The sequence below is a fragment of the Flavobacterium potami genome (genome assembly GCF_020026915.1).
GTDB lineage: Bacteria > Bacteroidota > Bacteroidia > Flavobacteriales > Flavobacteriaceae > Flavobacterium > Flavobacterium potami.
In genome coordinates, this window is record NZ_JAINUY010000002.1 from 634385 (window position 1) to 692055 (window position 57671).

Sequence of the window (57671 nt, forward strand, 5' to 3'; positions counted from 1 at the left end):
AATTATTTGATTCTTGGTTCAGGTAATGGTACAAATTCAGTTTCTCCTGGAACTCTTGGAAAAGTCTGTGCTGTCCAGTCTTGTTTTGCTTTTTCGATGAGGTTTTTATCAGAAGAAACAAAATTCCAAAAGATAAAATGTTCTTCAGGAAAAGGTTCTCCTCCAAAAATATAAACCGTAGAATTTGCGGCAATTTCAAACTCGCAAAGCGAACTTTCTGTAGTAATCAGAATTTGTCTCGGATCGTATGTATGTCCACCATTTTTAATACTTCCTTCTAAAATATATAAACCACTTTCGCCGAATAAATGCTGTCCAATATTGATTTTCTTCGCTTCTTTGCTTTTAATCTCAAGAAAGTAAAGCGGACTATAAACAGGAACTGGAGATTTTTTGCCAAAAGCTTCACCAGCAATCAATTTGTATGAAACACCATCTTCTTCCCAAGCCGGAATATCATCTGCTTCAACATGCGTGAAGTTTGGTTCCATTTGTTCCAATTCTTTCGGAAGTGCCACCCAAATCTGCAATCCGTGAAGCATTTTGTCTAAATGTCTTAGATATTCAGGCGTTCTTTCCGAATGTACAATTCCTTTTCCAGCTGTCATCCAGTTTACAGCGCCTGGTTTAATTTCTAATTCTGTTCCTAAACTATCGCGGTGCATAATGCTTCCTTCAAACAGAAAAGTAAGAGTTGAAAGCCCGATATGCGGGTGTGGAGGAACATCCATATTTTCATGGTCACTTAAATGCGCAGGTCCCATATGATCGATAAAAACAAATGGTCCAACGGCTCTTTTTTCGCGGAAAGGCAATAATCTTCCCACCATAAAATTGCCAATATTGGCAGCACGTTCTTCGATGATTAAACTGATGTTTGACATGTGATATTGTTTTGGTTTTAAAACAAAATTACAGCAGCGATGGTTGTCTGTAACTTAATTTAGATTAAGAAAAGTTGTTTTTGGTATTAACTATAAAAGTAAGGAAAATTGATGATTGTTCAAATTACTGATTTTAGGTTCTTTTTGTCAGACTGAGCGGAGTCGAAGTCCCGCAAAGTAATTCAGCAAATGTGGCTTCGACTTCGCTCAGCCTGACAGCACTGTACGATTTACGCTTTTTAATCAATCAATTCAAACTCCAAAACTTCACTTTCAGTTCCATTAATAATAATAGACAATTGATGAATTCCAGTATGAAAAACACGAGTTGTAATCAATTTGAAAGACTGATTTCGTTCAATCTTGGTTAATTGATTCGGATGATAGATTTTCTCGCTGATTTTAAAGACTTTTTTAGCCAAATGACCTTTTGCTTTTTTGTAATGAACAGCATATTCTAAACGAACCGTTTTGGCTTCTTCGTTTTTATTATGTAAATGAAAATGAAATTGTAGATAATCTCCAATTTTTACTTTTGGCGTTTTGATTTCGAAAGAAGAGAGTTCAATGTTGGTGCTTTCTAAGCCATAATGACTTAAGATTTCCGGATGTCCTTGTTTTAATAAAGTTCGGCAGCCGTGTTTGATAATTCCGTCGGTTTCTTTGCTGTGACCTTTCCATCTTGAAGCGATTTCGAGTACAATTTCTGGATTGTCTTTTACAATATCATTCAAATTATTGGCAACGCTTCTGCGTACATATTCTGAAGGATCATTTTTTAAATTTTCTAAAATCGGCAGAATAGAATTAGGGGCTTTTTTGAGGAACGGAATCGCCATTGCCCAAGGTAATCTAGGTCTTGAACCTTCACTTGCTAAACGACGTACGTGATGGTTTTCATGCAAAGACCATTTTACCATTTCGTCAATCATTTTTTCTTTGTATTTTAAAATAAAAGGACGAACGGCAAATTCACAACTTATAAATTGGGTTATAGAAACAAAAGCTTTTGCAGAAGTTTTAAAATCATCTAAGCCGTATGTTTCGATATAATCGGCAAAAAAGATATACTCTAAACCACCATTTGTAGATTTGTTTTCTTTTAAGTTTTTAATGATTTTATCAATTAAAGCAGTTGCTTCAGGAAAATTTTCTGGCATAAACTGATGTAAAACAACTGTCGTATGTTTCATTCGTTCCTTCCATTCTTTTTTCGCAAAATCGCCTTCGTAAATGGCATCAATGAATTTTTGTTTGTTGAATGAAGGATGTACTTCGGCAACAGCCTGACCAAATTTTTCGTAAAAAGAAACAGAGTAAATATCTTTAATTAATCCCATAATTTTTGCTTGATTGAACTTCAAAGGTATTTAATGTTTGTCGATTTTTCTACCATTAAAGCATTAAGTTTATTAAGATTTTGAGTTTAATTTTTCTTAATCAATAGATAGCTTAAAAGAATTTTAATGCTCATTGTTTCCTTAAAGTACTATTAATATCTTGAGCTTAATTTTCTTCATGTCTCAATGGTTAAAAAAGAAAATTTTAATGTTTTAAATAACTTTTCGCAGAAAGGAAACTTTCAAATCCATAAAATAAGTTCTAATTTAGCAGTATTATTAAAAATAGAAAAATGATAAGCGAAGCTCAATTTCAAGCAGAATTAAAACTTTTAATTAGTAATGCCATTAGAGAAGATGTCGGGCCAGGCGATTATAGTTCGCTTGCTTGTATTCCAGATACTGCTCATGGGCAGGCTAAGTTATTGGTAAAAGATCAAGGGATAATTGCTGGCGTTGAATTGGCAAAAATGATATTTGAACACGTCGATCCCAATTTGAAAGTGAAAACTTTTATTGAAGACGGAACGCATGTGGAATACGGAGAAGTCGTTTTTGAAGTTTCCGGAAGTTCTCAATCCATTTTAAAATCGGAAAGAGTGGTTTTAAACACCATGCAGCGTATGTCTGCAATTGCGACAAAAACGAACCATTTAATGGGGCTTTTAGAAGGAACAAGTGCAAAGATTTTAGATACGCGTAAAACAACTCCAAATTTTAGAGTGGCCGAAAAATGGGCTGTAAAAATTGGCGGAGGCGAAAATCACCGTTTTGCACTATACGATATGGTTATGTTGAAGGACAATCATATTGATTTTGCAGGTGGAATTACGCTTGCCATCAAGAAAACAAAAGAATATTTAAAAGCCAATAATCTGGATTTGAAGATTATTGTTGAAGCTAGAAACTTAGATGAAATTCGCGAAATTTTATTAAGCGATGGAGTTCATAGAATTCTGATTGATAATTTCAATTACGAAGATACCAAAACAGCTGTTGCTTTAATCGGTACAAAATGTCAGACAGAATCATCTGGGAATATCAGCGAAAAAACAGTCCGTGAATATGCTTTGTGTGGTGTTAATTATATTTCGTCTGGTGCTTTGACACATTCTGTTTATAATATGGATTTGAGTTTGAAAGCTTTTTAAATTGTTAATTGTAAATTATCAATTGTAAATTGAGAATCTAAGAAGTCTAACGATCTAAAAGGTCTAAATTCTAAAAATATGTCGCAAGAGATAGAAGCTCGGATTGAGAAAATACCTGTGGTGCGCTCTTTAGCCCGACTTTTGAAGAAAATTACATTGCCTTGGCTGGAAGGATTTTCGCTGTATGATTTGCTTGAAATGTATACTTTAGGAATTCTTGAAGGGGCATTTTCGTATCATGCAAGTGCGGTTTCTTTTAGTTTTTTTATGGCATTGTTTCCTTTTGCGTTATTTATTCTAAACTTGATTCCGTTTATTCCTATTGATAATTTTCAAGAAGATTTTCTGCAGTTTGTTCAGCAGAGCGTTCCACCCAATACTTTTGATGCGATTAGTAAAATCATTAGCGATATCTTAAATAATAGTCATTCTGGATTACTGTCTTCAGGATTTTTGCTTTCGATTTTCTTAATGGCAAATGGAATTAACGGAATTCTGAGTGGTTTCGAATCTTCTAAACATGTCTTTGACAAACGAGGTTTTTTTAGCCAATATTTGGTTGCATTGGCAATTTCGTTAGTAATGACGATTATTTTGTTCGTAACGGTTGCAACGATTGTTGTTTTTGAGGTTTTTATTCAAAAAACAATCATTCAGGATGTATTGAGTGATAGAATTCCGTTGATTATTTTAGGCAGATACCTATTCGTAATTCTAATGATTTTGATAACATCTTCAATATTATTGCGTTATGGTACAAAACAGTATAATAAAGTGCCTTTTATTAGCATTGGATCGGTATTTACGACAATTTTAATTGTTATATCTTCGTTCTTTTTTGGGATTTGGGTTATAAAATTCTCAAAATATAACGAACTTTATGGTTCTATTGGGACATTATTAATTCTAATGTTCTACATTTGGATAAACTGTATGATTCTGCTTTTAGGGTTCGAATTGAATGCTTCTATCAGAAAATTAAAACAAAAAAAAAATAAATAGTATGAAAAAATTGATGCTGACTATCGGAGTGTTCTTCTTTGCGCTAACCATGCAAAGCCAGAGTGTAATTGGAAAATGGAAAACAATCGATGATGAAACAGGTGAAGCAAAATCTGTCGTAGAGATCTACGAGAAATCAGGAAAATTATATGGTAAAGTGGTAGATATTCTTCGCGACAGTCATAAAAAAGATGTTTGTGTAAAATGTGATGGAGCTGAAAAAAACAAACCAATTTTAGGAATGGTTATCATGAATGGTCTTAAAAAGGACGGTTCAGAATATAACGGAGGAACAATTTTGGATCCAACAAGTGGTAAAAAATACAAATGTTATATTACTTTAGAATCTGCCGATAAATTAAAACTTCGTGGTTATGTGGGAGTTTCTTTAATGGGAAGAACACAATACTGGACAAGAGTAAAAAATTAATTAAAATATAAATGCGAAAATTAGCTTTGATAATTTTATTCTTAGTTATAGTTTTAAACAGCTTTGGACAATCTAAGAATTCGCCATTACAAATAAGTCATCTTACAGGTGACTTTTATGTTTATAAGACTTTTAGCAATTATAAAGGAGTAAAGATTTCTGCCAATGCCATGTATGTGGTTACTAATAAAGGCGTTATTCTTTTTGATGCTCCATGGGATAAAACACAGTTTCAGCCTTTGTTAGATAGCATAAAATTAAAGCATAATAAAGAAGTTGTTATGCTTTTTGGAACGCATTCGCATGAAGATCGTGCTGGCGGATTTGATTTTTATAAAAAAAAAGGAATCAAAACGTATTCTATAAAACTGACAGATGATATTCTGAAAAAGAACAATGAGCCTAGATCTGAATTTATAATTCCGAATGACTCCATTTTTACAGTCGGACAATACAAATTTGAAGTGTATTATCCAGGAAAAGGACATGCTCCAGATAATATTGTAGTTTGGTTTGCAAAAGAGAAAATTCTTTACGGAGGTTGTTTTGTAAAGAGCATAGAAGCAATAAACTTAGGTAATTTAGGAGATGCTGATGTGAAAGAATGGAAGAAGTCAATTGCTAAAGTGGAGGCTAAATTTCAAAAACCAAAGTATATTATTCCAGGACATGATGGAGGAAATACAAATAAATCTTTAAATCATACCTTAAAATTGGTCAATGCTTATTTGGCCAAATCATCTGAGGAAAAGTAATTTTCCTGTAATAAAAGAATTGCATGTTTTTCATCGAAGTCATTTTACCGCTTTCTTTAGCCAAGACATTTACATACCGAATTTCTGAAGCCGAATACCATTTCATTAAAAAAGGAATGCGTGTTGCGGTGCCATTTGGGAAAAGTAAAATATACACAGCTCTTGTTTTGGATGTTCATGAAAATGCACCAACACTTTATGAGGCTAAAGAAATTCACCAGATTTTAGATGAAAAAACAATTGCAACCGAAATACAGATTAAACACTGGCTTTGGATTGCTAATTATTATATGTGCGGAATCGGTGATGTATATCGCGGCGCTTTTCCAAGCGGATTATTATTGGAAAGTGAAACCATTATTTCGCATAAACCTGATGTTGTTGTTAATGACAGCGAACTTTCAGACGATGAATTTCTGATTTATGAAGCTTTGCATCATCAGAGTTCTTTGAAGGTACAAGAAATTGTATCGATTTTGAACAAAAAAAACATACTTCCAACACTTCAAAAATTAATTGCCAGAGATGTTATTTTTTTGGAAGAAGAGATAAAAGAAAACTACAAACCAAAATTAGTTCGATATGTGAAATTACATTCTCAATACGAAACGGATAATGGTTTGCAGGAATTGCTTGAGGTCTTGAAAAGCGCCAATAAGCAAAAAGAAATTGTTTTGACTTATTTTCAATTAAGTGCTTCTGAGAAGAAGCCAATTACGGTAAAAAATCTGACTGAAGCATCCAATTCGACTTCAACAACTGTAAAAGCTTTAATTGAAAAAGAAATCTTTGAAGAATATTTTTTGCAGCACGACAGAGTGACTTTTGAAGGAAAAAAATCAGAAAAAGAACTTCAGTTGAGTAAAGCACAGGAAGCTGCTTTTGTTTCAATAAAAAACAGTTTGTTAGAAAAAGAAGTCTGTCTTCTTCACGGTGTAACTTCAAGTGGGAAAACAGAAATCTATATCAAATTGATTGAAGAATATTTGCAGACAGGAAGACAGGTTTTGTATCTGCTTCCAGAAATTGCACTTACTACTCAATTGGTTTCTCGTTTGCGTCTTCATTTTGGAGATAAGGTAGCAGTATTTCATTCTAAATACAGTAACAACGAAAGAGTTGAAGTTTGGAAACAAACACTTGAAAATTCAGAAAAAGCGCAAATTGTAATAGGAGCGAGGTCTGCTCTGTTTTTGCCATTTAATGATTTAGGATTGCTGATTGTTGATGAAGAACACGAACAGACTTTTAAACAAACAGATCCAGCACCAAGATATCATGCTAGAGATGCTGCCATAGTTTTGGCTAATTTTCATAAAGCGAAAGTATTATTGGGTTCTGCAACTCCAAGTATTGAAACTTATTTTAATGCGAAAGCAGATAAATACGGTTTGGTGACACTTTCAGAACGCTATAAAAATGTGAGAATGCCTGAAGTTCTTCTGGTTGATTTGAAAGACAAGCATTTCAGAAAAAGAATGACAGGACACTTTAGCGATATTTTGATTGAAGAAATTGCTGAAGCGTTGTCTCTCGGCGAACAAATAATTTTGTTTCAAAACAGACGCGGATATTCTCCTATAATAGAATGTCTAACTTGTGGTCACGTTCCGCATTGTCAGCAGTGCGATGTGAGTTTGACTTACCATAAACATAAAAACCAATTACGTTGCCATTATTGTGGTTATTCTATTGCAAAACCAACAAATTGCCATAGCTGTTCCAGTATAGATTTAACAACAAAAGGATTTGGAACAGAACAAATAGAACAAGAGCTGATTTCTTTGTTTCCAAAAGCAAAAACAGCTCGTATGGATCAGGATACTACAAGAGGTAAATTTGGGTTTGAAAAGATAATCGATACTTTCAAAAATCGTGAAATTGACATTTTGGTAGGAACGCAAATGCTTGCCAAAGGTTTGGACTTTAATAATGTAAGTCTGGTCGGGATTATGAATGCTGATAATATGCTGCATCATCCTGATTTTCGAGCTTTTGAACGTAGTTTTCAAATGATGACACAAGTAGCAGGAAGAGCAGGAAGATCAGAAAAACAAGGAAAAGTTGTAATTCAGACCTATAACCCCAATCATAATACCATTCAGCAAGTTACAGACCATAATTATATAAGTATGTATAAGGAGCAATTGTATGATAGACAGATTTATAAATACCCACCTTATTTCAGAATTATCAAACTTACTTTAAAGCATAAAGATTACGATAAATTGAAAGAAGGATCAATGTGGTTGTATCAGGTTTTAAGCCAAAATCTGGGAATGCCAGTTTTAGGACCGGAAGAACCGGCTATAAGCAGAATACGAAATGAATATATAAGGACTATCTTGATTAAGATTCCGCAAAACCTGCATTTAGGAAACACAAAAAAAACTATTCAGAAGATGTTGAATAGTTTTGAGGCTGTGGCTCAATACAGAGCTATAAAAGTTATTGTTAATGTAGACTTCTATTAAGAAGGAGTAGAAAGAGCTTTAACAAGATCTTCTTTTTTATTGCGGCTTAAAGGTATTTTTGTAATACCGATTTCAGCAAATTTACTGTTAAAACGTTCTACCTTATCTATATTAATAATGTATGATTTGTGTACACGAATAAATTTATCTTTTGATAGATCATTTTCAAATGACTTCATTGTAGAAAGAACCAAGTTACTGTCGTCTTCTGTAACGACTCTCACATAATCACCAAAAGCTTCAATCCATTTGATTTTTGAAGTGAATATTTTAAGTTTTTTAAGGTTACTTTTAATGAAGATATGTTCGCCTTCTTCTTCTTTAATGTCTTTTTTAAGAAGATGCATGTCAATTGCTCTCTTGACAGAAGCGTTAAAACGATCAACTGCAATAGGTTTTTGCAGATAATCTGTTGCATCGTAATCAAAAGCCTTTAAAGCATATTCTGCTTTAGAAGTAATAAATATAATCTGAGGTTTAGATTTTAGTCCGTCCAGGAAATCAAAACCATTGATAACTGGCATTTCAATATCAAGAAATATTAAATCGATATTGTTTAAGGAAATACAGCTTTTAGCTTCAATTGCATTAGAAAAGTCTCCGATTAAATGCAATCCAGGGTGATTATTTACCAGCTTGGCAATAATCGTCCTTTGTATAGAACTATCATCTACAACAACACAGTTTAGTTTCATAACTTAAAATTTAGAATAAATTCAGGATAGCAGTAGTAAAAGTAATGGTTTTTTTGGAAAAAAAACTAAGGTCGACGTATATTTTTTGCATTATGACGAATAAAAGGAAAAATATGTTGTTTATTTAAAATTAATGATTACTTTTGCACCCAATTTTAACAAATAAATATTGTATTTATGAATCATTATGAAACTGTTTTCATTTTAAATCCCGTTTTGTCTGAAGTTCAGGTGAAGGAAACAGTAACGAAATTTGAAGAATTTCTTACTAGTAGAGGAGCTGAAATGGTATCGAAAGAGGATTGGGGTCTTAAAAAAATGGCTTACGAAATCCAAAACAAAAAAAGTGGTTTTTACCATTTATTCGAATTCAAAGTAGCTGGAGAAGTTCTTGTAGCTTTTGAAACTGAATTTAGACGTGACGAAAGAGTTATGCGTTTCTTAACTGTAAGTTTAGATAAACATGCTATTTCATGGGCGGAAAGAAGAAGAGCTAAATTAAAATCTACTAAAGCGTAATTATTATGTCTACAATTGAGCAATCTGCAAAAGGAAAAAAAGACGGAGATATCAGATATTTAACGCCTTTAAACATTGAAACTAACAAAACTAAAAAGTATTGCCGTTTCAAAAAATCTGGAATCAAATACATCGATTATAAAGATGCTGATTTCTTATTGAAATTCGTTAATGAGCAAGGAAAAATTCTTCCTCGTCGTTTAACTGGAACTTCATTAAAATACCAAAGAAAAGTTTCTGTAGCTGTAAAAAGAGCTCGTCACTTAGCTTTAATGCCATACGTGGCCGATTTATTAAAATAGTATAAAAACTCTAGTCGCTGGTTTCTGTTGAAGCAGAACCTAACTTCTAAAATTATAAGGACAACAACATGGAAATTATTTTAAAACAAGACGTACAAAACTTAGGATTTAAAGATGATGTAGTATCTGTAAAACCTGGTTACGGTCGTAACTTTTTAATCCCTCAAGGTTTTGCTACTTTAGCAACTCCTTCTGCTAAAAAAGTTTTAGCTGAAAATTTAAAACAAAGAGCTCACAAAGAAGCTAAAGTTGTTGCTGATGCAAAAGCAACTGCTGAAACTTTAAAAGCTCTTGAAATTAAAATTACTGCTAAAGCTGGTGGAGAAAAACTTTTTGGTTCTGTTACTAATATTGATATTGCTGAGGCATTAGAAAAATCAGGTAACGCTATCGATAGAAAATTCATCACTAGTGGTATCGTAAAACGTACAGGAAAATACAATGCAAGCATCCGTTTACATAGAGATGTTATCGTTGAATTACCATACGAAATTGTTGCTGAAAAGTAATAGTTTGAAAAAGTATACAAAAATCCCGATGTAAATCGGGATTTTTTTTTGAAATAAAATAAAAGTTAATAAAAGGTTTATTTGAAATGAAATACGCAAGATTAACAAAAGAACAGTTTGATGAACTGCATGCTGAATTTGCAAGTTTTTTGGCAACTCAAGCAATTGATAAGAAAGAATGGGATGAGCTTAAAATTAATAAGCCTGAAGTTGCTGAACAGGAGCTAGATGTTTTTTCTGATTTGATTTGGGAGGGAGTACTTTCAAGAGCAGAATATTTAGAGCATTTTTCTAAGCACCATATATTTCTGTTTCATTGTTTCGATACTTATATACAATCTATTGTTTTGAAGTCACTTTCTGCTGAAACTGATTTTTTAACTAAAGAAGGATTGCAATGGCTTAGTGATAATATGTTTACTGAGAATATTGAAATGAAAGTAGGAAAAAAAGTGTTCAGCGATGAAAGAAATGCTTCGATTTTTGAATTGATCAAACAAGGGGCATTTTTAAGTGACGGACAGCTTTTTAATCAAATTAATACAATTATAGAGTCTTAAAGCTTAAAAAGTTTTTTTTGAAAGGCAAACAATTAGAAGTTAATTGTTTGCCTTTTTTTTATTTTTTTAACTTTTGTTTATTCTTTTTTCTTTTCTTGAACAGGTATTTCTACGCTTTTTTTTAAAATCTTTCAAACTTTGAACAAAATAATTTGTAATATGCATTTCGTCGATAATTAGGTCTGTATTGCGGATATTTTGTGAGTTAATTTTTTCTTAAATGTAAGTTTTTACTTTCTTTTGTAGATTTTAACATATTTTATTCAATTTTTTGTTTAAGAAAACAATGAAAGCATAATTTTGTTAAAGTGGTTGATTTTTCTGATGTTTTTAAGCTGTGTTAAATGTGTGATAGTAGGTTTTGGAGTAATTTATAGGAATTTTATCCTTGTTTCGTGTTTTTGTTTTTGTTAATTTTAAAATACAAAAGTTAAACAAAGTTTTTGCTTTAATGTTCTTTTTAAAATGAAGCGGATCAAGGGAAGATTTTTTTAAATAAGACATATCCCCTTTATGCATTTTTTTTGAAGATGAAAAAATCTATTAATAACGTAATAAGTGTGTCTATGGAGTTGACAATTACTTTCTTTATCAAATTTAGTTTAGTTGTTTGTTTAGTATTAGCTTTAAATCATTTTATTGCTTCGCTAAACATTAAGAACAAATTGAATTTTTCTTCTCTATTAAAACTTTTATTAAAATTTTCATTTCTTGATTTATCATTTTTTTTACAATCCACTAGACTTGTTAAAAATGGTAAATTTTGTGGTACCTAAAAAATATTGTTGAATATTGGATTTTTAAGAGTAATCAACTTAAAATTCAAATTAAAGAGTAATCACCTTTATCTGGAAATATTCAGCAACTTATATAAAGAGAATTTCCCCATTCTACTTTTAACTAAAGGTTTTCATTATGAAAATTAGACCTGCAACAAATCACTCCTCTTGGAAAAGTGGCTACAAGCATTTTTCCTCCAAAAAAATGGAATATTTTTTATCTCGGCGAGATAAGAACTGTTCTGGGTATACGTAGAGATACCAAATTCAACATAATTTTTTCTGAAACGTTGTTTGAAAATCTGATTCTAGGTTTTTAGATTATGTTTTAACTATTTGATTTATAATTGATTGTTTAATTGCGTAGGTATTTGTGCCTATTGCGAGAGGTGTTTTATTGTCCATTTTCTAATCTTCCAAATTATGAAAAAAAAATCTACTTTTTGTAATCTCAAACTACACAAGAGATTATTAGGGCTTTTAACGTTATTTCTGATATGCAGTAATGCATTTTCGCAAACAATTTGTAGACCAACGTCTCAAACTAATAGCGAAGGTGGATTATTGTGTGTTGGATTGAGTGTGGATAGTCCTGCCAACGCCTTTGACAGCGCAGGCTTAACTACTTATGCAACTCTTAACAGTGTTGTTGGAGTAGGATGTTTTGTTGAAGAAACAATGAACTTAGGTCAGACGGCGAGGGCCGGAGATCAAATTGCCATTTACTTCGGTACTGGTAACGGATTGCTTGATGTTTCGTTGTTATCGACGGCCTCTATTCAGGCTAAAAATTCAGGTACAAATGTAGGTTCAAGTGTGGCTTTAAATAGTCCGCTTTTGAACCTAAATCTGCTTACAGGTAATACCGTTGCTGTTGCAAAGTATACTTTAACAGGTGATGCTAATCAAATTCAAATTCAAGTTGGTGGACTTTTAAATGCCTTAGTAAGTTTGAGAATTTATGATGTTCGTATTGAATATGCGCAGCCAACGGCTGTTACGGGTGGTTTTACACAAACTGTTTGTGCTGGTTCTGCTACAACATTAACAGCAACTCCAGCGGCTGGTACTACATTAACGTGGTATAGTTCCCCTTCGTCTACTACACCATTAGCAACGGGGAATACTTTTACTACTCCAGCGTTGAGTGCTACCACAACATATTATATAGCAATTTCAAGAGGTGCAGGATGTGAAGGAAATGTTCGTGTACCTGTTGTATTAAATGTTTCAAATCCGGTTGCACCGGCAATTAATAATTCAGGAACTGTTGTTTGTTCTACAGGAGCTACTCAACAAACTACTTTATCGGTTCTGAATGCTATTCCAGGAACGACATATTCTTGGTATTCAGCTGCTAGTGGAGGAAGTGCATTAGCTTCGGGAACAACTTATTCTCCTACAGTTCCTTTGGGAACTACTCCATTTTATGTAGAAGCTTCTATAGGAAGTTGTATTAGTCCAACTCGTACTCAGGTAAATGTTGTTTCGACGGCTGTACCAACTACGCCAACGGTTTTAACACAGAGTGTTACTATTCAATCAGGGCAAAATGCAACATTGAGCGCTTCGACTCCAGATGTAGGTGCGCAATTAAATTGGTATGAAGTAGCTACAGGAGGTACGGCGGTTGCCACAAATACGGCAACATTTACAACTCCAATTTTAACAGCTACTAAAACATACTATGTAGAAGCTCAGAGTCCAAACGGAAGTTGCGTAAGTTCAGCGAGAGTGCCGGTATTGGTTACTGTTCAGCCAGCATCTTTAGTAGGATGTCTTGAAGCTGGAAGCCAGCAGATAGTTCAAAATGGTTTGTGCTTATTGTGTACTTCTTCAAATCCGAATAACGCTGTAGATGGAAATCCAGCAACAGCAACGCGACTTACTGTTCCAGTTGGTTTAGTAACAGGATATGTTCAACAGACATTACAATTTGGTAATCCTGGAAAAGCGGGAGATATTGTAGATGTGGAAATGGAGTTACCTGGAGGTTTGGCAGATGTTTCATTGTTAGGAGTTGTTAGTTTGGCTACTTATAATGGAGCAACTTACAACAATGATAGAACGCAAATAAGTAATAATTCGTTAGTTACTTTGCAATTATTAACAGGCAACCGTTTTAGAGCTAGTGTGACTGCTGGAGCAAATTTTGACCGCGTTGAAATTCGACTAGGAGGCTTAGCTACTTTATTGACCAGTGTAGATATTTATCAGGCAACTTACAGATATAAAGAACCATCAATTACTGGTAATCAAACTATTTGTAGCGGACAAACAACAACTTTAACGGCATCACTTGCAGTTGGTGAAACAATAAATTGGTATAGCGCAGCAACTGGAGGAACTCCATTAGCTTCGACTGCATCATATACAACACCAGCTTTGACTGCATCAACAACATATTATGTACAAGTTACTAGAAACGGTTGTTTAAATAGTGAGAGAAATCCAGTTAATGTTACAATTACAAATCCTGTACAGCCAACAGTTAGTGCATCTGCATCAACAATTTGTAGTGGACAAACTACTACATTAACTGTTCAGGCGCCGGTTGTGGGTACCGTTTATAATTGGTATGATGCTGCAACAGGGGGTAATTTGGTATTTACGGGAACGTCATTTACAACTCCAGCATTAGCGGTAAATACAAGTTACTATGTAGAAGCCGCCATTGGAGATTGTATCTCAACAGCAGCACGTACTGCAGTTAACATAACTGTAAGCCCAATTCCAGCTACTCCAACATTTGTTTCTTCGAATGTAATTATTCAATCTGGACAAACGGTTACTTTATCAGTCTCAAATCCAGTTTCAGGAGTGCAATATGATTGGTATGATGTTGCAACTGGAGTTATACCAGTGGCGACGGGTGTTACATCTTATACAACACCTATATTGACGGCCAACCAAAACTACTATGTACAGGCTTCTAATCCAACAACTAGTTGTATTAATTCTGTAAGAGGTGTTGTTGCGGTTACTGTTATAGCGAATGCAAGTACTTGTTTACAGGCAAACAATCAAAATTCATCTAATGATGGTGTTCTTTGTGTTTTATGTGCACCTACTAATCCAGGATTTGCTGTAGATGGTGACATCAATAGTTATTCACAACTTAGTGTACCAATTGGTGTTGGAGCTTATTTACAACAACAACTAATTTTCGCTAATGCAGGGCAGACCGGAGATATCATTGATGTTGATTTGGAAGTTCCTGGTGGGATTTTGGATATAAGTGTATTATCTAATATTACTCTTGCTACTTATAATGGAGGAACTTTTAATAACGATAGAATAGCAGTTAATAGTAATTTATTAAACATTCAGTTATTGTCTGGGAATAAATTTAAGGCTAGTTTTGCTGCAACTGCACCATTTGATAGAGTAGAGGTAAGATTAGGAGGTACTGCAACTTTGTTAAGTAATTTATATATTTACCAAGCGGCATATAGATTTCCAAATGCTAACATAACAGGAGCTTCAGCACCAATTTGTGTAGGACAGACGGCTTCATTAGTTGCAACTTCGGCTTTAGCTTCAGCTGATACTTTTTCATGGTATGATTCTCCAACAGGAGGTGCTATAGTAGCAGTAAATCCAACTGCAGCTTTAACTGCTTCAACTACATATTACTTACAAAGAACTAGATTAGGTTGTGAAAACAGTATTCGTCAGGCGGTTACGGTAAATGTTTTACCAATTCCAACTGCAGCAGATATTGTAATTCCGAGTCCGGCTGAAGCTAGTTGTGCTGGTAGTGTAGTTCTATCTCCTTCAACAGCTATTGCGGGAGCACAATTCAGATATTTTACAGACCAAAATAAAACAACAGAAGTTGTAAACGGAACAACAATTGGAACAGCAACTTTTGCTAAAGATCCAACAACTGGGGCGCTTACAATAACAGGTTTAAATGCTACAGGTTCACCATATAATTATTTTATCGCAGCTTCAACAGGAAGTACTTGCGAAAATGTAAATGGTACATTAAAACAAGTAACGGTTAATTTCCCTTCAACTACGGATTTAATCGTAAATGCTACACCAGCACCAGGATGTGGAAGTTTTAATTTAAGAAATGCAATTACAAATTTCGATACTACGGGAGATACAACCTATACTTTCTATGATCCTTCTAATAACGTAATTACGGCAGATGCGGCCGCTAATATTACTACCGGAGGTGTTTATTCTATAGAAGCGCAAAAAGTAGGTACTACCTGTCCTGCAGTGAGACAATCTGTAACAGTTGTTATTAATGCCTTACCAAGTCTGGTAATAACAAATCCTTCAGAATCTGTAAATGTTGGGTCAACTGTAGCTTTAACTGCAACTTCAACAGGAACAGTAACTTGGTTTGATCCGCAAGGAAATGCTTTGCCTACTGCAACAGCAGGACCATTAAATACGCCTGGGGTTTATACCTATACGGCTGTTGCAAGTGATGGAATTTGCAGCAGAACGGCAACAAAAGTGATTAATGTTATTGATTTAAGTAACTGTCAGTCGCTAGCAGAACGTGTTTATGCTACTACTCAGACATCTGGCTCAATTATTACGGGAACTGTTACTAATGGAGCAAATGCTGTAGATGGAAATCCACAAACATTTTCAACAATTACTACGGGTATCGGACTTTTAGGTGTTGGTACAACTTGGCAGAGTTTAGGATGGCCATCTAATATTGTTAAAGGAACACCAGTAACCGTAAAATTAGGTTCTGAATTAAGCCTATTAGCTGTAGGTCAAAATTTATCAGTAATTGGAACTAAAAACGGAGTTGATATTGGAACAATGCAATCTGTATCAGGCTCATTGTTGAATCTGATTTCAGGAGATAATACTTATGAATTTACATTTGTTCCTTCAGATGCATCTGGTCCACAGGATTATGATGGAATTAGAATTCAATCTGCATCAATTTTAAGTGTAGCACAAAACACAAAAGTATTTGATGCTCATTATAATAGACCAGTTACAGCAGTTGCTTGTACACCTGGAGATATTCAGGACATTTTTTACGGAACTACAAATTTAGGTCTTCCTGTAGGAGCAGTAACTGCCGCAGTTGGAGTAAATGATGCGTGGAATGTTGCTGATAATGACATAACAACTTATGCTACTATGTATAGTGGAGTTGGTGCTTTAGCTGCAGCTGATTTAACAGTACAATTTAAAACACCTTCTGTTGTAAGTGATACGCTAAGAATTGTGATTTCTAAACCAGGAGCACTTTTAGATGTTAATTTACTTACTGGATTCTCAATTCAGCGTTATTTAGGAAATGTTGCTGTGGGAGCTCCAATTCAAAATACAAGCACTTTATTAAGTTTAAGATTATTGCCTGGAAATTCTGTGGCAATGGTTTTAGTTTCTTCACCAACAGAAATTTATGATAGAGTTAGAATTCGTTTAGGTGGTGTTGCGGGAGTGTTGGATTTCTTAAGAGTGCATACTGTAGAAAGAACAGCAAATACAACCGTAATTGGCGCTGATCCACAAAATAAAATAACGGTTTGTCCAGGAAGTGAAATAAAACTTCAAATACCTGAAGAAGCTTGTTCTACATACATTTGGTATGATGCAGAAACAGGAGGGAATTCAGTAGCAACCGGTATTTCTTACACTATACCAGCTAATTTGCCTGCAGGAATTTATAAATATTATATTCAGCCAGTACGTTACGGTTGTGAAACTTTTGCAAGAGGAGAAGTTACAGTTGAGGTAAAAGCCTCAGCACCGGCAAATGCTTTGACAGATATTACTCTTAATGGAGGAACATCGACATCTGTTTGTACAGCTTCAGGATCAGTAACTTTGGCAACGGGCTTAAGTGGTACTCCAGTGTTGACTAATCCAGTTTATTCTTGGTATAGTTTTAATGGTACTACAAGTCAGTTAATTCCAGGAGAAACAACAGCACAATTAGTTGTAAACGGATTGTTGCCGGGAACTTACACTTATTTTGTTGGAGTAACATCTGATCAATTTTGTGAAACTGCAGCAGCAGATAGAAAACAAATTACGTTTACTATTTTACCACCATCTACTGTAAATGATATTTTAGTTGATGATTTAACGGTTTGTCATGATGCATCAGCAACATTAACTCCAAGTGCACCTACATTAACAAGTCCAATATTTACTTGGTATTTAGATGCCAATAAAACACAGCCAATTGCAAATGGAGCTGTTATTAATGGAGTTACATATACTATAGATGCAGCAGGTTCATTAACAGCAGTTGGACTTACAGAAGCGATGAGTCCGAGTACTTACTACGTAGCAGTTTCAAGCACAAATACTTGTGAGAATCTTGCAGGAACATTACAAGATGCAGTAATATTAATTAATGATCCAAATACACCAACAACTACAGATACCACGCAAGATTTTTGTTTATCTAGCGCTCCAACAATTGCTAGTATTCAGGTAAATGAAGCGAATGTGGTTTGGTATAACACACCTACAGGTGGTTTGCCTTTGGCTTCTACAACTCCATTAATCAGTGGTACTTACTACGCTGGAGCTACAGATATAGTTATTGGATGTGAAAGTAGTGTTAGATTGGCGGTTACAGTAACAGTAACAGATCCAGGTACACCGACAACAACAGATCTTACTCAGGATTTCTGCGTGGTAAATGCACCAACTTTTGCAAGTATTCAAACAAATGAGACAAATGTTGTTTGGTATAATGCTGCAACTGGAGGAACGGCAATTCCATCAACAACTCCTTTGACAAGTGGTATCTATTACGCAGCTTTAATAAATACTACAACAACCTGTGAAAGTGCAACAAGATTAGCAATTACAGTTAGTGTAACAGATCCGCTTACGCCAACTACGACAGATACTACTCAAGATTTCTGTTTAGTAAATGCTCCAACATTTGCAAGTATTCAAACCAATGAAACCAATGTGGTTTGGTATAATTTAGCAACAGGAGGAACAGCAATTGCAGCGACAACGCCTTTAACAACAGGTACCTATTATGCATCATTATTAGATGCGACTACAGGTTGCGAAAGTTCAATTAGACTTGCAGTTGCAGTAAGTGTAACAGATCCTGGAACACCTACAACAACAGATACAACTCAAGATTTTTGTTTATCAAGTGCACCAACTTTTGCAAGCATTCAAACAAACGAAACAAATATTGTTTGGTATGATGCAGCGACAGGAGGAAATGCAATAGCGTCAACAACAGCATTGACAACAGGTACATATTACGCAGCTTTAACAGATGCAGGAACAGGATGTCAAAGTGCTACTAGATTAGCAATTGCAGTTACAGTTACAGATCCAGGAACACCAACAACAACAGATGCAACGCAAGATTTCTGTTTAGTAAATAATCCAACTTTTGCAAGTATCCAAACCAATGAAACAAATGTAGTTTGGTACAATGCTGCAACAGGAGGAACAGCGATTCCTGCAACAACAGCTTTAACAAGCGGTACATATTATGCAGCTTTAGTAGATGCAACAACTAGTTGTGAAAGCGCAACAAGATTGGCGATTACAGTTACAGTATCAGATCCTGCAACGCCAACGACCACAGATACAACTCAGGACTTCTGTTTAGTAAATGCACCAACTTTTGCTAATATCCAAACCAACGAAACAAATGTGGTTTGGTATAGTGCAGCGACAGGAGGTACAGCGATTGCATCAACAACTGCTTTGACAAGTGGTACTTACTATGCAGCTTTAGCAGATGCAACAACAAACTGTGAAAGCTCAATTAGATTAGCGGTAACCGTTACAGTAAGTGATCCGGGAACACCAACAACAACAGATGCTACACAAGATTTCTGTTCAGTAAATGCTCCTACATTTGCTAGTATTCAAACAAATGAAACAAATATTGTTTGGTATGATGCTCAAACAGGAGGAAATGTAATAGCGTCAACAACGGCCTTAACAACTGGTACCTATTATGCAGCTTTAACAGATGCTGGTACAGGATGTGAAAGTGCTACTAGATTGGCAATTGCAATTACAGTTACAGATCCAGGAACACCAACTACAACAGATACTACACAAGATTTCTGTTTAGTAAATGCACCAACGTTTGCAAATATTCAAACAAACGAAACAAACGTGGTTTGGTACAATGCTTCGACAGGAGGAACAGTGATTCCTGCAACAACAGCCTTAACAAGCGGTACATATTATGCAGCGTTAGTAGATGCAACGACTGGTTGTCAAAGCGTTACAAGATTACAAGTTACTATTAGTGTAACAGATCCTGCAACGCCAACAACAACAGCTGCATCACAAACATTCTGTTCAGGAACAAATCCGACAGTTGCTAGTATTCAAGTTAACGAAAGTAATGTAGTTTGGTATACCATTTCAACTGGAGGAACTGTACTTGCTGCTAATGCGGTCTTAACTACTGGAACTTATTTCGGAGCAATTAAAGATCCAGCAACAGGTTGTGAAAGCAGTGTAAGATTACAAGTTGCCGTTACAGTTGGAAATACAATTAACCCAACGACTAATAATGCAGCTCAGACTTTCTGTTCTACAAGTGCGCCAACAGTTGCTAATATTCAAGTTAATGAAACTAATGTGACTTGGTTTACAGCAGCAACAGGAGGAACAGCAATTCCTTCTACAACACCTTTAACTTCTGGAATTTATTTCGGAAATGTTATAGATGCTGCAACAGGATGCGAAAGCACTACTCGTTTACAAGTTACAGTTACAGTTGTTGATCCAAGCGGAACTCCAACAACTAATAACACAACTCAAAATTTCTGTACGCTAAATACACCAACAATTGCCAGTATTCAGGTAAATGAAGCAAATGTAATTTGGTATAGTACAGCAACAGGAGGAACAGCAATACCAGCGACAACTGCTCTTACAACAGGTACTTATTATGGAGCGATTGCAAGTGCAAATGGTTGCGAAAATCCAGTTAGATTGATGGTTGTGGTTAACGTAAATGCACCTAGTGTGATTACGACACCAAGAACTTCCCAAACTTTCTGTCTAAATGCTGCTCCAACATTGGCTAATATTCTAGTAAATGAAGCAAACGTAGTTTTCTATACAACTCCAACTGGCGGAACACCACTAGCAGCAAATACTCCGCTTACTGCAACAACTTATTATGCAGGTGCATTGAGTAATACTACTAATGGTTGCGACAATGGACCTAGATTAGGAATTACGGTTTCATTTGAAGATGATGCAGCAGTTCAAATTGCAACTACAGATGATACTCCATGTGTTTTCAAAGGAGTGACATATTCAATTGCAAATGGAAAATCTAGTTACTTATGGACAATTAACGGAGGAACAATAGTTTCAGGAGGAACAACATCTGATGGTTCAGTAACAGTTTCATGGTCAGATATTGGTCCTGGAACAGTAACAGTGGCTTACATTAACAATTGTGATGAAAGAACAATTAAAACATTAAATGTTAGTGTGTCAAGTTGTTCAGACTTAACAATTACAAATACAGTTAGTAATCCGACTCCTAATTTTGGTGAGCAGGTAACATTTACCATCACAGTAAACAATGTTGGTGAAGGTGATTTTATAAATACTGTTGTTAGTAATTTAATTCCTAGCGGATTAGAGTTAGTAAGTTCTTCTACAACAACAGGAGTTTATGATCCGACTACACAGCTTTGGACGATTCCAAGATTAAATGCTGGCGAAAGTGTGGTATTGACAATCGTTGCAGAAGTATTACCTGGAGGTACTTATACAAGTACCGCAACTGTTGAGACTTCAACTCCTTTAGATGTTGATGCGACAAATAATTCAGCTTCAGTAACATTAGAACCAATTTGTTTAACAGTTTACAATGAGTTTACTCCAAACAATGACGGTAAAAATGATCTGTTCAGAATTGATTGTATCGAAACTCATCCAAACAACGAGTTGAAAGTATTTAACAGATACGGCGCATTGGTGTATAGTAAAGTACATTATGAAAATGACTGGGACGGAACTGCAAATGTATCTGGAGTTGTTAATAGAGGAGATATGCTTCCAACAGGTACTTATTTTTATGTGATAACCATTGGAGATGGAACGGTTAAAAAAGGCTGGTTGTCTATTATGAGATAATCCACTTCTATTAATCAAATTAATTAAACTAAATAAGTATCGTTATGAAACTATATATAAAATCATTAGAAACGTATTTCATTTTAATATGTTCTTTAATCTCGGTTTGTGCCATAGCGCAACAAGAGCCTCAGTATACGCAATATATGTATAACACAATGTCTGTAAATCCGGCTTATGCCGGGTCTACGGGCACTACAGAAGCAGCACTTCTATATCGTTCTCAATGGGTTGGAATTTCCGGAGCACCGCAAACACAATCTTTCTCTATTCATTCTCCTCTTCGAAATGAAAATATTGGTTTGGGTTTGAGTATTGTTAACGATAAAATTGGACCTTCTAACGAATTATATTTCGATGGAAATTTTGCATATTCAATACCTCTTGGGTATGAAAAAAGACTTGCTTTTGGTTTGAAAGCTGGAGCAAGAATGCTAAACATCGATTGGTCTAAGGGAAGGTATTATGATAGCGATGATGTTTTGTTAAATCAGAACATTAACAATCAAATAAAAATGGCGGTTGGAGCCGGAATTTATTACTATACTGATAAATGGTATGTAGGACTTTCTGTTCCAAGTTTTCTTAGAAATGATTACTATGACGACGTTCAGGAATCTATAGATTATGATCGTATGCATTTCTATTTAATGGGAGGTTATGTTTTCGACTTGAGTCCAAGTGTGAAATTCAAACCAGCATTTTTAGTAAAAGCAGTAAGCGGGGCACCAATTACAGCTGATGTATCGGCAAATTTCATGATTCAGGAAAAATTTGTCATAGGAGGAGCGTATCGAACAGATGATTCTGTGAGTATACTGGCAGGTTTTCAGGTAGCACCAAGTTTTTATCTGGGATATGCATTTGATTACACGGTAAGCCAATTGAACAAATACAACGATGGTTCACACGAAATCATCTTGCGTTATCAATTTGTGCAAAAACAAAGCAAAATTAAATCTCCTCGATTCTTCTAAAAATAAAACTTATGAGAAAACTATATATCCTATGTTTAATTTTGAGCGTTACGTTTAGTTTCGCTCAAAAAACAAATTTGAAGAAAGCTGATGCTTTGTTTAGAAATTTCTCTTATTTAGATGCTTCTAAAGCTTATGAAGAAATTTTACAAAACATCAAAGATCCTTCAACACAGACTGTAAAAAATGCAGCAGATTCTTATTATTTTATTTCTGATTCTAGAAATGCACTTAAATGGTATAAAAAACTGTATGAATTGCAAGGAAATAATTTGACCGATATCTATTATCTGCGTTATATTCAGTCTATGAAAGCTGTTATGGATTATGATCAAGCAGATAAAATCACAAAAGAATATCTGGATAAAAAAGGAGATAAAGCAGAAATTAATCGTTACGTTGCCCAAAAGAAATATATGGACAGCGTGGCCAAAGCAAAACCGCTTTATACCATTAAAAATTTAGATATCAATACCAGTAAATCAGATTTTGGAGCTACTTTCTTTAAAGATAATATCGTATTTACATCGGCTCGTGATACAACAAATTTTGCTGAAAAATTGTACACTTGGAACAATCAACCATTTCTAAATTTATATTACGCAGAAAGAAATCCTGCAGATGGAAGTTTGTTTAACGAAACAGTTTTTCTTCCAAATGTAATGACGAAATATCATGAAGCAACAGCTAGTTTTGATAGTCAGGGAAAAACGATTTATTATTCAACCAATATTGTAAAGAAAAACAAATTGGTGGTAGATGAAGCAAAAATTAACAATTTCCAGATTATTAAAGGATCAATTGTAAATAATAAATTAGAAAATCCACAAAAAGTATTCTTTGATAGTGATGAATATTCGGTTGGACACCCGGCACTAAGTGAAGATGGACAATGGTTGTTTTTTGCATCTGATATGCCAGGCGGTTACGGAGAAACAGACTTATATGTCGTTAAAATCGCAGCCGACGGTACAATGAGTTCACCAGCTAATTTAGGGCCAAGTATCAACACAATTGGTAACGAAGTATTTCCATTTTTTCAGAACGGAATGTTATACTTCTCTTCTGATGGACATTATGGTTATGGTGATTTAGATGTTTATGAAAGTAAATTTCTAGCAAACGGAAACTTTTCGGTACCAAGAAACTTAGGTGCTCCGGTCAACAGCAACAAAGATGATTTTTCTTTTATAATTGACAGAACAAATACCTATGGTTACTTGTCTTCTAACAGAGCAGGAGGAAAAGGCGATGATGATATTTATTCTTTCGTGAAAGGGAAACCAGTTTGTAATCAGAGTATTTCTGGAATGGCAATTGATCACAAAAGTAAAAAGCCATTAGCAGATGTAACCATTATGGCTTATAATTCATTTAGTGAAATTCTAGGTGAAACCAAAACCAATTTCGACGGTCAATATGCTATAGAAGTTCCTTGTAATAAAGTCGTAAAAATGATTGCTGCAAAGCCAAATTACAGCAGTGACGATAAGACGGTTGAAACAACTAAGGAAAATGGCGGCGAAATCAGAGATGTGAACTTTGAATTAAGTAACTACGATGATTTAGTTGTGAAGAAAAAAGGAGTCGAGAAAGTCGATGTTAATCCGATTTACTTTGACTACGATAAATTCGATATTACACCAAAAGCTATAGAAGAATTGTCTAAAGTAGTTTTCATTATGCAGAAATTCCCAAAAATCATTATTAAAATTGAATCGCATACAGATTCACGCGGAAAAGATGCTTACAACTTGAAACTTTCAGACAACAGAGCAAAATCAACAAGAGATTATATCCTTTCACAAGGCATAGATCCATCTCGAATTGAAAGCGCAATTGGTTATGGCGAAACCAGATTAATAAATAAATGTAAAAATGGTGTAAAATGTACAGAAGAAGAACATCTTTTAAATAGACGTTCCGATTTTATCATTATTCAAAAATAGTTCTATGCTTATATTGTAGGTTGTTGATAATCAATATTAAGCATAAAGCGCCAAAACCATTTGGAAGTTGGTTTTATTAATTCTTTTTTAAGAATAATGGACAAGGAGAAAATCAGACTGCATGAATTTGCAGTCTGATTTTTGATTTTTTAAAACTTTCATTTTTTATGCTTTCGAACAAAAATAAATTCTAATTTTGATATAAAGTTTTTCACATTTATAATCTGCAATATTTTAGAAATTTATGAGCATTCAAGAGACCATTCAAAACCTTAGAAATGAACTTAATCAACACAATTATAATTATTATGTGTTAGACAATGCCACAATTTCAGATTATGATTTTGATATCAAGCTAAAAGAACTTCAGGATTTAGAAAATAAACATCCAGAGTTTTTTGATGAAAATTCGCCTACGCAAAGAGTTGGAGGTGCCATTACCAAAAATTTCAAAACAATAGCACATCAATACAGAATGTATTCTTTGGATAATTCATATTCTAAAGAAGATCTTTTGGATTGGGAAAACCGCATTCAAAAAGTATTAGGAAATGTTGATTTACAATATACCTGCGAATTAAAATACGATGGTGCTTCAATTAGTATAAGTTACGAAAACGGAAAACTAGTTCAGGCATTAACACGTGGAGATGGTTTTCAAGGAGATGAGGTAACCAATAATATTAAAACTATAAAATCAATTCCTCTACACTTAAAAGGGAATTATCCTGATAAATTCGATATTCGAGGCGAAATCATTCTGCCTTTTAAGGGGTTCGAAAAAATGAATCAGGAATTAATTGAAATTGGAGAAACACCCTATTCAAACCCAAGAAATACTGCTTCTGGAAGTTTAAAATTGCAAGATAGTGCTGAGGTTGCCAAACGACCTTTAGAGTGTTTGTTGTATTTTGTTACAGGAAATAATCTTCCATTTAAATCTCAATTTGAAGGTTTGGAATCAGCAAGAAACTGGGGATTCAAAGTACCAAAAGAAGCGAAATTAGTCCATAACATGAACGAAGTTTTTGACTTTATAGATTATTGGGATGTCCACCGTCATAATTTGCCTTACGAAACAGATGGTGTTGTAATTAAAGTAAACAGCATTCAACATCAAGAAGAATTAGGATATACAGCAAAATTGCCTCGTTGGGCAATTGCTTATAAATTCAAATCAGAACAGGTTTCAACAAAATTAAAATCTATTTCTTATCAAGTTGGAAGAACAGGTGCAATCACGCCAGTTGCCAATTTAGAGCCTGTACAGCTTGCAGGAACAATTGTAAAAAGAGCTTCTTTGCATAATGCCGATCAGATTGAAAAATTAGATATTCGTATAAATGATACTGTTTTTGTTGAAAAAGGAGGAGAAATCATTCCAAAAATCATTGCAGTAGATTTAGAAAAACGTCCTGAAAATTCAGAGAAAACACATTATATTGCTTATTGTCCAGAATGTCATACCGAATTGGTTAGAAATGTAGGAGAAGCAAATCATTATTGCCCTAATTTCTACGGATGTCCTCCACAAATTATAGGAAGAGTGCAGCATTATATTTCAAGAAAAGCAATGGATATTGAAGGCCTTGGAGGAGAAACTGTGGCTTTGCTTTTCAAAAATAATTTGGTACACAATTATGCCGATCTTTATGAATTGAAAGTAGAAGATATTCTACATTTGGAAAGAATGGCTCAAAAATCTGCGGAAAACCTTGTAAATGGAGTTCAGCAATCTAAAGAAATTCCTTTCGAAAGCGTATTGTTTGCACTCGGAATTCGTTTTGTTGGAGAAACTGTAGCTAAGAAATTAGCTAAACATTATAAAAATATTGACGCTTTAGCAAAAGCTTCCTTAATGGATTTAATTCTGGTTGATGAAATCGGAGAAAGAATTGCAAAAAGTGTCATCGAATTCTTTGAAAACGAAGAGAATCAGAAGATTATTGAACGTTTAAAAAGCTACGGAATACAATTTGAAATTGAAGAAAAAATCAACCCAAATGCTACAGAAAAATTTATTGGAAAAACATTTGTAGTTTCTGGAGTTTTTAGTCAATTTTCAAGAGACGAACTGAAGAAAACCATTGAAGACAATGGAGGTAAGGTAGGAAGCTCGATTTCTGCAAAAACAGATTTTGTTGTGGCAGGAGATAATATGGGACCGGCTAAATTGGAAAAAGCTACCAAACTAAACGTGACTATATTATCTGAAGAAGATTTTATAAACAAATTAAATGAAACCGAATAAGCCGTCGTTAATTCTGTTTTTTCTGGCGTTGTTGTGTACCATTATTTTTGACTGGACACAACAAGACGTTTTTGCGACGTATGCCAAAGCAATTGTTCTACCGGCTATTTTTATTTATTTTTTAATAAGCAGCGAGTTCCAAATCAGAAAAACAGAAGGACTAATATTTTTCTTTTGTTTTGTTGGTCAGGTTTTTGACTTAATGGATATTGAACTTGGAGGCGTATTTAGTTTTTTGGTTGTTTACCTACTGCTTGTATTTCTGTTTCTTCGAGAACATGAAAGGATACAATTAACTAAAAAAGACATTTTGCCAATTTCGATTGTGGTAGTTTTTATAGTTTATTTGCTGATCTCCGTTTTAAGTTTAAAACTGGACAATATGATCAGATTTAATTCTATTTATACTTTTTACGGAATTGTATTAAGTGTAATGAGTTATTTCTGCTTTGTTAGCTACATCACAAAAGGGACACACATTACTTTGTTGATGTCCCTTATGGCTGTAAGTTATATCTTTTCAGATATTTTCTATATTTTCAATGAATATTTTTCCTATTCGATTGTTTTGGTTTTAATTCGAGATGTAACTCAAATTCTGGCTTACTACTTTATGGTAGAATATTTTTTGGAAAAAACCAGAATTCAAAACAAACCTATACAATAATAGAAGTACTTTGATTGGTGTGCGCTTTGTCTTTGTCAAAGTAAAAGTCAATGCGGCCTAAATTAATTCCGTAACAACCAACCTGATTTACCAAAACATCTTTTCCTGCTTTGTTTTTTACAATAGTTGGCTTGTCTAAGAAAGTATGCGTATGTCCACCAATAATCAAATCGATATCCTGCGTTTGCGCTGCAAATTTTAAATCAGAGATTTTAGTTGCATCATCTTTATAATTATATCCGATATGCGAAAGGCAGATTACCAAATCACATTTTTGCTCATTTCTTAAAAGCTTTGTCATATCTTGAGCAACTTCTACAGGGTCATTGTAAACAGTTTCCAGGTATAATTTTTTATCAACAAGACCAGCTAATTCGATTCCAACACCAAAAACACCAACTTTAATTCCGTTTTTATTGAAGATTTTGTACGGTTTAACATGGCCGTCCATAACCGTGTTTTTGAAATCATAGTTCGAGTTGATAAAATCGAAAGTTGCGTGCGGAAGTTGTGCATATAATCCGTCAAGACCGTTGTCAAAATCATGATTTCCAATTGTAGAGGCGTCGTACTTCATCATACTCATCAATTTAAATTCCAATTCACCTCCATAATAATTGAAATAAGGAGTTCCTTGAAAAATATCTCCAGCGTCTAATAAAAGAACATTCGGATTTTCTTTTCGAATAGATTCGATTAAAGCTGCACGACGAGAGACACCACCTTTATTAGGATTACGCGGATCATCAGCAGGAAACGGATCAATGTGACTATGCACATCATTGGTATGTAGAATGGTTAAATGTTTGATATCGTTAGTTTCAAAACTGCTCAAAGACAATCCTAAACTTAGTAGGGCAGTACTTGCTGCTGTTTTTTCGATAAACTCTCTTCTTTTCATTTTATATTTTTTTTGCAGGAATGCTTACTTGTTTTCTAATTTTTATTCTTCAGTAATTCTGATGTTTTTTGGAGCAAGAACAGTGTCTACCTCTTTAAAGTAATCAATCAGTACATTTCTAAGTTTATAGTTTAGATCAAACTTTTCAGTACTTTTTGCAAAGAAAGTCATGCTATCACCACCATTTGCTAGATAATCATTTGTAGCAACATAATAGACCTTGTTTAAATCAAGCGGTTTTCCTTGAATCAAGATGTCTTTAGCAGTATTTTGTTTTGTAATTGTAAAAGTCAATCCAGACAAAGGCTGAGGTTTTTTTTCCTTAATAATGTATGCTGTAATTTCTAAAATTTGTTCTCCTTTTAAACCTAAAACAACAAGGTTATTTTCAAAAGGCATAATTTCAAAAGCTGTTCTTGTAGTTACATTTCCTTTAGGAAGAATAGCGCGAATTCCGCCATGATTTAAAAGACATAAATCGATATTTTTCTTTTCTCGAGCATTAAAAACAAGATTTCCTCTTTGAAGACAAACATCTGCTAGTAAGCTACCAATGCTTGTCTGCCATTTTCCAGTGCTTTTATCAAGTGTTTCTGGGCAAAAAGCCAAAACATTATCAAGATCCTTGTTGATATGATCGCGATACGGCTTTATAAAGTTTTCAATTTCAGGAGTTTCAGCAGCTTTTTCGGTTACAGGAAGCTGTTTTCCTTCGATTTTAGTTAAATTGTAGTTTTTAGGGCTACAAGATACTATTAAAAAAAATGTTAAGAATATAACAAAAAGTTTTAAAAATCCGTTATACTTTTTTAGTTTTACCATTTTAAATGCAACTTAAATAATTAATTTTGTAATCTGGTAAAAGTACTATGTTTTTGAATTATATGAAGGAGTTTTTTGTAAAAAAAACATTAAATAATAACTTGAGTAATCAAAATAACAAAGTCTTTCCTAAAAACGTTCAAACTATTGGTTTATTGATAGATGAAAGCAATTTTGAGCAGTCAGACTCTTTAATAAATGAATTGACGCTTTATGGAATTGCTTTAGAAGATATAAAAGTTGTTGCATACATCGGAAAATTCAAAGAAAAAGAAACCTATTTACGACCGACTTTTGGTAAAAAACACATCAATTGGAAGGGAGAAATTACGGAAGATTTTTTAAATGAATTTGTAAATTCAGAATTTGACCTTTTGCTGAGTTATTATGATATTGAAAATATATTTTTAATGATGATTACAAGCAAATCAAAAGCTAAATTTAAGGTAGGATTTTCTAATGTAGACGCTAGTTTAAACCGTTTGATGATTAATACAGAATTACAGAATTATAAACTGTTCATTTCAGAACTGTTTAAGTATTTAAAAAACATAAAATAAATTATAATAAAAAATATGCAATCATTAATAGGAACTGGTGTTGCTTTGGTAACTCCATTTAAAAAAGATTTTTCAGTTGACATTGAAGCTTTACAGCGAATTGTAAACTTTTCTATAGATGGAGGAGTGGAGTATCTTGTTGTTATGGGAACAACTGCAGAAAATGCAACTCTTACGACAGAAGAGAAAGAATTGGTTATAAAGACAGTGATCGATGTAAACAAAGGAAGATTGCCTCTAGTTTTAGGAGTTGGAGGAAATAATACTATGCAGATTGTTGAAGAATTAAAAACAAGAGATTTTTCTGCTTTTGAAGCAATATTGTCTGTTTCTCCATATTATAACAAACCTACTCAAGAAGGAATTTATCAACATTTTAAGGCTATTGCAGAAGCTTCTCCGATTCCGGTTATTTTATATAATGTTCCTGGTAGAACATCAAGTAATATGCTTCCGTCTACAGTAATTCGTCTGGCTAATGATTTTGATAATGTTGTAGCTATTAAAGAAGCAGCGGGAGATATGGCTCAGGCAATGCAGATCATTAAAAATGCACCTAAAGACTTCCTTGTAATCTCTGGAGATGATATGTTGGCATTGCCAATTGTTTTAGCAGGTGGAGCAGGGGTTATTTCTGTAATTGGACAAGGTTTTCCTAAAGAATTTTCAGAAATGATTCGTTTAGGTTTGAATAAAAAAGCCGCAGATGCATTCAAAACCCATTACTTTTTGTCTGATAGTATAGATATGATTTTTGAACAAGGAAATCCGGCAGGAATCAAACAAATTTTCCAAGCCCTTGGAATTGCTGATAATACTGTTCGTCTTCCATTAGTTTCTGTTGATGATTCACTCGCTGCAAGACTAAATGACTTTGTAAAAAACAGCATTAAATAATTGTTAAAGTGTTAGTATTTTAAGATACTAAAAAATTATTTTGCAGTCGCTAAATTAATAACTAAATTTGCCACCGAATCTTCGGTGTTATTTTGCTTTAGCATAATTGTCTAAGATTGTAATAACAGTAAGAAAATGAAAAAAATAGTATCGCTATTAATTGTTGTAACTCTTTTTTGCTCATGTGGAGAATATCAAAAAGCGTTGAAAAATGAAGATGTTGCAGCAAAATTTGAAATGGCAACAAAAATGTATGATGCCGGTAAATATTCAAAAGCGATTCGTCTTTTTGAACAATTAGCAACATCTTACCGAGGAAAACCTCAGGCAGAAAAGCTTTTTTACATGTTTTCACAATCGTATTACAAAACGAAACAATACTATTTAGCAGGTTATCAGTTTGAAGCTTTTGTTTCTGGTTATCCAAGAAGTGAAAAAGTTCAGGAAGCTGCTTTTTTAGGAGCTTACAGCTATTCAAAATTGGCACCTGTTTATAGTTTAGATCAAACAGATACTGTAAAAGCATTAGATAAATTACAGGCTTTTATCGATAATTATCCAAATTCAGAATACATTGCGCAGGCAAACGAGACGGTGCAGAAGCTGAATGGTAAATTAGAGAAAAAAGCATACGAAAATGCTAAAGGATATAATACGATTTCAGATTACAAATCAGCTTTGATTGCTTTTGATAATTTTATCGCTGATTTTCCTGGAACACCTTTTAAAGAAGATGCGTTGTTTTATAAATATGACTCAGCATATCAATTGGCAATTAATAGTGTGCCTTCAAAAATGGAAGAACGTTTAAATGTTGCCAAAGTAGCTTACAATAACTTAATTAAGTTTAAAAGCGATACAAAATACAAGGTTAAAGCAGACGAGATGTATGCTAGAGTTGAAACAGATTTACAAAAATTTACTAAATAAATAAAGTCATGGATTTAAAAAAGACGAATGCTCCTGTTAACACAATAACTTACAATAAAACAGTTATTGAAGAGCCAACAGGAAATGTGTATGAGGCAATTACCATTATGGCTAAAAGAGCAAACCAAATTAACTCTGAGATTAAAAAAGAATTGACAGAGAAATTGGAAGAGTTTGCTACTTATAATGATAGTCTTGAGGAAGTTTTTGAAAATAAAGAACAGATCGAAGTTTCTAAATTTTACGAAAAATTACCAAAACCACACGCTTTAGCCGTTCAAGAATGGTTAGACGGAAAAACTTACCACAGAGGTTCAAACAAATAATACAGTACAATGTCAGTTTTAAACGGGAAGAAAATTTTACTGGGTGTTTCCGGTGGAATTGCAGCCTATAAAACAGCCTCATTAGTACGACTTTTTATAAAAGCAGGTGCACATGTCCAAGTGATCATGACACCTGCTTCTAAGGATTTTGTAACCCCACTTACGTTATCTACCTTATCTAAAAATCCAGTACATTCCAGCTTTTTTAATCAGGACGATCAAGATGAAGTTTGGAACAATCATGTTGAATTAGGTCTTTGGGCCGATTTAATGTTGATTGCACCTGCTACAGCCAATACTTTGTCTAAAATGGCTACAGGAAACTGTGATAATCTTCTAATTGCGGCCTATTTATCTGCTAAATGTCCAGTCTATTTTGCACCTGCAATGGATTTGGATATGTACAAACATCCTTCAACTTTATCAAGTTTTGCTGCTCTTAAACAGTTCGGAAATACTATGATTCCTGCTGAAAATGGAGAATTGGCAAGTGGCTTATCTGGCGAAGGGAGAATGGCTGAACCAGAAAATATTGTAGCATTTTTAGAAGCTGATTTAGAAAGTAAATTGCCTCTAAAAGGAAAAAAAATATTAGTTACTGCCGGACCAACATACGAAGCTATAGATCCTGTACGTTTTATAGGAAATCATTCTTCTGGAAAAATGGGGTTTGATATTGCTAATGAAGCAGCTAATTTGGGTGCAGAGGTTTTTTTAATCGCTGGCCCGACGCATTATAAAGTTAAAAATGCTTTGGTTAAAGTGATAGATGTAGTTTCTGCTCAGGAAATGTATGACGCTTGCCATTTGTATTTTAACGAAGTTGATGCAGCGATTGCTGCGGCTGCTGTTGCAGATTATAAACCTAAATTTGTTGCAGATCAGAAGATTAAAAAAAATGCAGCTGAATTTTCGATTGAGCTTGAAAAGACAAAAGATATATTGTCTTCATTGGGTTTAATCAAAAAAAATCAGTTTCTGATTGGATTTGCATTAGAAACTGAAAATGAAATTGAAAATGCTAAGTTGAAAATTCAGAAAAAAAACTTAGATTTGATTGTTTTAAATTCCTTACAAGATAAGGGAGCCGGTTTTAAAAAAGAAACCAATAAAGTAACCTTTATTGATAAGAATTTTGAAATCGAGCCAATGGAATTAAAATCAAAAGAATCTGTGGCGGCTGATATTTTGAATAAAGTTATGGAGCATTTTTCAAAATCATAAATTAAAGTATACGCCGAAAACATAAGTCGAAATGATTTGTGTTATAAAATTAAATATTTAGATGATGATGAATAAGATAGTTACGCTATTGGTTTTTTTATGCTTTGGTTTTGTGCAAGGGCAACAGCTAAACTGTACAGTGACTATTAATACAGAGCGACTTACAAATCCGAATAATCAGGTTTTTAAGACGCTTCAGACTTCTCTTTCTGAGTTTGTAAACAAAACAGATTGGACAGGTTCGACTTTGAAACAAAACGAAAGGATAAACTGTTCGATGTATATTACTTTGTCATCTAATAGTTCCGATCAATTTACAGGAACCATTCAAGTACAATCTTCTCGATTGATTTTTAATTCAACCTATTCTTCTCCAATCTTAAATTATAATGACAAAGATTTTAATTTTAGATATACGGAGTATGAACCTTTGTTGTTTAATCCAAGTACTTACGATTCTAACTTAGTTTCTGTAATATCCTTTTATTGTTACATGATTTTGGGTATGGATGCTGATAGTTTTCAGATGGGAGCAGGAAATCCTTATTTTCAGACAGCACAAAATATCGCAAGTGTAGCGCAACAAGGAGGTTTTAAAGGTTGGAGTCAGGCAGACGGAATCCAGAATCGTTATTTTTTGATTAATGATATGATTGCGCCAACTTACAGTGATTTGCGCCAGACTATGTATGCTTATCATACAGGTATGGACGGGATGACTTTAGATTTGAAAGCTTCAAAAGAAAAAATAAAATCAGCCCTTATGCTTATTGGTAAATTAAATTCGGTTAAGCCAAATGCTTTTATAACACGGGTTTTCTTTGATGCAAAATCAGATGAAATTGTTTCTGTTTTTTCTGGTGGCCCAAGTATTACCGTAACCGATTTAACCGATGTATTGAACAAAGTATCGCCGTTAAATTCTACTAAATGGTCTCAGATTAAATATTAATTCTGTTTCGTTAAAAAAAAACTTCTTTAATTTTCATTTTTACAAAATTGCCCTATGATTACGTCACTGTCAATTAAAAATTATGCTCTTATTGAAAAACTTGCGATAGATTTTTCTAAAGGTTTTTCTATAATTACAGGTGAGACAGGTGCAGGAAAATCAATTATTTTAGGTGCAATTGGTCTTGTTTTGGGAAAAAGAGCTGATCTAAGTTCTTTGAAAAATAAAGAAGAAAAATGTATAATTGAGGCGCAATTTGAAATTGGGAAATACAATCTAAAAGAATTTTTTGAAGCTAATGATCTGGATTATGAAGAGGAAACGATTATTAGAAGAGAGATTTTGCCTTCAGGTAAATCTCGTGCTTTTATAAATGATAGTCCTGTAAACCTTCAGGAATTGCAGGATTTAAGTTTGTATTTAATTGATATTCATTCACAGCAGCAAACACAGGAATTATCGGATGAAAATGTTCAATTTAAGATTATTGACGCTATCGCAAATAATTCAGAAGTAATTGCTGAATATCAAAAACTCCTTAAATCGTATAAAACAGACAAAACAAAGTTAAATGCTTTACTTAAAAAACAAAGTGATGCAGGAAAAGAGCAGGAGTATAATACTTTTTTATTGAATGAATTAGTTTCGGCTCAATTAAAATCTGGCGAACAGGAGGAGTTGGAGGTAGATTATGAAAAGTTGAATAACGTTGAGATAATTAAAGAGTCTTTAGATAAATCTTTGGCAATTGCAAATGAAGAACAATTTGGAGTTTTTCATAATTTAAACGAAATTAAAAATGCATTGCAAAAAGTAGCTCCATTTTCTTCAGAGTATCAAAATCTGTTTGAAAGAGTGACGAGCTTGACTATTGAATTTGATGATGTCTCTAAAGAATTAGAAAGTTCTTCAGAAAAATTATTGAATGATCCAGCACAATTAGAATTAATAAATCAAAAATTACAGTTGATTTATAATTTACAGAAAAAACATCAGGTAACTTCTGTTGATGATCTGCTTCAAATTCAAGCTGATTTAGGGAATAATTTGTTGGAGTTGGATAATATGGATGAAGAAATAGCTTCATTGTCTAAGATTATTGATGCAAAAGCTTTGGAGCTTGATAATTATGCCGCTCAAATTCATCAAAATAGAATCAATGCAATTCCAAAATTATCAGAACAGTTAATTTCGATTTTACAGACTTTAGGGATGCCTAATACTCGTTTTAAAATGGAACTTGTACCGTCTGAAAATTATTTTCAAAACGGAAAGGACGAATTACAGTTCTTATTTTCTGCAAACAAAGGGAGCGATTTTGGTCTATTGAAAAAAGTAGCTTCGGGAGGAGAAATGTCTCGTATTATGTTAGCCGTTAAAGCTATTTTAGCTAAATATTCAAAATTGCCAACTTTGATTTTTGATGAAATTGATACTGGGGTTTCTGGAGAAATAGCAATTAGAATGGGAGAGATTATGCGAGAAATGAGTAATACAATGCAAATATTTGCGATAACGCACTTGCCGCAAATTGCAGCAAAGGGAGATTCTCATTTTAAAGTTTCAAAATCTACTGTTGGAGATGATACACAATCAGAATTAAAACTTTTATCACAAGAAGAAAGGGTTTTGGAAATTGCCCAAATGTTGTCTGGAGCAAACGTTTCAGATTCAGCTTTGAACCACGCAAAACAATTATTGAATTAAATTATAGAAATGGAAAGTTTGAGTTTTTACGAAAATCAATTTATAAAAGCAGATGCATTAATTTCTGAAGGTAATTCAGCTGATGCAAAAGAATTATTAGAAGATATTTTATCTCAGTATCCTGATTTTGGAAAAGCCCACAATCATTTGGGATGGATTTACTATAATAAATTAAGCGATTACGAAAAAGGAGTTTATCATTACAAATTGTCTATAAAATTTGATCCTAAATATCCTGCACCATATTTAAACTACACTTATTTGTTGATAGATTTAGGACGATATGATGAAGCTAAAGAACATATTAAATTTACTTTGGCCAATTTAGAAAATGCAGATAACTCTACTTATAACAGTGAATTAGGGAGAATGGCAGAATATGAAGGACACTATTCGCTGGCTTATAATTATTATAAAGAAGCTACCAAAAATGCATTAAACCCAAATTTTATTGAGAATATGAATGCTAATATGAAAAGGGTTAAGGATAAAATGTCTATTTTTGAAAAATTAAAACTGAAATTGAAATAATACAAAAAAAATAATTGCAAGATGATTATAGAACCTAGAATGAGAGGATTTATTTGTTTGACTGCCCACCCAACGGGAGCTGAGCAAAATGTAAAAAATCAAATCGAATACGTAAAATCAAAAGGAGAGATTGCTGGAGCTAAAAAAGTTTTGGTAATTGGAGCTTCTACAGGTTTTGGTTTAGCTTCAAGAATTACTAGTGCTTTTGGTTCTGGTGCAGCAACAATTGGAGTGTTTTTTGAAAAACCGCCAGTTGAAGGAAAAACCGCTTCTCCAGGATGGTATAATTCTGCAGCATTTGAAAAAGAAGCTCATAAAGCAGGTTTGTATGCAAAAAGTATCAATGGAGATGCTTTTTCAAACGAAATAAAAAGAGAAACTTTAGATTTAATCAAAGCAGATTTAGGACAAGTTGATCTTGTAATTTATAGTCTAGCTTCGCCAGTTCGTACAAATCCAAATACAGGTGTAACACACCGTTCAGTTTTAAAACCAATCGGACAAACATTTACAAACAAAACAGTTGATTTTCATACTGGAAAGGTTTCAGAAGTTTCAATCGCTCCTGCAAACGAAGAGGATATTGAAAATACAGTTGCTGTTATGGGAGGTGAAGATTGGGCAATGTGGATCGATGCTTTGAAAGATGAAAATTTATTGGCAGATGGAGCTACAACTGTTGCTTATTCTTACATCGGGCCTTCATTGACAGAAGCAGTTTATCGTAAAGGAACTATCGGTCGTGCAAAAGACCATTTAGAAGCTACAGCATTTACTATTTCAGATTCTTTGAAATCTATTGGAGGAAAAGCTTACGTTTCTGTAAACAAGGCTTTAGTAACTCAAGCAAGTTCTGCAATTCCAGTAATTCCATTATATATTTCTCTTTTGTATAAAATTATGAAAGAAGAAGGAATTCATGAAGGTTGTATAGAACAAATTCAGCGTTTATTCCAAGACAGATTATATAATGGTTCTGAGGTTCCTGTAGATGAAAAAGGGAGAATTAGAATTGATGACTGGGAAATGCGTGAAGATGTTCAGGAAAAAGTGGCAAAACTTTGGTTGGAAGCAACTACAGAAACATTGCCTGAAATTGGTGATCTTGCAGGTTACAGAAGTGATTTCTTAAATTTATTCGGATTTGAATTTGCGGGTGTTGATTACAATGCAGAGGCAAATGAAGTTGTTGAAATTGAAAGTATCAAATAACATATTTTACTACTTGTAAAACAAAAAACCATCAATGAAAAGTTGATGGTTTTTTTGTTAATATACCATATCTTTGTTAAAATTTTTAATTTAATAAAATATACCCTTTTAATACCGCGAAGTCTGCTATGATTTTTTCTTTAATTATACCCGTGTATAATCGTCCAGATGAAGTTGATGAGCTTTTGGAAAGTCTCTCAAAATCTGATTATAATGAAGCTTTTGAAATTGTTCTTGTTGAAGATGGATCTTCAATACCATGCAGAGATGTGGTGATGAATTATCAAGGGAAATTAAATATCTCCTATTATTTTAAAGAAAATTCTGGACCGGGTGATTCCAGAAATTTTGGTATGCAGAGAGCAAGAGGTGATTATTTTATCATTTTTGATTCAGATTGTATTATTCCGTCTCAATATTTGTCAGAAGTTCGCAAAGAATTGGATGAGAAATACGTGGATTGTTTCGGAGGCCCTGATAAAGCACTTGACAGCTTTTCGGATATTCAAAAAGCAATCAATTTTGCTATGACTTCATTTCTTACTACTGGAGGAATTAGAGGTGGCTCTGAGAAGATAAATAAGTTTCAGCCTCGTAGTTTCAATATGGGAATTTCCAGAAAAGCTTTTGAAGCATCAAGAGGTTTTGGTAATATACATCCGGGAGAAGATCCCGACTTATCTATCCGTTTATGGAACTTAGGTTTTGAAACAAGACTGTTTAAAGAAGCTTATGTGTATCATAAAAGGAGAATTGACTGGGAAAAATTCTCTATTCAGGTCAATAAATTTGGTATAGCAAGGCCGATTTTAAATAGTTGGTATCCAGAACATAATAAGCTTACTTTCTTCTTTCCAACACTATTTATATTAGGTTTATTATTAGCTTTTTTATTGTTAATTTTCAATATTGATATTTTATTACAATTATATTTCGTATATTTCGTTATAATTTTTCTTACAGCGAGTATTCAAAATAAAAGTATCAAAATTGGATATTTATCTGTAATAGCAGTTTGGAAACAATTCTATGGTTATGGTACAGGATTTTTAAAATCCTTTGTAAAAGTAATTTTATTAAAGAAAAAACCACAAGAGGCATTTCCACGTATGTTTTTTAAGTTGTAGTAATGACAAAAGTTATTGGTCTTACAGGAGGAATTGGTAGTGGTAAAACGACCATTGCCAACTATTTTAATGAAATGGGTGTTCCTGTTTACATAGCCGATGATGGTGCCAAAAGAGTAATGCAGTCAGATGAAATTCTTAAAGAAGTAAAGTATGTTTTTGGCAAGGACATTTTTGATGAAGAAGTTTTAAATAGAGCAAAATTAGCTCAGATAGTTTTTAATGATAAAGAACAATTAGCAAAATTAAATGCAATTGTACATCCCGGTGTAAAAAGAGATTTTGAATTGTGGATGAAGGATTATAAAAATTATGATTACGTAATTTATGAAGCTGCTATATTATTTGAAAGCGGGCGTTATAAAGAATGTGATGTAATTATAACAGTTACAGCTCCTGAAGAAGTTAGGATTGAAAGAGTTATTGAAAGGGATAAAACTACAAGAGAACAAGTTTTAAGCAGAATGAAAATGCAGTGGAATGACGAAAAACGAATTTCTATGAGCAATTTCGTGATTAATAACAATAATCTTAAAATTGCTAAGGAAGAAGTTGTTAAAATTCTTAAAATTTTAAATATAAAACAAAATCAGTCTTAAATGTTAATATTTGGTTAATGTATTATTTAGTATATTGTTAAAATATTAATTTTGTTTCGATGAATAAATTATTTTTTAGAATACTTGTTTTACTGATGAGCTTGTCCTTGATAGGGATCATTTTGGTGCAGGTATTTTGGTTTAATTCTTCGTTCAAGAACAATGAAGAACAATTTAAATACCACGTTACTCAAGTAATTGGAAATGTTGCAGATAAGCTGGAACAACAAGAAGAGTACAGTTTCTACGACAAATACAACCGTATTAAAGACAGTACGGGTAAAATTCCAAAAAAAGAAGATTTACTGGAAGTACTTTATGTACAAAGAAACCCAAAGACGAACAAAACAATTGTTTATTCGAGTACTCTAACATCTGAAGATTATGATATCAACGGATCTGTTTTTAATAAAAAGTTCAGCAGCGAGCGTTTTAAGAATTTCAGTTCAAAAAGAGTAACAGAGGTTTACAATAACAACAACGGTATTGATAATAACAATTTAGGTCAAAGTATAATTCCTGATCAAAGATTTGAAAAATCAGGAAGTTTAGATATTTTAAACAAAGTCCAACAGCAAATTCAATATAAAGATATAGCGTCTTTAACTCCAATTGAAGGAAGAATCACAAAAGACAAACTTTATAAATTATTAAAGAAAGAGCTTGAGGGATATGGCGTTAAAACCAAGTTTGAATTTGGAATCTATAGCAGTGGTGCACAGACAAAGATAAAATCGGACGGATTTCATTATGATAAAGATGCCACTTATAATATTCCGATTTATACAGATAATGAAGGAAATAGTAAATATGAATTATCAGTTACTTTTCCACACAAAAAGAAGTTCTTATTGTCTGAATTACTGAGTATTACTATTCTGTCGATAGTTTTTACGTTAATTATAATTGTAGCATACACAAGCGCTTTAAACCAGTTACTACGTCAGAAACATATTTCTGAAATCAAAACAGATTTTATTAATAATATGACGCATGAGTTTAAGACTCCAATTGCAACTATAAATTTAGCACTAGATGCTATTAGAAATCCTAGAATTATTGAAGATAAAGAGAAAGTTTATCGTTATCTTCAGATGATTAGAGATGAGAATAAAAGAATGCATGCTCAGGTTGAAAACGTTCTCAGAATTTCAAAATTGGAAAAGAGAGAATTGGATATTTCCAAAGAACCGACAATAGTTACAGATATTATTGACGATGCTATTGAACATGTAAACTTAATTTTGGAAGACAGACAAGGTAGTGTTGTAAAACATTATAATGCAGCGAGAACCACTTGCTTGGTAAATGAAGTTCATTTTACAAACGTTTTGGTAAATATTTTAGAAAATGCTATAAAATATTCTCCTGATATCCCGAAAATCGAAATCTTTACTGAAAACGTGAAAGATATGATTTTAATAAAAGTGAGAGATCATGGTTTGGGAATGAGTAAGATAGCTCAGAAACGAGTTTTTGAGAAATTCTACAGAGAACACACAGGTGACTTGCATAATGTAAAAGGTCACGGTTTAGGTTTGGCTTATGTGAAAAGAATAGTAGAAGACCATAACGGTCAAGTATATGTAGAAAGCGAAAAAGGAAAAGGTAGTACCTTTATAATAAAAATACCATTAATAAATTAAAATATGGAAAATACTAACAAAAGAATACTTTTAGTAGAAGATGACCTAAATTTTGGGGCGGTTCTTAAAGATTATCTAATGTTAAATGACTTTGAAGTTACTTTAGCTAAAAACGGTATGGAAGGTTTCGAAAAATTCAAGAAAGATGTATATGATCTATGTATTCTTGACGTAATGATGCCTTATAAAGATGGTTATACTTTAGCAAAAGAAATTAGAGAAAAGAACAGCGAAGTGCCAATTATATTCTTGACAGCAAAATCTATGAAAGAAGATGTATTAAAAGGATACAAAGCTGGTGCTGATGACTATTTAAATAAACCTTTTGATTCAGAAGTTCTTTTAATGAAGATTAAAGCAATCATTCAAAGAAAATCTGCAGATACAAAAGCAGAACAAGTACAGTTTGAATTTAATATTGGAAAATTCCATTTAAATTCAAAATTGAGATTCTTGACATACCAAGATGAAGAGCCAATTAAATTGTCTCCAAAGGAAAATGAATTGCTTAAAATGCTTATTCTTCATGAAAATGACTTAATGCCAAGAGAATTAGCTTTAACTAAAATCTGGAGAGATGACAACTATTTTACATCAAGAAGTATGGATGTTTATATAGCTAAATTGAGAAAATACCTAAAATCTGATGAGGATGTTGAAATTTTAAACATTCACGGAGAAGGTTTCAGACTAGTTGTAAAAAGCAAAGTTTCTGAATAATAATTCACTAAAAAAATATAAAGCTCTGATTTATCAGAGCTTTTTTTATGCCTAAAGTTTATTTTTTTTAACGTATTATTGTTTGGTTTAATTTGTTGATTTTTAAATATTTAAAACGTGATGTGTGCTGATCGTATTAATTTCCTTTTTTATTTTGAAGAATTTTCTTTAAAAATAATTTGGAAAATATAAAAAGTATTATGAATATTTGCACACGAAAAAAATAATAACCCTTTAAAACGAAGAAATAGTGTTTGTACTTACATCGACATCTCAGAGCTTTACACCAAACGGATTTGGTGAAGCAATTCTTCGTGGCTTATTTCAATCCTAGAAATATATTTTTAGATATATAAAAAAGCCCGAAGACAATAAGTTTCGGGCTTTTTTTTATTCTAGACTCTTCAAAATTTTCCCGAAAAAAGATTTAAAATTTATCCGAACGGATAAAAAATTCAGCGCACTAATGTTTCATTTTGAGATTTATGAAACTTGGAATTCATTAGTACGCCCAAAATAAAATAATTAAAAAATTTATGGGAAATAAATTATCCGGAAAAGACCTGATTAAATTAGGTTTTCCAAAGAACAATTCAATAAACATCGCCTTAGGGCAGATAAACAGATATAGAAAAAGAGAAAAAAAGGAATCTATTCTAACAGAAGCAAAAGATGTTCTGCTAAATCCTGAAAAATACGAAGGAAACGGAACTTGGGGAAAAGTTGCCGAAGGTTTAATTAAACCAGTTCAGGTACGAATGCATCAGCTGAAAGCAACAAGAGCGCCTTTTACCATTTTTGGTGAAAATGAAATCGATCAACAGGCAAAATTTCAATTATACGATTCGTTGAAATTGCCCATTTCGGTTGCAGGAGCTTTAATGCCAGACGCACATTCAGGTTATGGACTACCAATTGGTGGAGTATTAGCGACTGATAATGCTATTATTCCATACGGTGTTGGTGTTGATATTGGATGTAGAATGAGTCTTTCGATTTTTGATTTGCCAGCCTCTCATTTCAAAGGAAGAGAACACCAACTGGAAGCAATTTTAAAAGACAATACCAAATTTGGAATGTATGAAACGCATGCTTCAAGAGTAGATCATGAAGTTTTTCATAAAAGCGAATTTCAAGATATTCCGCTATTAAAGAATCTTTTGCCAAAAGCATACAAGCAATTGGGGAGTTCGGGTGGAGGAAATCATTTTGTAGAATTCGGAATTGCAAAAATTGATAATCCAGAAAACGAATGGAAATTGGAAAAAGGAGAATATTTTGCTGTTTTGTCACACAGTGGCTCTCGCGGATTGGGCGCTAACATTGCGAAACATTACACGTATTTGGCAACAAAACAATGTCCGTTACCGAAAAATGTGCAGCATTTAGCTTGGCTAGATTTGAATACGCATGACGGTCAAGAATATTGGTTAGCAATGAATTTAGCTGGAGAATATGCAAAAGCTTGTCATGATGATATTCATAGAAGAATAGCTAAAGCAATCGGGAAAAGAGTAGTGGTAACGATTGAAAATCACCACAATTTTGCTTGGAAAGAATTGGTAAACGGACAAGAATGCATTGTGCACAGAAAAGGAGCGACACCAGCAGGCGAAGGTCAGTTGGGAATTATTCCTGGCTCAATGACATCGCCCGGTTTTATTGTGAAAGGTAAAGGAAATTCTGAGAGTTTAAACTCAGCTTCGCATGGTGCGGGACGTTTGTTTTCGAGAGCGAAATGTAAAAGCAGTTTCACGCAAAGTCAGATTAATAAAGAATTGAAGAAACACGATTTGACTTTAATTGGCGGTAATATCGACGAAGCTCCAATGGCTTACAAAGACATTGAAAAAGTAATGGCAAACCAAACGGATCTAGTTGAAGTTTTAGGAACATTTACTCCTAAAATTGTTAGAATGGACCGCTAAGAAGAGATTTAAAAATGGAAAGAATAATTCAGATAACAGCGGGTCGCGGACCTGCAGAATGCACTTGGGTTGTTGCCCAAGTGCTTAAAAAAGTACTCGAAGAAGCGCAGGAACACCAACTGGAAACAGTTTTATTGCAAAGAGAAACAGGAACTGAAAACGGAACTGTAGAAACAGCTTCGATTGCTATAAAAGGAAAAAATGCAGACCAGTTTGTAAATTCCTGGATTGGAACGGTTCAATGGATTGGCCAGAGTCAATTTAGGAAAATGCACAAACGTAAAAACTGGTTTATTGGCATTTTTGAAATTGAACAGCAAAAAAACAGTTTATTTTCAGGAAATGATATTCAATATCAGGCAATGCGAAGCTCGGGAGCAGGAGGACAGCATGTAAATAAAGTGAGTTCTGCGATTAGGGCGACTCATATTCCAACAGGAATTGCGGTTGTAGCTATGGACAGCCGTTCGCAACATCAAAACAAAAAACTGGCAACAGAAAGATTAATTAAAAAACTAGAAGACGAGAAACTGCTGCAACTTAAAGATCATGTGGGAAAACAATGGGAAAATCAGCTGAATGTACAGCGTGGAAATCCGATTAGAGTTTTTACGGGGAGTGATTTTAAAAAGAATAAAGTGGAGAAAAGTTATAAAGGAACTCGTCAGAAACTAAAAAACGATTTACGAAATGAGCATAATTGAAAATTTGGTCGCAAAAAACAATAGTGATATGCGAATTATATGTGACCAAAAAAAACAATAAATATTGACACATAAAATGAAAACAATTGATAAATACCTTTTTCAGGCTTTGGATAATTATCCGTTTTGGCTTGAAGGAACAATAGAATCTTTGGATTATGCTTTTTCTTATGATTCAAAAAACACGATGGTTTTGTGTTTATATGGAAGAATTCAGGCAGAGCAATTAATGAATTACGAAGAGGCTAAATCCTATTTTCAGGAAGCTTTAGCGATTAATATTCACGCTCTTGAAGTATATCCGTATTATTTGCAAACTTTGATTTTGAACGAAGATTTCGAAGAAGCACAGAAATTAATAGATTTTGCTTTGAAGATTAAAGGAATTAATAAGTCTGAGCTTTATGTAAAGAAAGCGGTTCTTTTGGAAGTGCAGCACAAATTTAAAGAGGCTTTGAAAGAAATTAAACAGGCAAAATTATATTCTATTCAGCATGAATATGATTCTGGAATCAGCGAAGTTGAAAAACGAATTAAAAGTAAAATGGATTTGCTGAAAAAGAAGAAACCTAAAAAGGATAAGAAAAATTCCAAAAAGAAATCGAAATGATTTTAATTAAGCTAAAAACGATGCAGTTCTATAGGAATTGCATCGTTTTTTTTATTTTCTGGTTGCCACGAATTTCACAAATTTTCACAAATTCTTTCTTGCTAAAGATTAAAAAGATTTTGGGGATTTTTATCACACAGAAACTCTAATAATAGCAATTTCAAAGTTTTAAAAATTAGTGGAAATTTGTGAAATTCGTGGCTAAAAAATTATTTCCAATGCAATTCTAAAGCGAAACAATTTTTATCACCTTTTGTAATACTAAAAGTTGTTGCAGAATGATCTTCATTATCATTTTCATGAATAACAACCTGATCATTTAGAGAAAGTTCTTTTAAGAAATTCATTTCAAAGCTTTTAACTTCTTGTTTTAGAATTCTTTTTGCGTCAACATGATCGAGGCACCATTCTAAATATTTTACATTATTTGCATGATTTACAATGTCTAAATCAGATAAATAAACGGTTTTTTCGAAAACTGATTCTTTTTCGGGATTGATGTTGATTCTGGAGAAGCCTTCAACAGTTGCTCTATTATCTGGAAAAAGTTCGAAATGTTCATATGGCAAAGCCAAAGGTTCTGGACGGCGTGCTTTGGTATTGAAAACGGCCCAATACGTTTCGCTTCCAACAATTTTTTTTCCATTTAAATACATTTCAAGCGCACGAACCGAACGTGAATTTTCTAGACTGTTAATCCATGTTTTTACCGTTACAACATCTTGCCATTTTGGTAAAGCGTTGATTTCGACACGCATGCGGCTTAAAACCCAAGCTTGATCAAATTCTTGCATGTCTGTAAAACTAATTCCGCCAACTTCTGAATGAGCTGCAGCTGTCAGTTGTAAAAGATTACATAAATCGGTGTATTTTAAGTAGCCGTTTGGCGTACACTGTGTAAAATTAATTTCCCAGTCTTTGCTTAAAACTGATGTGAAATTTGGTGATATTGGCATTTTCTAAATTTAGATTTTAGATTGTTGATTTTAGATTTTTTAGAGAAGAGAACAAAGAATATAGAACAAAGAGAAAAGATTATTTTACTTGCTCTTCAATATAGTTTATGATTTGTTTTCTATCTAACGCATAATCAAACCATTTGGTGTTTTCATTTCGTTTAAACCACGTTAATTGCCTTTTTGAAAATCTTCGTGTGTTCTTTTTAATTTCTTCAATTGCGAATGGCAACGTGAATTCTCCGTCAAAATAACTAAATAATTCTCTATAACCGACCGTTTGTAAAGCATTTAACTCTTTGTTAGGATAAAGCGTTTCTGCTTCTTTTAGCAAACCTTCATTCATCATGATGTCGACACGCAGATTGATTCTGTTATAGATTATTTCTCTATCTGCATCTAAACCAATTACAATAGGAGTGAAGTTTCGATTGTTTTTCTTCAAACTTAAAAATGAAGAATATGGTTTTTGTGATCCAATACAAACTTCTACAAAACGCATCATTCGCTGTGGATTTTGTAAAGTCTGCGGGTTTTCGATTGTTATCTTCTGATAATAATCGGGATCTAGATTTTTTAGTTGCTCTTGCAGATATTCGATTCCGAGTTTTTCGTAATTTGAATTTACTTCTAAGCGAACTTCTGGATTGATTTCTGGAAATTCGTCAAAACCTTTTAAAACGGCATCAACATACAAACCTGATCCGCCAATAAGAATTGCAAAATCATTATTTTGATATAATTCTTCTAGTTTTGAAAGGGCTTCTTTTTCGTAATCGCCAACGGTATAATTTTCAAAAATCGATTTGTTTTGAATGAAATGATGTTTCGCTGCGTTTAATTCTTCCTGACTTGGAACAGCTGTTCCAATGGTCATTTCTTTAAAAAACTGACGGCTGTCGCAAGAGATAATTTCACATTTAAAATGTTGTGCCAAAGCAATACTTAAGGCTGTTTTGCCTATGGCTGTTGGTCCGACGATTGTTATTAGGTATTTCATATTTTTTAGCCCAGATGGAAATGGAAACCCCGGACTTATATTTGTTTGTTTTTTTGCAATAAAAGAGCGACCAGCGGAAGCTCCTTTTATGACTTTAAAAAACAACAAAGATAAGGAGGAGTTGCAATGTACAGCTGGATTAGCTTCAAAAATTAATTATTTGGTAGTGTTTTTCCGCATTGATAACAATATTTTGCATTATCAAAGTGTAGTTGTGCTTTGCATTGCGAACAGGTTCTTTTTCCGCTTACCGAAGAATTTCTAAGACTTGCTTTGGCAAATTCTGCCGTTACTATTCCGGTTGGAACAGCGATTATTCCGTAACCCATAATCATGACAAGTGATGCGAGGAATTGTCCAAGCGGTGTAATTGGCGAAATATCACCATAACCAACCGTTGTTAATGTTACTACAGCCCAGTAAATGCTGACCGGAATGCTGGTGAAACCACTTTCTTTGCCCTCGACAACGTACATTAATGCTCCTATGATTACGGCACTGATAACAACAAAATAAATGAAAACGAGGATTTTTTCTTTACTTGCCTGCAGCGCTTCTTTGAGCTGATAGGATTGATGCGAAATTTGCGGAATATGCAGAATTTTGAATAATCTGAAAAAACGCAATACACGTACTATTGTCAAGACATTTGTTGCAGGAAAAAAGATGGACAGATACATTGGTAAAATAGCCATCAAATCTATGATTCCGTAAAAGCTAAAAACGTATTTTACAGGTTTTTGTATCGCAATTATTCTTAAAATATATTCTAAAGTAAAGAATGCTGTGATAATCCATTCGCAAACAAGAAGTTGGTGATGGTATTTATGATTAATGCCTTCTACAGTATCGAGCATTACCAAAAGTACGCTGAGTAATATAAGACCTAGGAGAACCAAGTCGAACATTCGGCCCAAAATGGTGTTTGTTCCGTAGAGAATGATCTTGATTTTCTCTCTAAAAATCTCGTATTTCGATTTATTTTTTCTCATATCGCGAAGATACGTAAAGTTTATCGTATTAAAAATGCATGATTTTTATTGACTTGCTTTTGCGAATATAGCTTTGAATAATGTTTTTTACATCACGATTGTGCTGCATCGGAATAAGAATATTTTTTAAAATATCTATATTGGTAATTTGATAATTTAAATCGTAATAAGCATAGCCTTTGTAAGTTCCGTTTTCGATTAAGATTGCGCTTCTTTCGTTTATGTTTCTTCCTCTGTCAATTAAAACCATACTCTTGTTTTCGAAACTGTTTTCCGAAATAAATTGCTGTACTCTTAAGTTGTAAACTTCGGGCGTAACTTCACCAATGCATGCGCCATCACACTCTTTGATTTTGTATTGAAAACATTCTTTTTTGGTTTGATATAAACCTGTCAATTTCTGACATAAATGATATTTTGCCGTGTATTTGAAAAGCATGTTTTTTCCTTCCTGTAAGGAAGTAAAAGAGGTAATTTCTTTTTTACGGCCGTCTGCTTTTTCGAGTTTTAAATTAATGTGACCGCTTGCATCTTTTTCTGCGTACAAAGCAAAAGGGAAAAAAGATTTTTTCTGTGAGCGATTGTATCGTGGTCGATTTACTTTTACTTCTTGGCTCTCTTTTAAAAGTGCAATTAATTCACTTCCGGTTTCGTCATAAGTTATAGTAAAGACTTCGGCCTGAATTCTTTTGCTTTTGGTTGTTATTCCTGTAAAATGCTGATTAATTCTTTTTTTGATATTTTGGCTTTTACCAATGTAAATCAAAGTTCCGCCTTCGTTATAGATATAATAAACTCCTGTTTTGGCAGGCATTTGATTTATGAGATCTAAAAATCGTGGAGAGATTCCTTTTTCTATTTCTAGTTTTATAAAATCTTTTACAATTGTTTTTTCAACATCTTTTTCCAAAAGCATTTTGAACAACTTGGTCGTTGCCATAGCGTCTCCGCTCGCACGATGTCTGTCTGCCATTGGAATTCCAAGTGAACGTACTAGTTTTCCAAGGCTATATGAAGGCTGTTCTGGAATTAGTTTTTTTGCTAATTCTACTGTGCAAAGGGTTTTGGCTTCAAAATCGTAGCCTAAACGACGGAATTCTGTACGAAGTATTCTGTAGTCAAAAGAAGCATTGTGAGCCACAATTACGCAATCTGAAGTGATTTCTATAATACGTTTGGCAACTTCATAGAATTTTGGTGCCGATTGCAACATAGCGTTATTGATTCCAGTCAGTTTTACTACAAAGGGCTGAATCGGAATTTCGGGATTAACGAGGCTGATGAATTGGTCAACTACTTCATGTCCGTCAAATTTGTAGATGGCGATTTCAGTAATTCCCTCTTCATTAAATTGTCCTCCAGTGGTTTCTATGTCAAGTATTGCGTACATGTTCAATGTCAATGTCAAAAAATCAATGGCAATTACAATATCAAAAATCAATATCAATTTTGAAAATTGTTATTGTAATTGCGATTGTCATTGATATTGAAAATTATTTTTTGTTTATTATCATTTTTGATGAAATAGCGATAAGCTGCTCGACTTCAATTAGAAGTTTATTTCTTTTGTCGTTATCTCCTTCTTTGATGTAATCTAAAATTTTTAAAGAATTTCTAGATTCTTTTAACTCTTTAACAACTTATGAAACTTTAAAAATAAAATCTTTATCTTTTATTGTTCCTTGTGCTTCTCCGAAATTTAATGAAGCGCTTCCTGAAGATCTTATTAATTGATTTTTATAGTATTCGTTTTCAAATATTTTTTCTAATTGTCTTGTAAAGAAAATACATTCTCCAGCGAATCGAACTAATCGATCTTCAAAATTGAATATTTTTTCCATTTAAAATTTGTGATTTTTGATTTCTTTACAATTGACATTGATTTTTGAAATTGTAATTGATATTGAAAATCACCTTCCTCCAAAAATGCTGCTTCCAATTCTCACTATTGTGCTTCCGCATTCTATAGCTAATTGATAATCTCCAGACATTCCCATCGAAATTGTTTTTAAATCAACAAACTGCAGTTTTTGGATAGAATCAAAAATAGATTTTAAATGTGTGAATTCTTTTTTTATTTGGTTCTGGTCTTCAGTGAAAGTGGCCATTCCCATCAAACCTAAGATACGAATATTTTTTAATTCTTTGAACTCAACAGAAGTTAAAAGTTCATTTAATTCCTTTTCGTCCAAACCAAATTTAGATTCTTCTTCTGCAATATAAATTTGAAGAAGACAATCTATAATTCTGTTATTTTTTAAAGCTTGTTTATTTATTTCTTGTAATAATTTCAAACTGTCAACACCGTGAATCAAAGTCACATACGGCGCCATAAATTTGACTTTATTCGACTGAACGTGACCAATCATATGCCATTGAATGTCTTTTGGCATTTGTTCCCATTTTTCAGTCATTTCCTGAATTTTGTTTTCTCCAAAAATACGTTGACCAGCTTCATAAGCCTGCATCAAGTCTGAAACAGGTTTAGTTTTTGAAACGGCAACTAGAGTTACATGTTCAGGTAAAGTTGCCTTGATTGTATTTAAATTCGATTGAATCGACATGATATTTCTTTTTTATGAGAGAATAAACTGCTTCGAGATTTTCTCTGCTTTTTTACTTTCGCTATAATCGTAAAAACCTTCACCAGATTTTACTCCCAATTTTCCAGCTCTAACCATATTTACTAAAAGTGGGCAAGGAGCATATTTTGGATTTTTGAATCCGTCGTACATTACATTAAGGATTGCAAGACAAACATCTAGACCAATAAAATCAGCCAATTGAAGAGGTCCCATCGGGTGGCCCATTCCTAATTTCATTACCGTGTCGATTTCATAAACTCCAGCCACTTTATTGTATAACGTTTCAATTGCTTCGTTTAGCATTGGCATTAAAATTCTGTTTGCCACAAAACCAGGATAATCGTTTACTTCAACAGGAACTTTACCTAATTTTTCAGATAAATTCATGATGATTTTGGTTACTTCATCACTTGTATTGTATCCGCGAATGATTTCAACCAATTTCATAATCGGCACCGGATTCATAAAGTGCATTCCGATAACGCGCTCAGGATGTGCTACAACAGCACCAATTTGTGTAATTGAAATAGAAGAAGTATTAGTTGCTAAAATCGTATTGTGAGAGCAATATTCATTTAATTGTTTGAAGATGTTCAGTTTTAATTCCACATTTTCAGTTGCAGCTTCAACTACTAAATCAACGCCTACAACACCATCTTTTATATCTGTATACGTAATGATATTAGTGATCGTTCTGGCAACATCTTCCTGCGTAATTGTTCCTTTAGATAACATTCTATCTAAATTGGCTGCAATAGTTGCCATTCCTTTATCTAATGATTTTTCAGAAACGTCGATTAATTTTACGGTAAATCCGCTTTGCGCGAAAGTATGCGCAATTCCGTTACCCATTGTTCCAGCTCCAATTACAGCTATTGTTTTCATATTTTGGTAGATATTTTTTTATGATTTAGCCACGAATTCACTAATTAATTCGTGAATTCGTGGCTAATTTATTTTTTTGAAATTTACTTATTTATTGAAACAATCAATAATTTGATATGCCACTCGCAATGCATCAGTTGCTTGCTCCAATGTTACAACAGGAGTTGTATCGTTGGTGATCGCATCAGCAAATGAATTTAACTCGTCCAAAATTGCATTGTTTTGTTCTACATCTGGATTCGTGAAATAGATTTGTTTCTTTACGCCTTCGGCATTTTGAAGAATCATATCAAAATCTCCAGGAACTTCTGGCGCGTCTTTCATACGAACCACTTCGCATTTTTTTTCTAAAAAGTCAACCGAAATGTAAGCGTCTTTTTGAAAGAAACGTGACTTACGCATATTTTTTAATGAAATTCTGCTTGCTGTTAAATTTGCTACGCATCCGTTTTCGAATTCGATTCTAGCGTTGGCAATATCTGGAGTATCGCTAATTACTGATACGCCACTAGCGTGAATGTCTTTTACTTTTGAGTTAACAACACTTAAAATAGCATCAATATCATGAATCATTAAATCTAAAACCACAGGAACATCTGTACCACGCGGATTAAATTCTGCCAAACGATGCGTTTCTATAAACATCGGATTTTCGATCATGTTTTTTGTAGCAATAAAAGCGGGATTAAAGCGCTCTACGTGACCAACTTGACCTTTCACATTGTATTCTTTGGCTAAAGCAATGATTTCTTCGGCTTCTTCTACCGTGTTGGCAATTGGTTTTTCTATAAAGATATGTTTTCCAGATTTGATCGCAACTTTTGCACATTTGTAGTGTGAAAGTGTTGGAGTGACAATATCAATCACGTCGACAGCGTGAATGAGTTTTGCAATTGTGCTGAAGTTTTTATAGCCAAACTCTTTTGAGATTCTTTCGGCATTTTCTTGATTTTCGTCGTAAAATCCAACTAATTCGTATTTGTCAGATTGTTGTAATAAGCGTAAATGTATTTTACCAAGATGACCAGCACCTAAAACTCCTACTTTTAACATGAGAATGTATTTTAAACAAAAATATAATTTATTTGTTTAACGTGAAAATGAATTTAGCGAATTATGGATTGTGATTTGTGAAATGTTTGTTGTTAGTTATGAGTTGTTGGTCGTTTTTTGCGTGTTGTTGGTCGTAAATTACATCTTTGTCTTCGATTGTAACCTTGAGCGAAGTCGAAAGGCGTATAATTAAAACATTAAAGCCTTCGACTTCGCTTAGCCTGACAATTTATCGCTTTTAACTTTCGACTTTTGACTTTACACTTTATTATTTAAAAATCAATATTTGAAATCCTCTTTTGTTTCTTATTTTTGCCAAAATAAAACCTACCCATTTTGAGAGACACTGCCAAACATCAAGGACTTCGCAATCAATTAGTAACTACTTTAGAGCAAAAAGGAATTACTGATAGAGCGGTTCTGGAAGCGATAAAAAAAATCCCGAGACACCTTTTTTTGAATTCAAGTTTTGAAGATTACGCATATCAGGACAAAGCATTTCCTATTGGAGCAGGACAGACTATTTCTCAGCCTTATACGGTTGCTTTTCAGTCGCAATTGCTTGAAGTTAAGAGAGATCATAAAGTTTTAGAAATAGGAACAGGCTCTGGTTATCAAACTGCAGTTTTGTTTATGCTTGGCGCTAAAGTATTTACTGTTGAAAGACAAAGTGAATTATTTAAGACAACTTCAAATTTATTTCCAAAGTTAAACATTCGTCCAAAACATGTTTCTTTTGGAGATGGTTATAAAGGATTGCCAAATTTTGCTCCGTTTGACAGTATTATAGTTACAGCTGGTGCTCCATTTATTCCGCAGCCTTTAATGGCTCAGTTGAAAATAGGAGGAAGGCTTGTTATTCCGCTAGGAGAAGATGTTCAGATTATGACATTATTAATCAGAAAGAATGAAACTCAATTTGAAAAACATGAGTTTGGAGAGTTTAGATTTGTTCCTTTATTAGAAGATAAAAATTAAAAGAAAAGCCCGTTTTATACGGGCTTTTTTATTGAGTTAGAATTGAAATGTATCTTTCTAAACTTTCTTTTTCTCTTTGTGCAATGAAAAGGAAAAAATCTTCTTTGTCTTTTTTAGTTTGGGCTATTTCTAAAGATTGATAGTATTGCATTCGATTTTCATAATCACCTTTAATATTGGCTATTGGATACCCTTTTTGCATCAATATTAAATTCATAATTAATCTTGACGTTCTGCCATTCCCATCAATAAAAGGATGAATTGTGACTAAACGTTCGTGCATTTCAGCAGCTAGAATGACGGTATGCAATTTGTTTTTGTTGATTTCATACCAAATAAAATACTCCTCCATTTCTTGTTGAAGCATTAAAGGTTGTGGAGGCATGTGCGAACTTCCTTGTATCATTACTTGAACTTTTCTGTAACGTCCTGCATCCTCTGGAATAATTCCTCGAAGAATTAAATTATGAATTGATAAAACATCCCGTTCGTTTAACGAATTGCTTTTGTTCATCAATTCTTTTATAAAACCAATTGCTTCTTGGTGGTTTATAGCTTCAAGATGTTCGCGCATACTTTTTCCGGAAATTGTCAAACCTTCATTAATAACCATGTCAGTTTCACGAAGCGTCAAGGTATTTCCTTCAATTCTATTACTTTCAAAAGTGTATTCTAATTCGAGTGCTTGTTTAATTTTAAAACTGTCAAACTGGCGATGCGAATCTAGTTTTTCTTTTAATGAATCAATTTCTTTTAGAATCTTTTCTAATGAAGTTGATAATTTAAGATTTGAAACTGTTTTGTTGTATTTGATTTCATCTTCGGCAACTTTTAAAGCCTTCAAAGCAAATTCATCATCACCAATTTCATAAAGGATTTTTTCTTTAAGCCAGCCGACCATTAAAGTTTCATAATCAATTTCTAAAAGCTGAGATAGTTTAGTTACTTGGTCTTTAGTTGGTTTTCTAGTACCAGATTCAAATTTGCTAATTAAAGCCTGATCAATACCAGCGAGCTGAGCCAATTCGCGAGTTTTTAAGCCTTTTTGTTCTCTAGCATTTTTTAAAAGTGATTTCATTTTATGAAAAATTTAGTCTTGACAAAATTAGTCAATTTCAAGGATAAAATAAAAGCAGCATTTTGAAATACTGCTTTTAGATTTTTTATTTTGGAGGAAGCGAACCGTCTTTTCTCATTTCTTTTACAACTGCTTGCATTATGGCGTCTACAGTTTGCCCTAAGTCTGTAACATATTGAGATTCTGTTGTTCCTGTCCAGATTAGTTTGTTTTGTTTTAATGAAAATACGTTGGTTTCTACCATATAAGATGTAGTTTCTTGGTAGTATCCTGGATCGTAGAAGTTTGGTGAGTACATTCCGTACCAATTTCCGAATCCGTAGCCATACATTCCCGAGTAAAGTCCATCAAAACCTCCATAATACATTCCTGTGTAAGTGCCGGGAACATAAGATGTTTCTTTTTCTTTACTAACTAAACGCATACTGATAACACCGTCAAAGTTTTCATCTTGCAAAATCTTTAATTTTTGTTCCTTTGTTAGGTTAGAAGACGCATTTAAGTATTGATACGAAGTCTTGAATATCGGATTGTTTGTCGCAATTCTGTTTTCGGTTATTCTTCTCGAAGCTTCATCTTTAACCAAAGCTACAACTAAAACTTTTTTAAAATGTTCCTGAGTAATCGTGACATCGGGATCTCTCCAGCTGTTTACAATTGAAGTGTTACTGCCACATCCTGAGAATAAAAGGATAGTAATCAGCAGAATTAGATGCTTTTTCATATTTTATGGTTATATTATTTGTAGTAAAAATAACAATAAAATTTCATAAAAGCATCATTTTTAATAAATTAAAATACGCTTTAATTGTATGCTTTTTTAATTCTGTCGAGATCGCGTTTTGTGTCCTGTTCTTTTAAAGATTCACGTTTGTCGTAGTTTTTCTTTCCTTTACAAAGTCCGATTTGCAATTTAGCAAGACCTTTTTCATTTGTAAATAATTTTAAAGGAATAATGGTAAGTCCTTTTGCCTGAACACTTTTATGAAGTGTCTTCAATTCTTTTTTATTAAGAAGTAATTTTCTTTCGCTTCTTGATTTATGATTGAACTGATTTCCAAAAGAATATTCTTCGATATAAGTATTGATAGCAAAGAGCTCCATGCCACTGAACTCACAAAAGCTTTCAGTGATATTCGCTTTTCCTAAACGAATTGATTTGATTTCTGTACCAGCTAGAACAATTCCAGCAGTATAGGTATCGATTATTTCGTAATCAAAACGGGCTCTTTTATTTAATATATTGACTGATTTTAACATGAGTGCAAATGTAAGACAAAATTGAAAAACTTTATACTGGCTAAGATAATTAAAGTTTTTTTTTAATCTATGATTTTAATCAGCCATAGTAGAAAAGCTTACGGCTAAGTTTGCATTGTGATTTAATGCAGTTTTAATTAATGCTATGACTTAAATTCTTATTCTAATTTATTCTTTATTTGATTAATGTAAAATTCAATTTAGTAATTTTGCAAAAAAAGAAAGACCATACTTTTTGAGTATGGTCTTTTTGATAGTATTTAAAAAATATAAAATGCAAAATCAGTCCAAAGATCCTTTACACGGAATTACACTTCAAAAAATTGTCGAAACATTAGTCGATTATTATGGTTTTGATACTTTAGGAGAACTGATTCCGATAAAGTGTTTTAATTCAAATCCAAGTGTAAAGTCAAGTTTGACTTTTTTACGAAAAACAGATTGGGCTCGTAAAAAAGTTGAGGAGCTTTACATTAAAACATTGCCTAAATTAGGTTGATTTTTTTATAATTTATAAGAAATCATTACACCACCACGGTACGGAAGCCATTCGCCACTTTTATTCCAATTGACTGTTTTTTCATATCTTCCTGGAGTTCCATCATTGTATTTACCATGGTAAAATCCTTGATGCCAGCCTCCACCAACAAAAAAGTCCAGTACAAATTTGTCATTTAGTTTTAAGTTGTAGCCAACCGTAGCTCCAATTCTGTAACCAAAACCATCTTCGTAATGATTGCTGTCCCAATAATTCCATTTTTGTAATTGGTATCTGTCAGCTCCAATATGTGCACCAGCATAGAAACCATTGTATTTTTCTTTAAAATGATAACGAATTTCAGGTGTAAACGTAACGAACTTAATAGGATGTTTTCCGTCAAATGACTCCCAAAATGATGCCATAACATCGGCACTAAATGTTGTTTTTTCTCCAATACTTGTTTCAATTCCGATATTTGGAACTAAAAGCAAAGCAGTTGCACCATTAAATTTGACAAAAGTCTGACTTTGTAATTGAGAAGCTAAAAGAAGAACAGCAACGGCGAGTATTTTTTTCATGGTATTTTGTAATCGCAGGTAAAAATTTATTTTCGGCACAAATATAACGTAACAAAGTTCTTACTATTGCTGATTAACCTACTTTTAACAAGATTATTTTTTGTCAGAATGGAGTAATTGGTTTAATTGTTTAACAATGAATAAATTACCTTGTCTAAAAATTTCCCTTCATAAAATTCAGATTCTTTAAAGTGCGCTTCTTTTGTAAATCCGCATTTTTGAAGTACTCTTTCCGAAGCATAGTTTTCGGGTGCTATTACTGCTTCAATAGAATGTAGTTTTAGATCTTTAAAACCGTATTTTATCAATCGATTTACAGCTTCCGGAACAATACCTTTTCCATGAAATTCGGGTAAAATCATATAACCAATTTCGGCACGATAATTTTCTGGCTGTAACCTGTAAAATCCAATGATTCCCAATAATTTAGAACTACTTTTAAATCTTATTGCCCAATTAATTCCTTCATTTGTCGTGATTTTATCCAAAATCATTCTAATATGTTCCAGCGCTCCTTCGTTATCTTTTACTAATGGTCTTGGAATATATTTCATCGTTTCAGGATTAGAGCGTAATTGAAAAACTTCATTTACGTCTTGCTCTGAAATGCTATCTAATAATAGACGTTCTGTTTCAAGAATAGGAAAAGGAGAAAAGTTAAATTCTAACATCTGAAATGTATTAATGTATGGTAATTGTGAATTTTGCCGCAAAGCTTTTATTTTCTTCTAAAATTAAAATTCCCTCTTTTTCATATAAATTTCCAGAATTTTGATCGGTGTCAGAATAACCAAGCCAAGGTTCAATACAAATAAAAGGAGCATTTTCTTTTGTCCAGATTCCTAAACTTGGAAAATCGTTGTAATCCACTTTAACATAAGGTTTTGAATCTTTTAATATAGTCAATGATTTAGAATTTAAAGTTTTAAAAATCAAAGCATCATTTTTAAAAAGCTCGTAGTTTAAAGGAATTTCATCATTTATTGTTTCTAAAATTTTAGTTTTAGAAGAAATCAGATCGTTTTCCAATAAATAGTATTTCAGTTCTTCTTCTTTTTCGAATTTCATCGCATATTGTTCGAAA

The 57671-nt window shown here is 33.2% G+C and carries 51 protein-coding genes (1 of these 51 cut by a window edge); 32 read left to right on the top strand and 19 right to left on the bottom strand.

Going from position 1 to position 57671, the window contains the following annotated elements:
• Window positions 1-2: 2 nt before the first annotated feature.
• On the bottom strand, window positions 3-884 hold the full coding sequence (locus K6T82_RS08635) for a pirin family protein (RefSeq protein WP_223705528.1): 882 nt from the start codon (window positions 882-884) through the stop codon (window positions 3-5).
• Window positions 885-1123: 239 nt separating this feature from the next.
• Window positions 1124-2224 carry a DNA alkylation repair protein gene (locus tag K6T82_RS08640; RefSeq protein ID WP_223705529.1) on the bottom strand — a complete coding sequence of 367 codons (1101 nt, stop codon included), beginning with the start codon at window positions 2222-2224 and terminating at the stop codon, window positions 1124-1126.
• A gap of 293 nt (window positions 2225-2517) precedes the next feature.
• Between K6T82_RS08640 and nadC the strand changes: the two genes are divergently transcribed.
• The 5 genes from nadC to priA all read left to right on the top strand — a co-directional run bounded on the left by nadC (window position 2518) and on the right by priA (window position 8036).
• A complete protein-coding gene (nadC, locus tag K6T82_RS08645; protein WP_223705530.1) occupies window positions 2518-3375 on the top strand; it encodes a carboxylating nicotinate-nucleotide diphosphorylase in 858 nt (285 codons plus the stop codon).
• Window positions 3376-3453: 78 nt separating this feature from the next.
• Window positions 3454-4377 (top strand): YihY/virulence factor BrkB family protein, encoded by a 924-nt coding sequence (locus tag K6T82_RS08650; protein WP_223705531.1) that lies wholly within the window; start codon window positions 3454-3456, stop codon window positions 4375-4377.
• A 1-nt stretch (window position 4378) separates the two neighbouring features.
• On the top strand, window positions 4379-4807 hold the full coding sequence (locus tag K6T82_RS08655) for a DUF2147 domain-containing protein (RefSeq protein ID WP_223705532.1): 429 nt from the start codon (window positions 4379-4381) through the stop codon (window positions 4805-4807).
• A gap of 11 nt (window positions 4808-4818) precedes the next feature.
• Entirely contained in the window at window positions 4819-5562 is a 744-nt protein-coding gene (gene bla-B1-FLAV, locus K6T82_RS08660) for a subclass B1 metallo-beta-lactamase (RefSeq protein ID WP_223705533.1), read from the top strand.
• A gap of 23 nt (window positions 5563-5585) precedes the next feature.
• Complete coding sequence (gene priA / locus K6T82_RS08665) at window positions 5586-8036, top strand: replication restart helicase PriA (protein ID WP_223705534.1); 2451 nt, start codon at window positions 5586-5588, stop codon at window positions 8034-8036.
• On the opposite strand, the gene K6T82_RS08670 is transcribed toward priA, so the two are convergent.
• Window positions 8033-8731, bottom strand: a complete 699-nt coding sequence (locus tag K6T82_RS08670; RefSeq protein WP_184163564.1) for a LytR/AlgR family response regulator transcription factor — start codon at window positions 8729-8731, stop codon at window positions 8033-8035. The genes priA and K6T82_RS08670 overlap by 4 nt on opposite strands.
• A gap of 177 nt (window positions 8732-8908) precedes the next feature.
• On the opposite strand from K6T82_RS08670, the gene rpsF reads away from it, so the two are divergent.
• From rpsF to K6T82_RS08715, 9 genes are all read left to right on the top strand, one after another.
• Complete coding sequence (gene rpsF, locus K6T82_RS08675) at window positions 8909-9250, top strand: 30S ribosomal protein S6 (protein WP_026729424.1); 342 nt, start codon at window positions 8909-8911, stop codon at window positions 9248-9250.
• Between the two features lie 5 nt (window positions 9251-9255).
• Complete coding sequence (gene rpsR / locus K6T82_RS08680; protein WP_002987043.1) at window positions 9256-9552, top strand: 30S ribosomal protein S18; 297 nt, start codon at window positions 9256-9258, stop codon at window positions 9550-9552.
• Between the two features lie 68 nt (window positions 9553-9620).
• On the top strand, window positions 9621-10061 hold the full coding sequence (rplI, locus tag K6T82_RS08685) for a 50S ribosomal protein L9 (protein ID WP_223705535.1): 441 nt from the start codon (window positions 9621-9623) through the stop codon (window positions 10059-10061).
• Between the two features lie 86 nt (window positions 10062-10147).
• A complete protein-coding gene (locus K6T82_RS08690) occupies window positions 10148-10621 on the top strand; it encodes a DUF6495 family protein (protein ID WP_223705536.1) in 474 nt (157 codons plus the stop codon).
• A gap of 1202 nt (window positions 10622-11823) precedes the next feature.
• A complete protein-coding gene (locus K6T82_RS08695) occupies window positions 11824-21501 on the top strand; it encodes an Ig-like domain-containing protein (protein ID WP_223705537.1) in 9678 nt (3225 codons plus the stop codon).
• 44 nt (window positions 21502-21545) lie between these two features.
• Complete coding sequence (locus K6T82_RS08700; RefSeq protein WP_223705538.1) at window positions 21546-22478, top strand: PorP/SprF family type IX secretion system membrane protein; 933 nt, start codon at window positions 21546-21548, stop codon at window positions 22476-22478.
• 11 nt (window positions 22479-22489) lie between these two features.
• Window positions 22490-24427: an OmpA family protein gene (locus K6T82_RS08705; RefSeq protein WP_223705539.1), complete on the top strand. Its 1938-nt coding sequence runs from the start codon at window positions 22490-22492 to the stop codon at window positions 24425-24427.
• Between the two features lie 244 nt (window positions 24428-24671).
• Window positions 24672-26678, top strand: a complete 2007-nt coding sequence (gene ligA, locus K6T82_RS08710; RefSeq protein ID WP_223705540.1) for an NAD-dependent DNA ligase LigA — start codon at window positions 24672-24674, stop codon at window positions 26676-26678.
• The gene (locus K6T82_RS08715; RefSeq protein ID WP_223705541.1) at window positions 26665-27345 is read left to right on the top strand and encodes a hypothetical protein; all 681 of its coding nucleotides are present in this window, start codon (window positions 26665-26667) and stop codon (window positions 27343-27345) included. The genes ligA and K6T82_RS08715 overlap by 14 nt, the downstream gene beginning before the upstream one ends.
• Here the strand turns inward: K6T82_RS08715 and K6T82_RS08720 are convergent.
• Together K6T82_RS08720 and K6T82_RS08725 are read right to left on the bottom strand one after the other, a co-directional pair.
• A complete protein-coding gene (locus tag K6T82_RS08720) occupies window positions 27335-28246 on the bottom strand; it encodes a bifunctional metallophosphatase/5'-nucleotidase (RefSeq protein WP_223705542.1) in 912 nt (303 codons plus the stop codon). The genes K6T82_RS08715 and K6T82_RS08720 overlap by 11 nt on opposite strands.
• Window positions 28247-28288: 42 nt before the next feature.
• Complete coding sequence (locus K6T82_RS08725; RefSeq protein WP_223705543.1) at window positions 28289-29068, bottom strand: 5'-nucleotidase C-terminal domain-containing protein; 780 nt, start codon at window positions 29066-29068, stop codon at window positions 28289-28291.
• Window positions 29069-29130: 62 nt separating this feature from the next.
• Between K6T82_RS08725 and K6T82_RS08730 the strand changes: the two genes are divergently transcribed.
• The 16 genes from K6T82_RS08730 to K6T82_RS08805 all read left to right on the top strand — a co-directional run bounded on the left by K6T82_RS08730 (window position 29131) and on the right by K6T82_RS08805 (window position 44741).
• On the top strand, window positions 29131-29628 hold the full coding sequence (locus tag K6T82_RS08730; protein ID WP_420828326.1) for a DUF6913 domain-containing protein: 498 nt from the start codon (window positions 29131-29133) through the stop codon (window positions 29626-29628).
• Window positions 29629-29643: 15 nt separating this feature from the next.
• Window positions 29644-30525, top strand: coding sequence for a 4-hydroxy-tetrahydrodipicolinate synthase (gene dapA / locus K6T82_RS08735; protein WP_223705545.1), 882 nt, complete (start codon window positions 29644-29646; stop codon window positions 30523-30525).
• Between the two features lie 135 nt (window positions 30526-30660).
• The gene (locus tag K6T82_RS08740; RefSeq protein ID WP_223705546.1) at window positions 30661-31455 is read left to right on the top strand and encodes an outer membrane protein assembly factor BamD; all 795 of its coding nucleotides are present in this window, start codon (window positions 30661-30663) and stop codon (window positions 31453-31455) included.
• 8 nt (window positions 31456-31463) lie between these two features.
• Window positions 31464-31781, top strand: coding sequence for a DNA-directed RNA polymerase subunit omega (locus K6T82_RS08745; protein WP_007807938.1), 318 nt, complete (start codon window positions 31464-31466; stop codon window positions 31779-31781).
• A 9-nt stretch (window positions 31782-31790) separates the two neighbouring features.
• Window positions 31791-33005, top strand: coding sequence for a bifunctional phosphopantothenoylcysteine decarboxylase/phosphopantothenate--cysteine ligase CoaBC (coaBC, locus tag K6T82_RS08750; protein ID WP_223705547.1), 1215 nt, complete (start codon window positions 31791-31793; stop codon window positions 33003-33005).
• 67 nt (window positions 33006-33072) lie between these two features.
• Window positions 33073-33957: a type IX secretion system protein PorD gene (porD, locus tag K6T82_RS08755; RefSeq protein ID WP_223705696.1), complete on the top strand. Its 885-nt coding sequence runs from the start codon at window positions 33073-33075 to the stop codon at window positions 33955-33957.
• A 54-nt stretch (window positions 33958-34011) separates the two neighbouring features.
• Window positions 34012-35664, top strand: a complete 1653-nt coding sequence (recN, locus tag K6T82_RS08760) for a DNA repair protein RecN (protein ID WP_223705548.1) — start codon at window positions 34012-34014, stop codon at window positions 35662-35664.
• A gap of 9 nt (window positions 35665-35673) precedes the next feature.
• Window positions 35674-36195, top strand: a complete 522-nt coding sequence (locus K6T82_RS08765; RefSeq protein ID WP_223705549.1) for a tetratricopeptide repeat protein — start codon at window positions 35674-35676, stop codon at window positions 36193-36195.
• Window positions 36196-36216: 21 nt separating this feature from the next.
• Window positions 36217-37407: an enoyl-ACP reductase FabV gene (gene fabV, locus K6T82_RS08770; protein WP_223705550.1), complete on the top strand. Its 1191-nt coding sequence runs from the start codon at window positions 36217-36219 to the stop codon at window positions 37405-37407.
• A 128-nt stretch (window positions 37408-37535) separates the two neighbouring features.
• A complete protein-coding gene (locus K6T82_RS08775; RefSeq protein WP_223705551.1) occupies window positions 37536-38534 on the top strand; it encodes a glycosyltransferase family 2 protein in 999 nt (332 codons plus the stop codon).
• Between the two features lie 2 nt (window positions 38535-38536).
• On the top strand, window positions 38537-39133 hold the full coding sequence (gene coaE, locus K6T82_RS08780; protein WP_223705552.1) for a dephospho-CoA kinase: 597 nt from the start codon (window positions 38537-38539) through the stop codon (window positions 39131-39133).
• Window positions 39134-39192: 59 nt separating this feature from the next.
• Window positions 39193-40779, top strand: coding sequence for a sensor histidine kinase (locus K6T82_RS08785; protein ID WP_223705553.1), 1587 nt, complete (start codon window positions 39193-39195; stop codon window positions 40777-40779).
• Window positions 40780-40782: 3 nt separating this feature from the next.
• A complete protein-coding gene (locus tag K6T82_RS08790) occupies window positions 40783-41499 on the top strand; it encodes a response regulator transcription factor (RefSeq protein ID WP_223705554.1) in 717 nt (238 codons plus the stop codon).
• Window positions 41500-42035: 536 nt separating this feature from the next.
• Window positions 42036-43427, top strand: a complete 1392-nt coding sequence (locus K6T82_RS08795) for an RtcB family protein (protein WP_223705555.1) — start codon at window positions 42036-42038, stop codon at window positions 43425-43427.
• Between the two features lie 14 nt (window positions 43428-43441).
• Complete coding sequence (prfH, locus tag K6T82_RS08800) at window positions 43442-44131, top strand: peptide chain release factor H (protein WP_223705556.1); 690 nt, start codon at window positions 43442-43444, stop codon at window positions 44129-44131.
• Between the two features lie 76 nt (window positions 44132-44207).
• A complete protein-coding gene (locus tag K6T82_RS08805; protein WP_223705557.1) occupies window positions 44208-44741 on the top strand; it encodes a hypothetical protein in 534 nt (177 codons plus the stop codon).
• Window positions 44742-44950: 209 nt separating this feature from the next.
• Here K6T82_RS08805 and K6T82_RS08810 read toward each other — a convergent pair whose 3' ends face one another.
• The 8 genes from K6T82_RS08810 to K6T82_RS08845 all read right to left on the bottom strand — a co-directional run bounded on the left by K6T82_RS08810 (window position 44951) and on the right by K6T82_RS08845 (window position 52212).
• Window positions 44951-45697 carry an acyl-[acyl-carrier-protein] thioesterase gene (locus tag K6T82_RS08810; RefSeq protein WP_223705558.1) on the bottom strand — a complete coding sequence of 249 codons (747 nt, stop codon included), beginning with the start codon at window positions 45695-45697 and terminating at the stop codon, window positions 44951-44953.
• 79 nt (window positions 45698-45776) lie between these two features.
• Window positions 45777-46697 carry a tRNA (adenosine(37)-N6)-dimethylallyltransferase MiaA gene (miaA, locus tag K6T82_RS08815; protein WP_223705559.1) on the bottom strand — a complete coding sequence of 307 codons (921 nt, stop codon included), beginning with the start codon at window positions 46695-46697 and terminating at the stop codon, window positions 45777-45779.
• Between the two features lie 152 nt (window positions 46698-46849).
• Window positions 46850-47689 (bottom strand): ion transporter, encoded by an 840-nt coding sequence (locus K6T82_RS08820; protein WP_223705560.1) that lies wholly within the window; start codon window positions 47687-47689, stop codon window positions 46850-46852.
• Between the two features lie 28 nt (window positions 47690-47717).
• Window positions 47718-49079, bottom strand: coding sequence for an exonuclease domain-containing protein (locus K6T82_RS08825; protein WP_223705561.1), 1362 nt, complete (start codon window positions 49077-49079; stop codon window positions 47718-47720).
• A gap of 250 nt (window positions 49080-49329) precedes the next feature.
• Complete coding sequence (locus K6T82_RS08830; RefSeq protein WP_223705562.1) at window positions 49330-49530, bottom strand: four helix bundle protein; 201 nt, start codon at window positions 49528-49530, stop codon at window positions 49330-49332.
• A 69-nt stretch (window positions 49531-49599) separates the two neighbouring features.
• Window positions 49600-50253 (bottom strand): YggS family pyridoxal phosphate-dependent enzyme, encoded by a 654-nt coding sequence (locus K6T82_RS08835; RefSeq protein ID WP_223705563.1) that lies wholly within the window; start codon window positions 50251-50253, stop codon window positions 49600-49602.
• 12 nt (window positions 50254-50265) lie between these two features.
• Complete coding sequence (locus K6T82_RS08840) at window positions 50266-51159, bottom strand: 3-hydroxyacyl-CoA dehydrogenase family protein (protein ID WP_223705564.1); 894 nt, start codon at window positions 51157-51159, stop codon at window positions 50266-50268.
• 87 nt (window positions 51160-51246) lie between these two features.
• Complete coding sequence (locus tag K6T82_RS08845) at window positions 51247-52212, bottom strand: Gfo/Idh/MocA family protein (protein ID WP_223705565.1); 966 nt, start codon at window positions 52210-52212, stop codon at window positions 51247-51249.
• Window positions 52213-52548: 336 nt separating this feature from the next.
• Between K6T82_RS08845 and K6T82_RS08850 the strand changes: the two genes are divergently transcribed.
• Window positions 52549-53190: a protein-L-isoaspartate(D-aspartate) O-methyltransferase gene (locus tag K6T82_RS08850; protein WP_223705566.1), complete on the top strand. Its 642-nt coding sequence runs from the start codon at window positions 52549-52551 to the stop codon at window positions 53188-53190.
• A gap of 28 nt (window positions 53191-53218) precedes the next feature.
• On the opposite strand, the gene K6T82_RS08855 is transcribed toward K6T82_RS08850, so the two are convergent.
• From K6T82_RS08855 to smpB, 3 genes are all read right to left on the bottom strand, one after another.
• On the bottom strand, window positions 53219-54268 hold the full coding sequence (locus K6T82_RS08855) for a Fic family protein (RefSeq protein ID WP_223705567.1): 1050 nt from the start codon (window positions 54266-54268) through the stop codon (window positions 53219-53221).
• An 85-nt stretch (window positions 54269-54353) separates the two neighbouring features.
• Window positions 54354-54992, bottom strand: coding sequence for a hypothetical protein (locus tag K6T82_RS08860; protein WP_223705568.1), 639 nt, complete (start codon window positions 54990-54992; stop codon window positions 54354-54356).
• An 80-nt stretch (window positions 54993-55072) separates the two neighbouring features.
• Window positions 55073-55528 (bottom strand): SsrA-binding protein SmpB, encoded by a 456-nt coding sequence (gene smpB / locus K6T82_RS08865; RefSeq protein ID WP_223705569.1) that lies wholly within the window; start codon window positions 55526-55528, stop codon window positions 55073-55075.
• Window positions 55529-55802: 274 nt separating this feature from the next.
• Here smpB and K6T82_RS08870 point away from each other — a divergent pair, with 274 nt between their 5' ends.
• Window positions 55803-56027: a VF530 family protein gene (locus tag K6T82_RS08870; protein WP_223705570.1), complete on the top strand. Its 225-nt coding sequence runs from the start codon at window positions 55803-55805 to the stop codon at window positions 56025-56027.
• A gap of 5 nt (window positions 56028-56032) precedes the next feature.
• Here K6T82_RS08870 and K6T82_RS08875 read toward each other — a convergent pair whose 3' ends face one another.
• The 3 genes from K6T82_RS08875 to K6T82_RS08885 form a co-directional block, all read right to left on the bottom strand.
• A complete protein-coding gene (locus tag K6T82_RS08875) occupies window positions 56033-56587 on the bottom strand; it encodes a DUF3575 domain-containing protein (RefSeq protein WP_223705571.1) in 555 nt (184 codons plus the stop codon).
• A 122-nt stretch (window positions 56588-56709) separates the two neighbouring features.
• Window positions 56710-57258 carry a GNAT family N-acetyltransferase gene (locus K6T82_RS08880; RefSeq protein WP_223705572.1) on the bottom strand — a complete coding sequence of 183 codons (549 nt, stop codon included), beginning with the start codon at window positions 57256-57258 and terminating at the stop codon, window positions 56710-56712.
• Window positions 57259-57268: 10 nt separating this feature from the next.
• Window positions 57269-57671, bottom strand: the 3' portion of a protein-coding gene (locus K6T82_RS08885) for an aldose 1-epimerase family protein (RefSeq protein WP_223705573.1). It continues 449 nt past the right edge of the window; the window shows 403 of its 852 coding nt (coding positions 450-852); its start codon lies beyond the right edge, outside the window; the stop codon is at window positions 57269-57271.

Excerpts from the sequence above, each read along its gene's own strand:
- K6T82_RS08635 (WP_223705528.1), bottom strand. The coding sequence starts at position 884 with ATGTCAAACATCAGTTTAATCATCGAAGAACGTGCTGCCAATATTGGC.
- K6T82_RS08640 (WP_223705529.1), bottom strand. The coding sequence starts at position 2,224 with ATGGGATTAATTAAAGATATTTACTCTGTTTCTTTTTACGAAAAATTT.
- nadC (WP_223705530.1), top strand. The coding sequence starts at position 2,518 with ATGATAAGCGAAGCTCAATTTCAAGCAGAATTAAAACTTTTAATTAGT.
- K6T82_RS08650 (WP_223705531.1), top strand. The coding sequence starts at position 3,454 with ATGTCGCAAGAGATAGAAGCTCGGATTGAGAAAATACCTGTGGTGCGC.
- K6T82_RS08655 (WP_223705532.1), top strand. The coding sequence starts at position 4,379 with ATGAAAAAATTGATGCTGACTATCGGAGTGTTCTTCTTTGCGCTAACC.
- bla-B1-FLAV (WP_223705533.1), top strand. The coding sequence starts at position 4,819 with ATGCGAAAATTAGCTTTGATAATTTTATTCTTAGTTATAGTTTTAAAC.
- priA (WP_223705534.1), top strand. The coding sequence starts at position 5,586 with ATGTTTTTCATCGAAGTCATTTTACCGCTTTCTTTAGCCAAGACATTT.
- K6T82_RS08670 (WP_184163564.1), bottom strand. The coding sequence starts at position 8,731 with ATGAAACTAAACTGTGTTGTTGTAGATGATAGTTCTATACAAAGGACG.
- rpsF (WP_026729424.1), top strand. The coding sequence starts at position 8,909 with ATGAATCATTATGAAACTGTTTTCATTTTAAATCCCGTTTTGTCTGAA.
- rpsR (WP_002987043.1), top strand. The coding sequence starts at position 9,256 with ATGTCTACAATTGAGCAATCTGCAAAAGGAAAAAAAGACGGAGATATC.
- rplI (WP_223705535.1), top strand. The coding sequence starts at position 9,621 with ATGGAAATTATTTTAAAACAAGACGTACAAAACTTAGGATTTAAAGAT.
- K6T82_RS08690 (WP_223705536.1), top strand. The coding sequence starts at position 10,148 with ATGAAATACGCAAGATTAACAAAAGAACAGTTTGATGAACTGCATGCT.
- K6T82_RS08695 (WP_223705537.1), top strand. The coding sequence starts at position 11,824 with ATGAAAAAAAAATCTACTTTTTGTAATCTCAAACTACACAAGAGATTA.
- K6T82_RS08700 (WP_223705538.1), top strand. The coding sequence starts at position 21,546 with ATGAAACTATATATAAAATCATTAGAAACGTATTTCATTTTAATATGT.
- K6T82_RS08705 (WP_223705539.1), top strand. The coding sequence starts at position 22,490 with ATGAGAAAACTATATATCCTATGTTTAATTTTGAGCGTTACGTTTAGT.
- ligA (WP_223705540.1), top strand. The coding sequence starts at position 24,672 with ATGAGCATTCAAGAGACCATTCAAAACCTTAGAAATGAACTTAATCAA.
- K6T82_RS08715 (WP_223705541.1), top strand. The coding sequence starts at position 26,665 with ATGAAACCGAATAAGCCGTCGTTAATTCTGTTTTTTCTGGCGTTGTTG.
- K6T82_RS08720 (WP_223705542.1), bottom strand. The coding sequence starts at position 28,246 with ATGAAAAGAAGAGAGTTTATCGAAAAAACAGCAGCAAGTACTGCCCTA.
- K6T82_RS08725 (WP_223705543.1), bottom strand. The coding sequence starts at position 29,068 with ATGGTAAAACTAAAAAAGTATAACGGATTTTTAAAACTTTTTGTTATA.
- K6T82_RS08730 (WP_420828326.1), top strand. The coding sequence starts at position 29,131 with ATGAAGGAGTTTTTTGTAAAAAAAACATTAAATAATAACTTGAGTAAT.
- dapA (WP_223705545.1), top strand. The coding sequence starts at position 29,644 with ATGCAATCATTAATAGGAACTGGTGTTGCTTTGGTAACTCCATTTAAA.
- K6T82_RS08740 (WP_223705546.1), top strand. The coding sequence starts at position 30,661 with ATGAAAAAAATAGTATCGCTATTAATTGTTGTAACTCTTTTTTGCTCA.
- K6T82_RS08745 (WP_007807938.1), top strand. The coding sequence starts at position 31,464 with ATGGATTTAAAAAAGACGAATGCTCCTGTTAACACAATAACTTACAAT.
- coaBC (WP_223705547.1), top strand. The coding sequence starts at position 31,791 with ATGTCAGTTTTAAACGGGAAGAAAATTTTACTGGGTGTTTCCGGTGGA.
- porD (WP_223705696.1), top strand. The coding sequence starts at position 33,073 with ATGAATAAGATAGTTACGCTATTGGTTTTTTTATGCTTTGGTTTTGTG.
- recN (WP_223705548.1), top strand. The coding sequence starts at position 34,012 with ATGATTACGTCACTGTCAATTAAAAATTATGCTCTTATTGAAAAACTT.
- K6T82_RS08765 (WP_223705549.1), top strand. The coding sequence starts at position 35,674 with ATGGAAAGTTTGAGTTTTTACGAAAATCAATTTATAAAAGCAGATGCA.
- fabV (WP_223705550.1), top strand. The coding sequence starts at position 36,217 with ATGATTATAGAACCTAGAATGAGAGGATTTATTTGTTTGACTGCCCAC.
- K6T82_RS08775 (WP_223705551.1), top strand. The coding sequence starts at position 37,536 with ATGATTTTTTCTTTAATTATACCCGTGTATAATCGTCCAGATGAAGTT.
- coaE (WP_223705552.1), top strand. The coding sequence starts at position 38,537 with ATGACAAAAGTTATTGGTCTTACAGGAGGAATTGGTAGTGGTAAAACG.
- K6T82_RS08785 (WP_223705553.1), top strand. The coding sequence starts at position 39,193 with ATGAATAAATTATTTTTTAGAATACTTGTTTTACTGATGAGCTTGTCC.
- K6T82_RS08790 (WP_223705554.1), top strand. The coding sequence starts at position 40,783 with ATGGAAAATACTAACAAAAGAATACTTTTAGTAGAAGATGACCTAAAT.
- K6T82_RS08795 (WP_223705555.1), top strand. The coding sequence starts at position 42,036 with ATGGGAAATAAATTATCCGGAAAAGACCTGATTAAATTAGGTTTTCCA.
- prfH (WP_223705556.1), top strand. The coding sequence starts at position 43,442 with ATGGAAAGAATAATTCAGATAACAGCGGGTCGCGGACCTGCAGAATGC.
- K6T82_RS08805 (WP_223705557.1), top strand. The coding sequence starts at position 44,208 with ATGAAAACAATTGATAAATACCTTTTTCAGGCTTTGGATAATTATCCG.
- K6T82_RS08810 (WP_223705558.1), bottom strand. The coding sequence starts at position 45,697 with ATGCCAATATCACCAAATTTCACATCAGTTTTAAGCAAAGACTGGGAA.
- miaA (WP_223705559.1), bottom strand. The coding sequence starts at position 46,697 with ATGAAATACCTAATAACAATCGTCGGACCAACAGCCATAGGCAAAACA.
- K6T82_RS08820 (WP_223705560.1), bottom strand. The coding sequence starts at position 47,689 with ATGAGAAAAAATAAATCGAAATACGAGATTTTTAGAGAGAAAATCAAG.
- K6T82_RS08825 (WP_223705561.1), bottom strand. The coding sequence starts at position 49,079 with ATGTACGCAATACTTGACATAGAAACCACTGGAGGACAATTTAATGAA.
- K6T82_RS08830 (WP_223705562.1), bottom strand. The coding sequence starts at position 49,530 with ATGGAAAAAATATTCAATTTTGAAGATCGATTAGTTCGATTCGCTGGA.
- K6T82_RS08835 (WP_223705563.1), bottom strand. The coding sequence starts at position 50,253 with ATGTCGATTCAATCGAATTTAAATACAATCAAGGCAACTTTACCTGAA.
- K6T82_RS08840 (WP_223705564.1), bottom strand. The coding sequence starts at position 51,159 with ATGAAAACAATAGCTGTAATTGGAGCTGGAACAATGGGTAACGGAATT.
- K6T82_RS08845 (WP_223705565.1), bottom strand. The coding sequence starts at position 52,212 with ATGTTAAAAGTAGGAGTTTTAGGTGCTGGTCATCTTGGTAAAATACAT.
- K6T82_RS08855 (WP_223705567.1), bottom strand. The coding sequence starts at position 54,268 with ATGAAATCACTTTTAAAAAATGCTAGAGAACAAAAAGGCTTAAAAACT.
- K6T82_RS08860 (WP_223705568.1), bottom strand. The coding sequence starts at position 54,992 with ATGAAAAAGCATCTAATTCTGCTGATTACTATCCTTTTATTCTCAGGA.
- smpB (WP_223705569.1), bottom strand. The coding sequence starts at position 55,528 with ATGTTAAAATCAGTCAATATATTAAATAAAAGAGCCCGTTTTGATTAC.
- K6T82_RS08870 (WP_223705570.1), top strand. The coding sequence starts at position 55,803 with ATGCAAAATCAGTCCAAAGATCCTTTACACGGAATTACACTTCAAAAA.
- K6T82_RS08875 (WP_223705571.1), bottom strand. The coding sequence starts at position 56,587 with ATGAAAAAAATACTCGCCGTTGCTGTTCTTCTTTTAGCTTCTCAATTA.
- K6T82_RS08880 (WP_223705572.1), bottom strand. The coding sequence starts at position 57,258 with ATGTTAGAATTTAACTTTTCTCCTTTTCCTATTCTTGAAACAGAACGT.